Genomic DNA, 53,713 nt, shown 5'->3' on the forward strand with positions numbered 1-53,713 from the left:
GGCGGTCGCGATGGCCCGCGTCGCGCCTGACGACAAATATGTCGGTCTCGCCGATCCGTCGCTGCTGGCGCGCGAGTTCGCCGATCTCGATCTGCTCGACCGCGAGGTTCCCTCGACGTCCGAACTCGAACGCCGCGCCTGCGAGGCCGAAGCCGCAGGCATGGCGGTCAAGGGCGTTACCAAATCAGGCGGCGCGTCCGCTTCGAGCGGCATCGGCGGCATGGTGCTGGTGACCTCGACAGGCTTCCACGGCTCCTATTTGCGTTCCAGCCACGGCATCTCGATGACCGCGATATCGGGCGAAGGCACCGGCATGGAGCGCGATTACGATTTCACCTCGGCACCCCATGCGTCCGACCTTGCTTCGCCCGAAAGCGTCGGCCGCAGCGCGGGAGAGCGCACCGTGGCGCGGGCCAATCCGCGCAAGGTCGAGACCTGCAAGGTGCCGGTGGTGTACGATCCCCGGGTGTCGGGCTCGCTGGTCGGCCATCTCGTCGGCGCCATCAACGGCGCCTCGATCGCGCGCAAGACCAGCTTTCTGAAAGACCGGATGGGCGAGCAGCTGTTCGCGAAGAACATCCGCATCATCGACGATCCCTTGCGGGTGCGCGGCCTGCGGTCGCAGACCTTCGACGCCGAGGGCGTAAGGGTGAAGAAGATCGCGCTCATCGACGAGGGGGTGCTGACCACGTGGCTGCTCGATTGCGCCACTGCGCGCGAACTCGGGCTGGTCACGACCGGACATGCCCATCGCGGCGTCTCGTCCTCGCCGTCGCCGGGATCGTATAATCTGCACCTCGAGCCCGGCGAGATGACGCCGAAGCAACTGATCTCCGACATCAAGCAGGGTTTTTACGTCACCGACCTGATCGGCTCCGGCGTCAACGGCGTGACCGGCGATTACAGCCGCGGCGCCTCCGGCTTCTGGATCGAGAACGGCGAGATCACTTACCCCGTTAGCGAGGTGACGATCGCGGGCCATCTGCTGCCGATGTTCAAATCGCTGGTCGCGGCCAACGACCTGGAATTCCGCTACGGCGTCAACGCGCCGACGCTGCGTATCGAGGGCCTGACGCTTGGCGGACGCTGATATCGCCGACGCGATCTGGGCGCGCGATGCCGCGCTGCTGAGGGATACCGTGCGCGAGGCCGGCGCGCTGGCGCTGTCGCTGTTTCGCACCGAACTGAAGAACTGGATCAAGGGCGCGTCGTCGCCGGTCTCCGAGGCCGACATCGCCGTCAACGACCTCGTCGAGCGGCGGCTGCGCGTGGCGACGCCGGATTATGGCTGGCTGTCGGAAGAAAGCGTCGATGATGACAGCCGTCTCGGCAAGGAACTGGTCTGGATCGTGGACCCGATCGACGGCACCCGCGCCTATCTCGCCGGCCGCGAGGACTGGTGCGTGAGCGTGGCGCTGGTTGAGGGGTCGGCACCGGTGCTGGGGGCGGTGTTCGCTCCCGCCAGCGACGAATTCTTCTTCGCAGTTCGCGGGCAGGGCACCACGCGCAACGAAAGGCCTGTGCGTGCGGCCGCGGGCCACGAGCTCAATTTCTCCCGCATGGCCGGCCCGAAGCCGCTGGTGCAGCGGCTAAGTTCGTCACCGGATGAGATTACGCTGCATCCGCGGATCGGATCGCTGGCGCTTCGGCTGTGCCGGGTCGCCGACGGCAGCCTCGATGCCGCTTTTGCAGGCGGCCAGAGCCGCGACTGGGATCTTGCCGCGGCGAATTTGATCGTGCAGGAAGCGAATGGTAGAATGACCGCGCTCTCGGGGGATGCGATTGAGTATAATCGCCGGGAAGTGGTGCACGGGGTGCTGGTGGCGGCGGGATACGATCGGCATGCGCGCATTGTCGAGCATTTCCGAAATCGTCCGCTGCCCTGAATCGGTCGAAATCCGTGCCACAATTCATCCCGTCCACGCCGCGATATCAGCTGTCGCTCTTGCTTGCCGGGCATCTCGTTAGGAAAGACCATCATGCCAGATAGTGCCCCGCAGCAATTGCTTCATCTCGTCATCGGCGGCGAGTTGACCGATCTCGAACACGTCACGTTCAAGGATCTCGACCAGGTCGATATCGTCGGCGTGTATCCCAATTACGCATCCGCGCTCGCTGCCTGGAAGGCGAAGGCGCAGCAGACCGTGGACAACGCTCACATGCGCTACTTCGTGGTTCACCTCCACCGGCTGCTCGATCCAGGCCAAGACACGAAGTCCTCCAGTTAAGAAGTCCTGCAGTTGAAACGATTCCTTCGCGATTTGCTGCGCAGCAGCTGGGTTCAGCGCGCGCTGGGCGTGCTCGCGGCCGAATATCTGCGGCTGGTCTGGCTGACCAACCGCTTCACCTATGAGCCGGCCGATGTCTACGACATCGTCGAGCCGGAGATGCCGGCCATCTTCGCGTTCTGGCACGGCCAGCACTTCATGACGCCGTTCATCAAGACCAAGGAGAGCCACCGCGCCAAGGTGCTGATCTCGCGGCATCGCGACGGCGAGTTCAACGCCATTGCTGCCGAGCGGCTCGGCATCGGAACCATCCGAGGCTCCGGCGATCATGGCGGCGCCTTTCACCGCAAGGGCGGCGTCGGCGCCTTCCGGGAAATGCTGCAGGCGCTGGAGGACAAGTGGAACGTCGCAACCACCGCCGACGTGCCGAAACGGGCGCGGGTGGTGGGGCTGGGCATCATCATGCTGGCGCGGGAGTCCGGCCGGCCGATCATGCCGTTTGCAATGGTGACCTCCAGGTTCATCCGGTTGAAGAACTGGGACTCCACCACCATCAATTTGCCCTTCGGGCGCGGTGCGGTGGTAGGCATTGAACATGTATACGTGCCGCCGGATGCCGATGCCGAGACTATGGAAAAGCTGCGTCTTCAGGTAGAATCTTATCTGAACGAAGCGACTCGTCGTGCCTATAAGGCCGTCGGGCGTCCGGAGGCCGCTCTTGGCTAATTCGCTGCCGATGACGTTGCGCGTCTACCGGAAACTGTCGTCCGCGATGGTACCGCTGTCACCAGCGTTGATCAGCCGGCGGTTGAAGCTCGGCAAGGAAGATCCGGCGCGGGTCGGCGAGCGCCGCGGTCTGAGCGCCGATATCCGGCCCGCCGGGCCGCTGGTGTGGATTCACGGCGCCAGCGTCGGCGAGGTGCTGGCGGCGGCGGCGCTGATCGAGCGGCTGCGGGCCTTGAACCTGCGCATCCTCCTGACCTCGGGCACGGTGACTTCGGCTGCGATCGTCGCCAAGCGGTTCCCCACTGACGTCATCCATCAATATGTGCCGTACGACTCGCCGCGTTACGTCGCGCGTTTTCTCGATCACTGGCGGCCCTCGCTGGCGCTGTTCATCGAATCGGACCTGTGGCCGAACCTGATCCTGTCGAGCGCCGCGCGGCGGCTGCCGATGGTGCTGATCAACGGACGGATGTCGCAGCGCTCGTTTCCACGCTGGCAGCGGGTGCAAGGGACCATCTCGGCGTTGCTCGAAAAGTTCGACGTCTGCCTGGCGCAGTCGCAGACCGATGCGGATCGCTTTGCCACGTTGGGCAGCCGCAACGTCGTGGTGACCGGAAATCTCAAGCTCGATGTTCCCGCCCCGCCGGCCGATGCGAACAAGCTGGATATGCTGATGTCGATGACACGCGGCCGCCCGGTGGTGGTCGCGGCCTCGACGCATCCCGGCGAAGAAGAGATTCTGACGGAAACCCACCGCGCGCTCGCCGGCTATTTTCCAAAGCTGCTGACCGTGATCGTGCCGCGGCATCCCGATCGCGGCGAGGCCATCGCGCGCATGATCTCAGCTTCCGGCCTCAATCCGACCTTGCGCTCGCACGAGGATTTGCCCACCGCCACGACCGACATCTATGTCGCCGACACCATGGGTGAACTGGGGTTGTTCTACCGGCTGGCGCCGATCGTGTTCATGGGCGGATCGCTGGTCGAGCATGGCGGGCAGAATCCGATCGAGGCGATCAAGCTCGGTGCGTCGGTCATCCACGGCCCCCACGTCTTCAATTTCACCGACGTCTATGAAGCCCTCGATTCCGCCGGCGGTGCGCGGCTGGCCGATACGCAGGAAATGCTGGTCAAGCAGTTCGGGCAGATGCTCGCCGATCCCAAGGCGCGCGAAGCCGTGCTGACTGCGTCCGAGCGCGTGGTCGGGCAACTCGGCGGCGCGCTGGAGCGCACGCTCTCCGCGCTCGAGCCGTATTTGCTGCAGTTGCGGATCGAGATGGGAGCCGCAAATGCGTGAGCCGGGCTTCTGGCACGGCCCGGCCTCGCTCAATTCGCATCTCCTGAAACCGCTCGCCGCACTCTACGGCGCCATCGCCGCACAGCGCCTGCGGCGCAAGGGATTGAATGCAGGCATTCCGGTGCTCTGCGTCGGCAATTATAACGTCGGCGGCGCCGGCAAGACGCCGACCGTGTTGGCGCTGGCGAAACTGCTGCGCGACCTCGGCGAGACGCCGGTCGTGCTCAGCCGTGGCTATGGCGGCGAATTGCGCGGGCCGATCCGGGTCGACCCGGAGCGGCACGCAGCTTCCGATGTCGGCGACGAGCCGCTGATGCTGGCAGGCCATCTGCCCGTCGTGGTGTCGCGCAAACGCGCCGAGGGCGTGCCGCTGGCGCGTTCGCAAGGCGCGACCGTGATCCTGATGGACGACGGCTTCCAGAATCCGTCGATCATCAAGGACGCGTCCCTGATCGTGATCGATAGCGAACGCGGGCTCGGCAACGGGAAGGTATTTCCCGCCGGCCCGCTCCGTGCGCCGCTGCGGCCGCAACTGGCGCGCACCGACGCGCTGATCGTCGTCGGGGACGGCTCGGCTGCTGCGCCGGTGGCCGTAGAGATCGCAGCACAGGGCAAACCGGTACTATCGGCGCATCTGAAGCCGGATGAGGCCGTGGTAGCGCAGCTTCGCGGCAAGCGCGTGCTGGCATTTGCCGGCATCGGCGATCCCGCGCGATTCTTCAACACGCTGCGCGCCAGCGGTATCGATGTCGTCGAGCAGCGGGCCTTCGCCGACCATCATCCGTATTCGCTAGTCGAGATCGAAGGCCTGATCACCGAGGGCCGGCGCGACGGGCTGACATTGGTGACGACGGAAAAGGATCTCGCGCGGCTGCGCGATCGGCAGCACATCGTGCCGTTCGCGGTAACGCTAGAGTTCGACGATCCTGCGCGCCTGCGAAAATTCGTCGCCGACCGGCTATTCAAGGCGCGCGAGAGGAAAGAACCGTAGCCCGGATGGGAGCCAACGGGTCGCGCGAACGCGTGCCCGGCGACGAGCGCAATTGCGCTCGCACAGCGATGACAGGCTCCGCGCAATCCGGGACACCTGTTCAATCACGCGCTAACCCCGGATTGCGCTTCGCTCCATCCGGACTACCAGGCCAACCTAGCCCTGCGTCTTCAGCGCGCCGGGAAAATGCCGCTGCAGCACGGCGGTCGGGACCGAATAGGCCTCCTGCAGGTCGACGCTCCAGTACTTCAATTCGTCGAGCGGGATCCGCACGTCGGTGATGGCGCAGCGCACATAAGTTCCTGGCGAAATCACGCGGAAATCGCCGTCCAGATATTGCACCTGCGCTTCGCCATGGCCCGAGGGACCGAATTTATTGAGCACCGTCAAACTCTCCGATTGGCCGCGCACAGGCTGGCCTTAAGTATATTTTCCAAAATTCGATCTATCATAAATAGGTCGTACTGTCCGCCCCGGAAACTGACCTACTTGTGATGATTTTGTGCCGACCTGCATGATAGCGTGAATTTTACCGTGCCCGCAGCGTGATACCGATCCGACAGAGACCGATGCGCCTGTTGTCAGCAACGCTATTCCTGACGCTCCTAGCGCCGACCTGCACGGCCGGTGCCGCGCAATTGCCGGCCCCGCGCCAGGTCGATATCCCGGCGACCGGTCTGACCCTGCATGCCCAGCTCTACAAGCCTGATGGTGACGGCCCGTTTCCCACCGTGATCGCGCTGCATGGCTGCGGCGGATTGGGCGGGCAGTCCGAGCCCGTGCAGCCGCGCTACCGCGACTGGGCGGAACAGCTGTTGAAGACCGGCCATGCGGTGCTGCTGCCGGACAGTTACGGTTCGCGCGAACTCGGCCCGCAATGCCGCGACAGGGAGCGCCGAGTGCTCGCGCGCCGCGAGCGGGTCGCCGACGTCAATGCATCGCGGCAATGGCTGTTGCAGCAACCTTGGGCCGCGCGTGACCGGATCAGCCTGATGGGATGGGCGAACGGCGCCAGCGCGGTTCTGTGGGCGGTGCGCCCGCAATCGTCGGCGCGCGGTATTGCGCCGGACTTCCGCTCGGCCATCGCATTCTATCCGGACTGCCGGATCTCCTCCGGCCTCGGCTGGAGCACGCGGGTGCCGACGCTGCTGCTGATCGGCGCGCAGGACGATGTCAGTTCGCCACAGGCCTGCCGCCAAATGGTGGAGGAGGCCCGTGGCCGCAGCGCGCTCGCGCAGATCGTGGTCTATCCCGGCGCAGCCCACGATTTCGACCGCGCCAACCTGCCGCTGCGGGTGATCGCAGGCTCCGACGCCGCGTTACCTGAACGCGGTCATGTCGGCACGGATGTGGACGCGCGCAGGGACGCGCAGCGACGCGTCACGGAGTGGCTGGCGCGCTAGAACAGGCTGCCCTGATCAACCGGCTTAGCCGCACGCTTCGGCGCCGCCGGCTTCGCCTCATGCGGTGCCGCTTTCGGCGTACCCACGGCGGGCGCCGTGGCCTGCGGCCGATCGGCATCCGCGGTAGCACCGACGCGGCCGTCGGCGAATTCGATCGACAGATGCGCGCTCGGTCCGATCGCGGCGGCGGCATGCACGGCGTGGCCATGTTCGTCGCGCACCAGGGCAAAGCCGCGCGCGAGCACGCCGCGGTAGGACAGCGCCGACAACAATTGGCCGCTATGGGCGACCCGCGCGTCGAGGCGCTGCAGAGCGGTCAGAAGCGCGCGGCGGGCGCGCTCGGCCAGCCGTTGCGCACGTTCGCGGTCGCGCGCGATCGCATTGCGTTGCGCCTGGGCGTTGGAGAGTTTTGAGGCCTTCAGCCTGACCTCGAGCCCGGCAAAGCGTTCGCGCCGGTTGCGCAGCAGCGCGCGGGCGGACAGCCTGATGCGTTCGCCCGACACCGTGAGGCGGTGATTGGCCTGGGCAACCTGCCCGCGCAAAACCTTCAGCGTCAGGCCGGCGCTCAGATGCGAAAAGCGGCGGTGATGGGCATGCGTATTGGCCTTCAAGCCGCGGGGCAGGGCGGCGCCGAGGTGATCCAGCCGCTGCCTGGGGATCGCGAGCAGTTCGCTCGCTCCGGGCAGGGCGCGGGCGGCTGCGCGCAATTCACTGCGGCGGCTCTCCTGGCCGCGCTGCCAGCACACCATCGTGCGCCGCGCCAGGCTCTCGACCTCGACGAACAATTCGCTGCGCACCGGAACCGCCATTTCAGCGGCGGCCGTCGGCGTCGGCGCGCGCTTGTCGGCGGCGAAATCGATCAGCGTGATATCGGTTTCGTGGCCGACGGCCGAGATCAGCGGGATCATGCTGTCGGCGGCGGCGCGAACCACAATCTCCTCGTTGAACGACCACAGATCCTCCAGCGAGCCGCCGCCGCGCGCGACGATCAACAGATCCGGCCGCGGAATCTTTCCCGCTTCGGGCAGCGCATTGAAGCCGCGGATGGCGGCGGCCACCTGCTCGGCCGAGCCTTCGCCCTGCACCTTCACCGGCCACACCAGCACGCGGCGGGGAAAGCGGTCCTGCAGCCGGTGCAGGATGTCTCTGATGACCGCACCTGTAGGCGAGGTGACAACGCCGATCACCTCGGGCAGCCAGGGCAGCAATTGCTTGCGCGACTCGTCGAACAGGCCCTCGGCGCCGAGTTTCCGCTTGCGCTCCTCCATCAGCGCCATCAGCGCGCCGATGCCGGCGGGCTCGAGCGCCTCGATGACGATCTGGTATTTCGACGAGCCCGGATAGGTCGTGAGCTTGCCGGTCGCGACGACCTCGAGCCCCTCCTGCGGCTTGAACCGCATCCGGGCGTGGGCGAATTTCCAGATCACCGCCTCGATCTTGGCGCTCTCGTCCTTCAGCGCGAAATAGCAGTGGCCGGAGGAGTGCGGCCCGCGAAAGCCGGAGATTTCGCCACGGACGCGGACATGGCCATAGGCGTCCTCCACCGTCCGTTTCAGGGCAGAGGACAGCTCGGAGACGGTAAATTCGGGCGCGTTGATCAGGTTTTCGGCAGCAGGCATCGGCAACTGATTCGGGCGTTGGAGGTGTTGGGGCAACGTAGGGATTTTTGCCGGTCGCCGCCAATCCGGGCCTTGCGGAACTCACATACTCTGTACTACAGAGTTCTCTGTATTTGCCACCGAGAGGTCCAAGCCATGCTGAAATCTCTGCTCCGTGGGATCGTGAGCTCGCTGAAATGGGGCCTGTGCGCGTTGGGCATGCTGGCCCTGTTGCTCACGGCCCTCGTCGCCACGCCGCTGACGCGGCCGGCGGAGCTGCAATCAATCTCGGCGGTCCGTGGCACCGTCGATTTCAGCGCCCTGCCTGCCGTGGAGCGGTTTCAGGCGAGGGACGGCACTACGCTTGGTTTCCGCCATTACCCCGCCGGTGGGCCGGCGACCGGCCGTGGGGCGATCGTGGTGCACGGTTCCTCGGGCTCCAGCGGCGGCACCATCCATGCGCTGTCGGCGGCGCTGGCGGCACGGGGCGTCGAGACCTGGGCGGTCGATATCCGAGGGCACGGCACGTCAGGTACGCGCGGCGACATCGGCTATGTCGGCCAGCTCGAGGATGACCTCGCCGATTTCGTCGCGATCGTGCGCAAGACCGCGCCTGATGCACCGCTGACGCTGGCCGGCCATTCCTCCGGCGGTGGCTTTGCTCTGCGCATCGCGGGTTCGCCGATCCAAAAGCTGTTCGCGCGCGCGGTGCTGCTCGCGCCCTATCTCGGCCATGACGCCCCGACCAGTCGGCCGGCATCGGGTGGCTGGGCCAATGCTGACGTCCCGCGCATCATCGGCCTGATGGCGCTGCGCAGCATCGGCGTGACCTGCTGCGAGGCGCTGCCGGTGCTGGCCTTCGCGGTGCCGCCGAATTCGGAAAAGAACCTGGTCGGAACCTATACCGATCGCCTGATGCGCAACTTCGCCGTGAACGGTGACTTCCGCCGCGATCTCGCCCGCGCAAGCGGACCGATCACGATCATCTCGGGCGCGGATGATGAGCTGATGTTCGCGGACAAATATGCCGAGGCGGTGCGCGACGCCAAAACGCCCGTCGCTGTGAAGCTGATCGAGGGCATCAATCACATGGGCATCGTCAGCGTGCCCAGGGCGATTTCTGTCATCGCCGACGATGTCGCCACCCGCGGCGCGGCCGGGACGTGAACTCAGCTCTGGAGCGATGACGCCATGACGATCGACAGCCGGCAAGCTTCGGAGGCGCTCGACGATATCAATGAGATCGCGCGCCGTGTCCGCCAATCGACGATCTACAGCCTCAGCAGTCAGATGCTGATCATGTGGGGCGCGCTGGTGTTCGCCGGCAACATCGCGTCATTCCTCTGGCCGCGCACCGGCGGCTATATCTGGCTCGCGATCGAGGCAGTGGGCATTGTCGGTTCGTTCGCAATCAGCGCCTACAGCTACCCGAATACGCGAATCCGCACCTTCGACATGCGGGTGTTCGCTGCCTACCTGCTGGTCCTGGCATTCGGCATATTCTGCTGCTGGTTCGGCCGTTTCACGCCGCGCCAGATCGGGACGTTCTGGCCGATCTACTTCATGCTGTTCTACACCATCGTCGGACTGTGGTTTGGCCGTGCCTATGTCGTCATCGGCGTCGGCATCACCGCACTCACCCTGATCGGTTACTTTTTCATCGGCGACTGGTTCAAGCCGTGGATGGCGGTCGTCAACGGCGGCGGGCTGATGCTTGGCGGCCTGTGGATGCGCCGGAGCTGATATGACCGGGCTCGACGACATCATTCATCAACCGCTGCGGCTGCGAATCATGGCGGCGCTGAATGCGTTGCCATCCGGCGTGGGGCTTGAATTCGCAAAACTGAAAAAGCTGACGGGCGCGACCGACGGCAATCTCGGCGCCCATATCGAGACGCTGTCGAAGGCGGGCTACGTCGCGGTGGAAAAGGCCTTTGTCGGCAAGAAGCCGCAGACCACCGTGACGGCCACCGCCGCCGGCCGCGCCGCCTTCGCCCGCCATGTGGCCATGCTGCAGGAGATCATCGCCGCCGCGGGTGGCAAATAGCGCCGAAACACCTCTGCACAACGGCTATTCTGCCGTCCGGTCCCCTTGCGGCGAGGGGGCGTTTTGTGCGACCGAAGCTGCATCTCATCCCCGCATCTGGCTCCTGTCATGAACATCCTTCTGCTCGGTTCCGGCGGCCGCGAACACGCTCTCGCATGGAAGATCGCTGCTTCCCCGCTGCTGACCAAGCTGTGGTGTGCGCCGGGCAATGCCGGGATCGCGCGGGAAGCCGAGTGCGTGGCGCTGGATATCGCGGACCATCCGGCGGTGATCGATTTCTGCAAGCGAAACGCGGTCGATCTGGTCGTGGTCGGCCCGGAGACGCCACTGGCGGCCGGCATCGTCGACGATCTCGCGGACGCCGGTATCAAGGCGTTCGGACCGGGCAAGCACGCGGCGCAGCTCGAAGGATCCAAGGGTTTCACCAAGGCGCTCTGCACCGAATTCAACATTCCGACCGGCGCCTACGGCCGCTTCACGACGGCTGACGATGCGCTGGCTTACGTGCGCGCGCAGGGCGCGCCGATCGTGGTCAAGGCGGATGGCCTGGCCGCCGGCAAAGGCGTAGTCGTCGCCAAAACGCTTGATGAAGCCGAGGCGGCCATCGCCATGATGTTCGAGGGCGCGTTCGGTTCGGCCGGCACTGAAGTCGTGATCGAGGAATTTCTTTCCGGCCGCGAGATCAGCTTCTTCGCGCTGTGCGACGGCGAAACCGCGATCCCGCTTGCCTCCGCGCAGGACCACAAGCGCGTGTTCGATCACGACGAGGGGCCAAACACCGGCGGCATGGGCGCCTATTCGCCGACGCCGTTCGTGACACCGGAAATCCACGACCAGATCATGGCGCGGATCATCCTGCCGACCGTTGCGGGCATGAAGGCGCGCGGCACGCCGTTTCGCGGCGTACTCTACGCCGGCGTGATGTTGACGGAGCAGGGACCAAAACTGTTCGAATACAACGTCCGCTTCGGCGATCCCGAATGCCAGGTGCTGATGCTGCGGATGATGTCCGACATCGTGCCGGCGTTTCTCGCCTCCTGCGACGGAGAACTGAAGCATTTCGACCTGCGTTGGTATCCGGAGCCTGCGCTGACGGTGGTGATGGCGGCGAACGGCTATCCCGGCGACTACAGGAAGGGCACGCGCATCGAGGGCCTCGATGACGCCGCCAAGATCGAGGGCGTCGAAATCTTCCATGCCGGCACGGTGGCGAAGGATGGCGCCATTCTCGCCAATGGTGGACGCGTGCTGAATGTCTGCGCCATGGGGAAGACCGTGCTGGAAGCCCAACAGCGTGCCTATGAAGCTGTCGACCGCATCAAATGGCCCGACGGCTTCTGCCGCCGCGATATCGCCTGGCAGGCGGTGGAGGCGGAGAAAAGCGCGCGCTAACCGCCTCGACCGTCATTGCCTGCGACAAACGCGAAGCGTTTGCGCAAGGGAGCGAAGCGACGAAGCAATCCATCTATCCCCGCGTAGAGACGTGGATTGCTTCGCTTCGCTCGCAATGACGATTAGAGTAAATCGCCGCCCACTGCGCTCGCCGTCGTGCCATGCTCGCGGAACGCCTTGATGACGTTCTTGCCGATCTTCCACTTGTGCACTTCGTCCGGACCGTCGACCAGCCGCTGCGCGCGCACCTGCGTGTACCATTTGGCGAGCGGTGTATCCTGGCTGAAGCCGAGCGCGCCGTGGAGCTGGATCGCGGTGTCGATCACCTTGTGCACCATGTGCGCGTGGAAGATTTTTGCGATCGAGTTCTCCTGCCTGATATCGAGGCCCTTTTCCGCCTTGTAGGCGATGTGCAGCAGCATCAGGCGGCCGATGTAGAGTTGCTCGGCGCAGTCTGCGAGCATGAACTGGACGGCTTGCCGGTCGGCCAGCAACTGGCCGAAGGTCGAGCGCTTGGTGATGTGGGCAACCGCCATGTCGAGCGCGCGCTGCGCCTTGGCGACGTTGTGCATGCCATGCCGCAGGCGGCCATAGGCGAGGCGGTGCTGGCCCATGGCAAAACCGTTGCCCTCGCCGCCGACCAGATTGTCGGCCGGCACTTTCAGATCCCTGATCTCGATTTCGGAGTGGCCGCCGTGGATCACATCGTCATGCGGTCCCTCGATCGCCATGTTGGCGACGTTGCGCTTGATCTTGTAGCCGGGGTTCGGCAGCTCGACGAGGAATGTCGAATACTGCTTGTGCCGCGGCGCGTTCGGATCGGTCTTGGCCATGACAAGCGCCATATCGGCGACGCTGGCCGAGGACGAAAACCATTTCTCGCCGTTGAGGACGTAATTCTCGTTGCCGTCCTTCACCGCGGTGGTCTGCATGCCGGTGGCGTCGGCACCGGCGGCCTTCTCGGTCATTGAGAAACAGATGCGCTTGTCGCCGTTGAGCAGGGGTTTGAGGAACTTCTCCTTCTGATATTCCGTGCCGTGGGCAAGGATCGTCATCATCGAGGCGTCGTCGGGCCCCTGCGTGTTCATCGAGAGCGCGCCTAGCATGCTCTCGCCGAGCTCCATCTGCACCAGCGCATTCGCCAGCGGGCCGAGGCCCATGCCGCCATATTCCTTCGGCACCCACGGGCACCACAGGCCGCGTGCGCGAGCCTTGGCCCGCAGCGGGCCGAGCACTTCGGCGAGCGGCTTGGTATCGAGCTCCTTTTCCGCGGGGATGCACTCGTCGTGCACCCATTGGCGGACTTTTTCGCGGATCGCCTTGGCTTCGGCCGGGATTTCGAAATCGATCGACATCTGACGGTTTCCTCGGTTCTTGTTCCTGTTGGTCGGGCTTGAGGAATGGCATAAACCTGCGATCTGCCAGCGGCAACGGCAAACAAAGTTTGAAGCAAGGACTGCCGCCAAGAAGGAGCGCCCATGCCCGATCTTGCTGATCTGTTTCCCGGATACGCCTCCGAATGGATCAATACCTCGTCGGGCCGCATCTTTGCCCGCGTCGGCGGCAAGGGTCCGCCGCTGTTGCTGCTGCACGGGTTTTCATCGACGCATGTGATGTGGCACCCGGTCGCGCCGCAGCTTGCAGACCGGTTCACACTGATCATCGCCGACCTGCCGGGCTATGGCTGGTCGGATATGCCGCGCAGCGACGAGTATCACACGCCCTACACCAAACGCGCGATGGCAAGAGCGATGGTGGAGGCGATGGAGCAACTCGGCCATGTGCATTTCGCGCTTGCCGGTCACGACCGCGGCGGGCGCGTGTCGTACCGGTTGGCGCTCGATCATCCCGGCCGGCTGTCGAAGCTCGCCGTGCTCGATATCGCGCCGACCTATGATTACTGGGAGAGACTGAACCGGCTCTCCGCGCTGAAGATCTACCACTGGGCGTTCCTGGCGCAGCCTTATCCGCTGCCGGAGACGCTGATCTCGGGTCATGGAGAGTTTTTCCTCAAGGAGAAGATGGCGAGCCAGACCAAAAGCAAGACGCTCGACGCCATCGATGCGCGCGCGCTGGAACATTACCTCGCGCCGTTCCGCGATCCCTCTCGTATTCACGCGATGTGCGAAGACTACCGCGCGGGCGCCTATGCCGATTACGAGATCGACAAGGCCGATTTCGATGCCGGCAAGAAGATCACGGTTCCGATGCTGGCGCTGTGGGGCGATGCCGGGGTTGCGAGTGCCGCAACGACGCCGCTCGATACGTGGAAGAAATGGGCGACCAATGTGAGCGGCGCGCCGGTGGATTCCGGGCACTTCCTGACGGAGGAGAATCCGGACGTGACGGCGAAGTTGTTGCGGGAGTTTTTTCTGACGCCTTGATTTGACGCGGACCTCTCCACGTCATTGCGAGGAGCGAAGCGACGAAGCAATCCATCCATCCGTTATGCCGTACGATGGATTGCTTCGCTTCGCTCGCAATGACGGCGGCGGACTACCGCCTCACCTTGAAAAACTCCTTCAGCAGCGTCGCCGCTTCGGTCTCGCCTACTGCCGAATAGACCTCCGGCACATGGTGGCAGGTCGGCTGCGCAAAGAACCGCACCCCGGAATCCACCGCGCCGCCCTTGGGATCGGCGGCGCCGTAATAGAGCCGGCGGATCCGGGCAAACGAGATCGCGCCCGCGCACATGGTGCAGGGCTCCAGGGTGACGTAGAGGTCGCAATCGACCAGCCGCTCGGTGCCGATGGCCTCGGCGGCCTGCCGGATCGCCAGAATTTCGGCATGCGCGGTCGGGTCGCGGTCGGTCAGCGTCCGGTTGCCGGCGGTGGCGATGACCTCGTAACCCCTGACAATCACGCATCCGATCGGAACTTCGCCGGCTTTTCCGGCGTTTTCAGCCGTTTTCAGCGCCAAATCCATGAAAGAAGGGGCAGTCATGCCTCGTATCATCGGAAGAAACCTGCTACTAGCTGCGCCTTCAGCAAACGTGGATGCCGGTTTTGCGTGAGAATGCGCCTTGAGCGAAGCGCGCGCGCGTTTCCGCTTTGACAGCCTATCCGCATCCGCCTGATAGCCATTTTACCTGTACCGAGAGACCATTCATGCCCCGCGATAGCGACAAAAACAACGATTCCCGCGGCCGGCGTGACCGGCCGTCCGGCGGTAAAGGCCGCTCCGGGACCGCGAGGGGGCCTGAGAAGAAGTTCGCCAAGCGCGGGTTTGCCGGAAAGGGTGAAGGCGCCGGCGAGCGGCGTCCCTATGCCGGGAAGTCCGACGGTGCGAAGTCGTTCGGCAAGAAGCCCTATTCGGGTGCGGGCAAGCCCTACGCCGGCAAGCGCGACCGAGACGGCGACCGTCCGCCGCGCCGGGATTTCGGCGACGCGCCGCGCCCGCGCGGCGATCGGCCGTTTGCTGGCCGTCCGCCACGCGGTGGCGACGGTGAAAAGCGTTCGTTCAAGCCGCGCGAAGATCGTGGTGATGAGAAGCGCCCGTACACACCACGCGGCGACCGGCCGAATTTTAATCGTGACGACCGGCCTCCGCGCAGTGATCGCGACGATGCGCGTCCGGCTGGACGTTTCTCCGATCGGAAATTTGGCGACAAGAAGCCCTATACCCCGCGAGAAGGCGGCGGCGAGAAGCGGCCCTATACGCCGCGTGGCGAGGGTTTTCGTAAAGACAGCGACCGTCCGCGTGGCGATCGGCCCTTTAGTGCCCGGCCGTCGCGCGATGGCGATCGCCCCCGTGGTGACCGGCCTGAGAGAAAATTCGGCGGTGACAAGAAGTTCTCGCGCGGCGCGCCGGACCGTGGCCCGCGCAAGAATTTTGGTGACCGCCCCGATCGCGGCGATTCAAAGCCGTGGCAGAAGCGTGAGGATCGCGGCGAGCGTGACTCCCGTCCCGCCCGTGACGGTGCGCGCAATTTCGACAAGCCGCGCTTTGACCGATCTCGCGACGACCGCGGCGGCGGGGAGCGTCCGCGCTTTTCGCGTTCGCGTGAAGATCGCCCGAAATTCGACCGTCCTCGCCAAAGGCCCGAAGGCCGCACCGACTGGCAGGAGCATCCGCGCAGTGAAGCGGGTGACGATCGGCCGCGTCGCGAGAACGAGGACGACAGCAAGATTTTTGCAAAACGTCCGGCGTTCGGCGGCCGTGGCGCTTATCGCGAGCGCCAACCTGAATTCGACAAGCGCGCGCCGCAGCCGCCACGCGTCAAGAAATCCGGCGAGCGCATCGCCAAGGTGGTTTCCCGCGCTGGCCTCGCCTCGCGCCGCGATGCCGAGGAATGGATCACGCAGGGCCGCGTCACCGTCAACGGCCGCGTCATCAATTCGCCGGCGCTCGACGTCACCGCCAACGACACCATCGCCGTCGACGGCAAGGTGTTGCCGCCGCGCGAGCGCACGCGGCTGTTCATGTATCACAAGCCGCGCGGCCTGATGACGACCCATGCCGACCCCGAGGGGCGGCCGACGGTGTTCGACAATCTGCCGGAAGGCCTGCCGCGGCTGATCTCGATCGGCCGGCTCGACTTCAACACCGAGGGGCTGCTGCTGCTCACCAATGATGGCGGGCTGGCGCGCGCGCTCGAACTGCCCGACACTGGCTGGCTGCGGCGCTATCGCGTCCGTGCCCATGGCGACGTCACGCAGGCGCAGCTCGACGAACTGAAGAAGGGCGTCGAGGTCGACGGCGTCAAATACGGTTCGATCGATGCGACGCTGGAGCGCGACCAGGGCGCCAATGTCTGGCTGGTGTTTGCGATCCGCGAAGGCAAGAACCGCGAAGTCCGCAACGTCATGGCGCATCTAGGCCTCGAGGTGAACCGGCTGATCCGCGTCTCCTACGGGCCGTTCCAGCTCGGCGAACTCGCCGAGGGCCAGGTCGAAGAGGTCAAGACGCGTGTGCTGCGCGAGCAGCTCGGCGAGAAGATCGCAACGCTCGCCGGCGCCGATTTCAACCGGCCGATGCAAGGTGAAAAATCTGGCGAAAAGTCCGACGACGAAGAGACTGAGGCGCCGCGCGGCAAAAAGCCGTTCAAGCCCGCGGGAAAAAGCGCGCTGATCGCCGACCGCAAGGGCCGCCGCGTGCTGGTGCAGCGCACCGGCAGCGAGGAGGCGCGTGCGCGCAACGAGGAAGAGGCCAACGGCTACGGCCCGCCGCGCCGCCCGAAGCGCGGCTATCACGGCAAGCGCGATCTGACGCCGCGGGACGAGTAGTTGGGCGATGCGTGTCGTCGGCGGACGATTGAAGGGCCGTAATCTGGCCTCGCCATCCTCGCAGGCGATCCGCCCGACGGCGGACCGGTTGCGCGAGTCCGTGTTCAACATCCTGATCCACGCCTACGATGATCCGATCGAAGGCGCGCGCGTGCTCGACCTGTTTGCCGGCACCGGCGCGCTCGGCATCGAGGCGGTGTCGCGTGGCGCGGCATTCGCGCTGTTCGTCGACAACGGCGCCGAAGCGCGTGCGCTGTTGCGCAATAATGTCGAGGCGCTGGGTTTGGGCGGCGTGACAAAAGTCTATCGCCGCGATGCCACCAATCTCGGCCCGGCGCATCCGATGGAGCCGTTCTCGCTGGCCTTTCTCGATCCGCCCTACGGCAAGGGACTCGCGGACAGGGCACTGGCCTCGCTGCGCGATGGCGGCTGGCTGACACCGAGGGCGCTTGTGGTGGTGGAGGAAGCGAAGGCCGCGGCGTTTGCGGCGCCCGATGGTTTCGAGGAGCTCGAGCGGCGCGCATATGACGATACGGAGTTCGTGTTTTTGCGGGCCGTTACCGCGCCCTGATCTGTCGTCCCCGCGAACGTGGGGACCCATAACCACCGCCGCCGACGATGGTTCGAGCTGCGGCCCCATCGCGCCAGAAGTCTGACATCGGTGGTTATGGGTCCCGGGTCGCGCTACGCTTGCCCGGGACGACGGTTATCTCCGCCCGAACAGCTTCTCGATATCGCTCAACTTCAATTCCACATAGGTCGGCCGGCCGTGGTTGCACTGGCCGGAATTCGGCGTGTCTTCCATCTCGCGCAGCAGCGCGTTCATTTCTTCCGGCTTGAGGCGTCTCCCGGCGCGGACCGAGCCGTGGCAGGCCATGGTGGCGGCGACATGCATCAAACGCCGCTCCAGCGGCAGTGCCTCGTCCCATTCGGCCATGTGCTCGGCGAGATCGCGCAATAGTCCGGCGGCATTGGCCTTGCCGAGCAGCGACGGCGTCTCGCGTACCGCCACCGCGCCGGGGCCGAAAGAGTCGATCGCCAATCCAAACGTCGCCAGCTCCACGGCGCGATCGAGTAATTTCTCGACCGTGGCCTCATCCAGCTCGACGATCTCGGGGATCAGCAGTATCTGCCGCTGCACGCCATTCTTCGCCAGCGACGCCTTCAGCTTCTCATAGACGATGCGCTCATGCGCCGCGTGCTGGTCCACCACGACCAGGCCGTCGCGGGTCTGCGACACGATGTAGGTCTCGTGGATCTGCGTCCGCGCCGCGCCCAGCGGGCGGTCGAGCATGTCGGCGGAGGGCTGCGCCTCGAAGCGCACGTCGGCGGTCGGCGTGCCGACATCGAAGGCGGCCTGTCCCGCTTCGGCGAGTGCAGACGCTATAGAGCCTCCGAATGAAGGCGCGGGGTTCACCGGATAGGCCGGCGAACTGCGCCAGTCCCAGTTGCTCGGGCGCGGCGTAAAGGAGGGACGGAACGCCGACAGCGCCGCGCCGTCGGTATTGGCGGCGGTGCGCCGGCCCTCGCGGGCGAGGCCGTCTTTCAGTGCGTGCACGATCAGCGCGCGGACGAGGCCGGCGTTGCGAAATCGCACCTCGGTCTTGGCCGGATGCACGTTGGCGTCGACCTCCTGCGGATCTGTCGTCACGAACAGCGCCACCACGGGATGACGGTCGCGCGGCAGGTAATCGGAATAGGCCGCGCGCACGGCGCCGAGAATGAGCTTGTCGCGGACCGGGCGACCGTTGACGAACAGATATTGTCCGAGCGCGTTGGCGCGGGTCAGCGAGGGGGCGGCGGCAAAGCCCTCGACCACGACGCCTTCGCGCTCGGCGCGCACTTCGATGGCGCTCGAACGGAATTCGCTTCCCAGGATATCGCCGAGCCGGGTCAGCCGGCCCGCGGCGCCGGGCAGCGCTGCGGCCCAGGTCACCGGCGCGCGTTCCTCGCCGGCCAATGTGAAGGCGATATCGGGCCGCGCCATCGCCAGCCGCCGCACCACTTCGCGGATCGCTTCGGCCTCGGTGCGATCGGTCTTGAGGAATTTCAGCCGCGCCGGCGTCGCATAAAAGAGATCGCTGACCTCGACGCGGGTGCCTTGCGACAGTGCCGCCGGCATGATCGCAGATTTCACGCCGCCTTCGACCGACAGCGACCAGGCGTGCGGCTCGCTGGCGTGGCGCGTCGTGATGCCGAGCTTCGCGACCGCGCCGATCGAGGGCAGCGCCTCGCCGCGAAACCCCAGCGTGCGAATGCGTAAGAGATCCTCGTCGTCGAGCTTGGAGGTGGCGTGGCGGTCGACGGCGAGCGCAAGGTCGCCATGGGTCATGCCGCTGCCGTCGTCGGTGATGCCGATCCGCCGCCGGCCGCCGCCGTCGGTGAAAATGTCGACGCGGCTGGCGCCGGCATCGATGGCGTTTTCGACCAGTTCCTTCACCACGCTCGCAGGACGTTCGACCACCTCGCCGGCGGCGATGCGGTTGACGACCTGTTCGGGGAGTTGGCGGACGGGCATGGGATGGGGGCTTGAGTGTCGATTCGAGGCTGAACCACCATTCTAGGCGCTCGAGGTCGCAAATGCATGGGAAGAAGCCGAAACAATGCCCGGCTGGGGATGAAGGCAGACTATCGCCTTGAAGATGCTCAGCTTCGTTCCCGGCGGCTCACAACGACTTGGGATGGACTTGGAAATGGTCCTGGGATTGGTCCTTGGGATTGGACTCGGGATTGTGAGGTCGCGTGGTCAGGTATATCGTTTAGAAAAATTATAATCTGCCCGGAGGAACACCATGTGCCATCTGTTCGCGCACCAGCCCCAACGCGACTATGAATCGCAGACCCGATCGCTGCGGATGGGCGGCCATTGCACCTCGATCCGGCTGGAAATGTCGTTCTGGGACACGCTGGAGGAGATTGCGGCGAAGGAGGGGATGAGCCTCGCAAAATTCCTTACCACGCTGCACGACGAGGTTCTCGACCACCACGGTGAGGTCAAGAATTTTGCCTCGCTGTTGCGTTGCTCCTGTCTGATCTATCGCGCCAGGAGCGCGGTCGTCGTGCCGGAATTTCGTGGCAGTGCTCCCGCCATGCTCGACGCGGCCGAATAGATTTTCGAACGCTGGTTAAAGCAAAGCGGCTCTGTCCCATTCCGGACCGAGCCGCTTCATTTTTTGCGCGAGCCTAGAGCGGGATGACTTTTCTTCGAATCGTCATCCCGCTCTATCTCTTTGATTTGAGCATGATCTCCGCGCAAACGCGTTCCGCGTTTGTCGCGAGGGAAAACCGGGGGCCACTTTTCCGGATCATGCTCTAGATTTCCTTGCGCTGCATCGCGCCGGCGATGTGGTCTGCCTGCCGGATCGCCAGTGAGACGATCGTCAGCGTCGGATTGCAGGCGGCGCCGCTGGTGAACTGGCTGCCGTCGGAAATGAACAGGTTCTTGACGTCGTGGGCCTGGCCGAACTTGTTCACCACGCCGTCTTTCGGCTTTTCGCTCATCCTGTTGGTGCCAAGGTTGTGCGTGCTCGGGTAGGGCGGCGTCGGATAGGTCACGGTAGCCCCGACGGCCTCGTAAACGGCGGCGCCCTGCTTGTAGGCATGATTGCGCATCGCGACGTCGTTGGGATGATCGTCGAAATGCACGCTCGCCACCGGCATGCCGAACTTGTCCTTGGCCTTCGGATCCAGCGTGATGCGGTTGGCTTCCTGCGGCATGTCCTCGCCGACCAGCCACATGCCGGCCATCCGCGGATAGGACTCCATCGCGCTGGTGAAGGAGCGTCCCCACGCGCCGGGGTTCAGGAACGCCGCCATGAAAGGTACGCCGATCGACAGCGTCTCCATCTCATAGCCGCCGACGAAGCCGCGTTTGGGGTTGTTCTTCGCTTCGTCGCGGATGATGCCGGCCATGGTGGTGCCGCGATACATGTGTACTGACTTCTCGAACGCCGCGTACACGCTGCCGGTCATGTGCCGCATATAGTTGCGGCCGACCTGCCCGGACGAGTTGGCAAGGCCGTCCGGGAACATGGTCGAAGCGCTGTTGAGCAACAGCCGCGGGCTCTCGATCGAGTTGCCCGCGACCGCCACCACCCGCGCCTTCTGGCGCTGCACCGCGCCGCTCTGGTCGGCATAGACCACGCCCGTGACCTTGCCGGACGCGTCGTGCTCGATCTTGATCACCATGCTGTTGGGGCGCACCTCGAGATTTCCAGTCGCCTCGCCCCTGGGGATTTCGGTATAGAGCGTCGACCATTTCGCTCCCGACTTGCAGCCCTGGAAGCAGAAGCCGATCTGCTGGCAGGCCCCGCGCCCGTCGCGTGCCTCGCTGTTGATCGCCATGTTGCCGGTGTGCACGGTCTTGTAGCCGAGCTTCTTCGCGCCGGCTTCCATCACCTTGAAATTGTTGTTGCCGGGTAGCCCAGCAATGCCGTTGGTGCGGGTGACGCCCATCTTGTCTTCTGCCTTGGCGTACCACGGCTCCATCTCGGTGAGCGTGATCGGCCAATCCAGCAGATTGGCGCCTTGTAAGCCGCCATAGGTGCTCTTGACCTTGAACTCATGCTCGTCGAAGCGCAGCGAGGCGCCGGCCCAGTGCGTTGTCGAACCGCCGACCGCCTTCACGATCCACGCCGGAAGGTTCGGAAAATCTTTTGCGACGCGCCAGCTTCCCGATGTGGTGCGCATGTCGGACCAGGCGAGCTGGGTAAAACTCTCCCATTCATCGTTGACGAAGTCCTGCATCTCGATGCGCGATCCGGCTTCAAGGATCACGACCTTGACGCCTTTTTGCGCAAGTTCATTGCCGAGCGTTCCGCCGCCCGCGCCGGAGCCGACGATCACGACCACGCCGCTGTCATTCAGATCGAATCTTGCCATGTGGGTTTCCTCCCTTGGGGTTCGTTGCCGGTGGCCTCAAGCCTTCGGGAGCCAGTCGATGTCGGCGAAGCCGCGCTTGATGTAGCCGCCGTGCTCGGCGGAGGAGCCCTCGTAGCCGAACTTCGGCCAGACCTCCTTCTGGTTGTAGAGGGAGACGACGAGGTCACCGCGAACCTTCTGGAAGAAGGCGGTCTGCTCGATGCGCTGCAACAGTGCCACGCGGTCGGTCTCCCACTGCACCTGCACATAGGGAACCTTGTGGCGATCGTTGGCCTCCTGATCCAGACGCGCGACGCCGTCATTGATCAGGGACTTTGTGGCCGGATCTTTCGCCGCCTTGCCGTCCCACGGCTTGATGGCGGCGATGTAGTAGCTGTCGCCCAGGAAGTCATGCGGATAGATGTCGCGTGCGACCTTCACCAGCGTCTTGAGCGTCGCTGGTGTCAGCGTCGTGGCGTCGTCGGCCCAGGCGTCGCTGACGCTCAGGCCCGCGCTGGTCGCGATCGCGACGGTCGGCACCGTCGCGGCCGCGCCCTTCAGGAAGACGCGACGGTCATATTTGCTTCGACGATCGACTTCTCTCATGGGTGTGTCCTCCATTGAACGTTTGTTGATTGCGATTAACCGAAGCGGCCGCCGCGCTGGATCACTTCGATCTTGTAACCATCGGGGTCGGCGACGAAGAAGAAGCGTGCGAGCGTCCTGCCGTCATGCTTGAAGTCGCGCAGCGGCCCGGGTGACAATCTCTCGCGTTCGAACCTCACATGTTCCGCGTCGACATCATCGACGACGACGGCGAGATGGCCGTAGCCGTCGCCCAGCGAGTAGGGCTCCTTGCGATCGAAATTGACGGTCAGTTCGACTTCGAACGGCGAGGAGGGATGACGCAGATAGATCAACGCGAAATCGGAAAACTTGAGATGGTCGGCGACCTCAAGACCGAAGGCGCGTGCGTAGAAGTCCAGCGATTTCGCTTCGTCGAACACGCGGATCATCGAGTGAACGGGCTTTGCCATTCAGTTCAGCTCCTTCAGATAGGCGATGATGGCGGCGCGGGTCTCCGGCTTGGGCTGGCGGTAGGCCATGTTGGAGCCCGGGATCGCCGCCTGCGGATTGGCGAGATAGGCATCAAGCCTGGTGTCGTCCCAGACGAAATTGGCATCAGTGAAGCCGGCGGAATAGCGAAAGCCGTCCGCCTTGCCCGCTGGTCTGCCGACGATCTTGAACAGCGACGGCCCCTGGCGGGCCGGGTCGGACAGGTTGGTGGTATGGCAGGTCGCGCATTGCTGCTTGAACAGCGTCGTTCCATCCGGCGGTTTGGCGGCGGGCAGTGGCATCTGTGCGCCGGCCATCGTCACGACAGGCAACGTGGCGCAAAATCCCAGCCCGATTGCCCATATCGTGCGCAGCTTCGTCATGTGCTTCACCGTTGGCGTGCGCGGACTGTAGGTCGCGGAAAATAGGCGGTGGTAGTAGCGGGCTGTTTCACGACAGAACAAAAGCGGCCGCACTCCAGGCCGGGCTCCCAATCTTCGGGCGGCTTGCTTCAAATGCACGTGTTCAAAATATTTTTACGGAACTTTCCGGAAGCTGCAGAGGCGCCGAATATGCGGTCTGCGTGTGGCCAAGGATTCGCAAAATGACCCAGAAATCCCTGCACGATCACCACATCGCGCGGCTTGCATGGCGGGCGCGCCGTTCGCGGATAACAAACGGATCCGGCGATGAGCATGTTCGGGTTGTGAACGGCGCCTGAAGAAGCCGAACTGTTCTTCGTCAACCAAACCTTGGAGAAATGGATGAAGCTAGTGAAAACCTCGGCGATCGCGGTTGCAATCTCGGCTCTGCTTGCCGGTCCGGTACTGGCGCAAGGCGCCTCATCCGGCACACAGACCCGCGGCGGCGCGCAGGGCAAAACGCACATGCAGGGCGGCGCGTCGGGCAGCATGGACGAGGACACCACTGCGCCGGCGGGCGCCGCCAGCCAGGGGGCCGGCGCGAAGAGCGGCATGAAGGGCACCGTCGGGGCGGGTAGCGCAGCGCCCACCGGAGCGGGCAAGGCCACGGGCGGGGCGGCGACCCCTCCAGCGACCGGCCGATAAGCGCCAGGAGGACACCCGTCTCCTCCGCGGGTTGCTCTCCAAACAGAAACTCCGGTTGCCATGGGCGGCCGGAGTTTTTTTGTGGCTTGGCCTGAAGTCCGCGAACCGAATGCCGGGCTGGACGGCTCTATCGGGGGAGAACGCTGGGGTTCTCTCGCGAAATCAAAGGGAGCTGTTTATGTTTTATCGCAAGAATTTGCCGGGCTGGGAGCGGGCGATGCGGTCGGTCGGAGGCGTTGTGATGATCGCGTACGGGCTTTTCGGCATGCCCGGGCTGCCTTTCATGCCCGGCACGATGGCCGGCTATTTGATCGCGGGCGCCGGCGCGGTCGCGATTCTGACCGGCTTTTTCGGCTTTTGTCCGATGTGCGCCATGGTCGGCCGGAGGCTTCCTTCGCCATGACCGCGCTGGCCGGGGCAGGGCGCTGCGACCCCTCGCTGATCGAGGCCGCGCGTGGCGGCGACACCGAGGCGCTGGTCTCGCTGATCGCGATAGCCCAGCCCGACATCCGCCGCTATGCCGCGCGCAATTGCCGCGCGGCCGATATCGACGACGCGGTTCAGGAAACGCTGTTGCTGCTGTACAGGCGGGTCGGCACGCTGCGTGCGGTGACGTCGTTTTCGGCGTGGCTGTTTGCGGTGGCGCGCCGCGCGTGCCTCCGCCTGCTGCGCCGATCGGCAGGAATGGCGGACGCTTCGGGCGACGATGCGGAAATGCGCCTGGCGCATCTTAGGCCCGAAGACATTCGCATCGATCTTTCCCGCGCCATCCAGTCGCTGCCCGATCACTACCGCGAGGTGATCCTGCTGCGCGATATCGAGGAATTGTCGATCGACGAGATCGTGGGCGTTCTTGGGCTGACGCGCGAGAGCGTCAAGGCGCGCATTCACCGCGCGCGGTTGATGATCCGGGAATATCTGATCCGGGATTGAGGGCCTCAATCATCGAAGCGCGCGGTGTTGCGCTTCGCCTTAACGTCGCTGCGGCGCTTCTTGCCTTCCAGCCTTCGCTGCTTCGAGCCGAAGGTCGGCTTGGTGGCGCGCCGCGGTATCGGCCTTACCATGGCTTCGCGCAGCATTTCGAGCAGGCGGTCGATGGCGTCGGCGCGGTTGCGTTCCTGGGTGCGGAAGCGCTGGGCGTGGATCACGATCACGCCGTCCTTGGTCATGCGCTGGCCGGCAATCCGGTTCAGCCGCAAGGCGGCATCCTCCGGCAGCGTGACCCTGCGCGTATCGAAGCGGAGCTGGGCCGCCGTGGCGAGCTTGTTGACGTTCTGCCCGCCCGGGCCGGAGGCGCGGACGAAGCCGATCTCGATGTCGTTTTCGTCGATCGTGAGGTCGCGGGAAACCCGCAGCATGGCGTTCACCGGTCGTCGTCATGCCCGGGCCAAAGCGCGAAGCGCGTCTTCGCGCCAGACGTCCCGGGCATCCACGTCTTATCAGCGTATAGAAAACGTGGATGGCCGGGACAAGCCCGGCCATGACGGAGAATACGGTGCGCCTCAGTTCGCCTTCGGCGGCGCCACGACGGACTGGGCGGCGGCCTGCGGGGCGCGGCCGACGATGACGGTGAGCAGGCCCTGGCCCCACAGCTTCTGCGCGGCCTTCTTGGCGTCGTCGAGCGTCACGGCGTCGACCAGCGCGTTGCGCTTCTCGATGTAGTCGATCGGCAGCTTGTCGAGCTGGTACTGCAGCAGCGCCTGGGCCAGCTTCGAGGAGGTATCGAGCGCCAGCATCTGCGAACCCTTGAGGTAGGACTTGGCCTCGTCCAGCTCCTTCTGGGTCGGGCCTTCCTCGGCCATGCGGCGGATTTCCTTTTCGATCGCGTCGACAGTTTCGTCGGCGCGGTCGGCGCGGGTGCCGGTATTGCCGATGAACAGGGCGGAGCGATCCATCCAGAGCAGAGATTCATAGACCGAATAGGCGAGGCCGCGCTTCTCGCGCACCTCCCTGTAGAGCCGCGACGACGATCCGCCGCCGAGGATGTGGTTCACGACATAGGCGGCCATGAAATTCGGATCGTGGCGGCGAATGCCGGGACCGCCGAATGTCACCACGGTCTGCGGCACGTCGAGCGGAACGAACGCGCGCTGCGGCGGCTTGGCGGCCTCGACTTCGGCGATCGCCGTCAGGCTGGCCTTGGCCGGCAATCCGCCGAATGTCTTGTCCAGGAGCTTGCCGAGCGTGTCGGCATCGACATCGCCGACCACGGCGATGCGCAATGTATCCTTGGCGATGACGCGGCGGACGTAATCCTTCATGTCGGCGACGTCGATCTTCGGCACGCTGTCGAGCGTGCCGTTGCCCTGCCTGCCATAGGGATGATCGCCGAAGGCCGTCTCGAGGAATTTGCGGCTCGCCAGCGAGGTCGGGTTGGTGGTGTCGCGGCGCAGCCCGGAGAGCACCTGCGCGCGAATGCGCTCGACGTCGGTGGTGTCGAAATGCGGCGAGGTCAGCGCCAGATGCAGAAGGCCGAAAGCCTCGTCCTTGTTGTCCTTGAGCATACGCAACGAGCCACGGAAATAATCCCGGGTCGAGGAGAAGCTCAGCTCGATCGCGCGGCGCTCGAGGCGCTCGTGGAAGGTCTTGGAATCGAGATCGCCGGAGCCCTCGTCGAGCAGGCTGGCGACCATGTTGCCGACGCCGGACTTGCCTGATGGATCCTGGCCGGCGCCGCCGCTGAAGGCATATTCCATCGCGATCAGGGGCACGGTGGCGTCCTGCACGAACCACGCCTCGATGCCTCCGGGCGAGACCAGCCGCTGGATCTTTGCCGCGGCGTGCGACGGCGTCGCCGCCAGCACCAGCAGCACGGCGCCGGCGATCAGGCCGGATGTGAGGCGCTGCGCGCCAATCGAAAGACGGATCACGAGCGCTTCTCCTCACGTTTCGGCGCGGCATCCTTGATCAGATAGCCGGTCACCGAGCGGTTCTTCTCGAGCCATTTCTGGGCGGCGTCGCGGACTTGTTCGGCGGTAACAGCGCGAATCCGTTCGGGCCAGCTCCTGATATCGTCGATGGAAAGCCCCGTCGTCAGCGCGCCGCCATACCAGCGCGCCAGCGTGGCCTGATTGTCCTGGGCGTAGATCGCTTCCGCAATCAACTGGGTCTTGACCCGCTCGAGATCCTCGGCGCGGGCGGGATTCTGGATCACCTCCGCAATCACGCCGTCGATCGCCTGTTCGATCTGCGAAAACTCCACGCCGGGCTTTGGCGAAACCGAGATCGAGAACTGCGAGGGATCGAGCGAAGTGCCCTGGTAGCCGGCGCCGGCGCTGATCGCGAGCGGGCGGTCGATCACCAGTGCGCGGTAGAGATAGGAGTTGGAGCCGCCGCCCATCAATTGCGCGAGCACGTCGAGCGCGGGGCCTTCGCCGGCCGCAGCCGTTGCGGAGGAGGGGACGAGATAATAGCGCCGCAGGCCGGTCTGCTCGACGCGCGGATCGGACAGCGTCACCGTGCGCGGCGCGGCAGGCACCGGCTCCTGCGGACGGATGCGCTGCGCTGATATCGCCGGCTGCGCCGGGATGCCGCCATAGGCCTTTTCCACCATCGGGCGGACTTCCTTGGCGTCGACGTCGCCCGCGATCACCAGGATCGCGTTGTTCGGCGCGTAGAAGCGCTTGTAGAACGCCAGCGCATCCTCGCGGTCGAGCTTCTCGATTTCCTGGCGCCAGCCGATCACGGGCCGGCCATAGGGATGGTTGAGGTACAGCGCCGCCATGATCTGCTCGGTCAACCGCGCGTCCGGATTGTTGGCGACGCGCATGTTGAACTCTTCCAGCACGACATCGCGCTCGGGCAGCACGTTCTCATCCTTGAGAATGAGGCCGGTCATGCGGTCGGCCTCGAACTCCATCATTTTCGCCAGCTGCTCGCGCGGCACGCGCTGGAAATAGCCGGTGTAGTCGAGCGAGGTGAAGGCGTTCTCGTTGCCGCCGATCCGCAGCACGGTCTGGGAGAATTCACCGGCGGGATGTTTGGCCGTCCCCTTGAACATCAGATGCTCGAGAAAGTGCGCCAGTCCCGATTTGCCCGGCGTCTCGTCGGCGGAGCCGACCTTGTACCAGATCATCTGCGTGACGACGGGCGTGCGGTGATCCGGGATCACGACCACTTGCAGGCCATTGTCGAGGGTGAAGCTGGCGGGACGTTCCGACGTGACCGTGGTCTGGGCGAATGCGCTGCCGGCGGAAAATGCAAACGTCGAGATGAAGACTGCAACGAGAGAGGCGGCAAAACGGTGTGAGGACATCATGACCTATCTGGCGCGCATGCCGCAAAGCTGGTGACCGGTCCTGCGACAGGAATTCGCGCAAACGTTAGAAGTAACCCGACAAAACCGTTCGGGATCAAGCTGCGGCATCGTACACCGCGCCGGCACCAGCAATCGTCACGAAGGCGAGAGATCAGCTTAACAAATCGCCATGCTTAACTAATCGCCATACTTGCCCTTGGACGGGTTGTATTCCTTGTTGAGCGATTCCCTCGGCCCGGTGCCGTAGGCGTAGTTCGGCGACGGCGTCTGGTAGCCGGGCGGAGGCTGGGTCAGCGAATCCCGCGTCGGCTCGGCCTTGAACGGTGCCGTCTCGGCCTTGCTGCCGCCGAACAGGCCGCTGAAGCTGCCGTTGTAGCCGAGCTGCGACGGGCTCAGGATCGGATTGTTGTTCGAGGTACCGGGCTGCACCGGATCGTTGTCCTTGCGCGAGGGCGCCGCGGTCTTGCCCACCGCGAGTTCGGCCGGCGTCAGGATGCGGGCCGCTTCGCGCGGGTCCTTGTTCTCTTTCTTGCGCGCCGCGACGGCTGCCTTGCGGCGCTGCAGGTCGGGATCCTTGGGCCAGTTCGGCGCCGTCACTTCGGCCGAGGTACCGGACGGCGGCGGCAAATCGAGCTTGGGGGGAACAACCAGTGGGGAACGCTCGCGGTACTCGATGCCGCGGTTTTCCATGTTGGTGCCGCCGATGCCGCGCATGATGCCTTCGATGATCTTTTCCTCGAAGGTCTTGTCGTCCTCGTCCTCGTCATCCGCGCGCACGGAGCCGGCGGCCATCACGAGGCCGATGCCGAGGGCAATGGCGGCGAACCGCAGGGCCCGGCTCAGCGAACTGGTCTGCAGCATCCAGAAGCGGGTTTCGGTCTCGCGCATCGCGCTGTTCCCATTCACAATTTCTGCAACACGCGGGGGCCGGTTTAAGGGGCGTGATGGCTCCATACCGCAGGGGTTCGTATCGGCCGGGATCAGGGCGCTTTTGCGGCGGGTACCCCCAGGAACGAGTCATACAATAGGCCCGCTACCCCGGCAACAATGGCCACATCCGCGAGGTTAAACACGTACCAATTGAAGGTTTTTCCCCCGATCTCGATGTGGAACAGGGCAAAATCGACCACCGCGCCATACAGGAAGCGGTCGATGACGTTGCCGGCGGCGCCCCCGATGATCAGCCCGAGCGCCAGCGTCGCCAGCAGGGTGCTGGAGCGCGTCATCCAGATCCCCAGCACGATCACGGCGATCGCCTTGATCGCCATCAGCGCGACCTGGGCGAGCTGGTTGTCGGTCTGGAACCAGCCAAAACTGATCCCGACGTTCCAGGCCAGCACCAGGTCGAAGAACGGCGTGACCCTGACCGCGCCGCGACGAGCGAGGTCGAACACATAGAGCAGCCAGAGTTTTGAGGCCTGATCGATCACCAGCGTCGCGATCGCGGCAATGACGCCGACGCGGAGGTGAGGGGTTCGCGGGTGTTCGAGGCCAGACACTTATCTGGCCTTCTTCTTCTTTTTCGCCCTGGTCGCCGGGGGCTTCCTTCCCGGCTTCTTGGTCGTCTTTTTCTTCTTTGCCTGCTTGGCCGCCGTCTTTGTAGCCGCCTTCTTTGTAGCCCCCTTCTTGGCCCCCTTCGCTGCCGAAGAGGCCTTTTTGGATTTGGCAGCCTTCTTGGCCTTGGCTTTCCTGGCTACAGCTTTTTTGACTACGGCTTTCTTGGCTTTGGCTTTTGCCTTTTTTGCCTTGGGCTTCTTGATATTGGGCTTCTCGGCTTCAATGGCCTTCTCGGCTTCGACAGCCTTCTTGGCCGCTGCGACCTTCTTGACCTTGACCGGTCTCTCGGCTTCCTCAGCCTCCGCGCTTTCCAAAGTCTTCTTGGCCCTGACTTTCTTGTCGGGCCTGGCAGCCGTCACGTTTTCCGAACCGGCTTGTTCAGGCGTTTCCTTTACCGGTGCTGGTTCTACGTGTTGCGTCTCGATCAATGCGACAGGCTCGGCAGAAGCTTTGACTGCATCGACCGGCTTTTCGCCTTCGATCAGCGCCTTCCATTCGCGCAAGGCCTGTGCATCGCGCGGGGAGACGTCGGGATACTCCGCGTCCTCGCCGACCGTGGGCAGGATCTTCCACGACCGGGCGCATTTGGTGCCCACCGCTTTCTCGACCACGACGGCGACGCCGGGCACGTCGGGAAGGGTGAACGCGCCGGCCGGCGCGCCGTCGTTGGTCGCCATCGCGTTCGAGGTGATGCAGACCTCGGCCAGGTCGACATCGAACAGCGTGTTGAAGATGTTCTTGTCCGACACATAGACCAACGGCGACGCCTCCAGCGAGGAGCCGATGTTCTTGGCGGCGCGTTCGAGTTCGAGCGCGCCGGTGACCACGCGCCTGACATCGCGGATGGTTTCCCACTTCGCGGCGAGCGCGTCGTCGCGGAATTGGTCAAAGCCTTCCGGGAACAGCGTCAGGTGCACCGACGGCTCGGCGTCCGGCCTGTACATCCGCCATGCCTCTTCGCAGGTGAAGCTGAGCACCGGCGCCAGCCAGCGCAGGATCGCATCGCAGATGACGTCGATCGCGGTCAGCGCAGCCTTGCGCGTGACCGAGGACGGCGGATCGCAATACAGCGCGTCCTTGCGGATGTCGAAATAGAACGCCGACAATTCGGTGTTCATGAACGCCGCAAGCGTTGCGACCACCGTCTTGTAGTCGAACTCGGCATAGGCCTGGCGCACGATAGCAGCGCGTTTCGCGAGCTCATGCAGCATCAAGCGTTCCAGCTCGGGCATGTCGGCATGGGCGACCGCATCAGTCGGATTGAAATGATGCAGCGTGCCAAGCATCCAGCGGATCGAGTTGCGCAGCTTGCGGTAGGTCTCGATGGTGTTCTTGAGGATCTCCGGCCCGATGCGCTGGTCGTCGGCATAGTCGGTGGCACAGACCCAGAGGCGGAGGATATCCGCGCCCGAATCCTTCATCACCTTTTGCGGCTCGACGGTGTTGCCGAGCGATTTCGACATCTTGCGGCCGTTCTCGTCCAGCGTGAAGCCGTGGGTGAGCACCACATCATACGGCGCGCGGCCGCGGGTGCCGGCGCTTTCCAAGAGCGAGGAATGAAACCAGCCGCGATGCTGGTCGCTTCCTTCCAGATACATCACGGTATCGTCGCCGCCATCGATCTTGCGGACGATATTGCCGAGGTTGGGAAAGTTCTGGCGGTCTTCCAGCACGAAGGCGTGCGTCGAGCCCGAATCGAACCAGACGTCACAGATGTCGTCGACCTTCTTCCATTCCTCAGCCGCGCGCTCCCCAAGAAATCGCTCGCGCGCGCCGTCCATGTACCAGGCGTCGGCGCCTTCCTCCATGAAGGCTTCGACAATGCGCTGATTGACGATTTCGTCCTGCAGGATCTCGGCTGCGCCATCGCCCTTCTCGCGCACGAAGACGGCGATCGGCACGCCCCAGGCGCGCTGGCGCGAGATCACCCAGTCCGGGCGTCCGGCGATCATGCCGTTGATGCGGTTTTGTCCTGCGGGCGGCACCCATTGCGTCACCGAGATCGCATGCAGCGCGCGGGCGCGCAGCGTGTCGCCGGGCTTGGTCGTGCCGTCGACGGCGATGTCCTTGTCCATCGCAATGAACCATTGCGGCGTGTTGCGGAAGATCACCGGCTTCTTCGAGCGCCAGGAATGCGGGTATTGATGCTTGAGCCGGCCGCGCGCCAGAAGCTTGCCGGCCTCGACCAGCGCCTTGATCACGGCGTCATTGGCGTCGCCCTTCTCGCCCTTGTCGTTGATCACGCGTTTTCCCGTGAAGCCGGGCGCGTGGTCGGTGTAGGCGCCGTTCTCGTCGACGGTGTAGGGGATGGCGGTGTTGATGCCGCGAGCATCCAGCTCGCGCGCGTTGGCCATCCAGGCGTCGAAGTCCTCGCGGCCGTGGCCAGGGGCGGTATGGACGAAGCCGGTACCGGTGTCGTCGGTGACGTGGTCGCCGGGCAGCAGCGGCACGGTGAATTCATATCCGTCGCTGAAGCCTTTCAATGGATGGGCGCATTCCACCGCGTCGAGCGTGTCGCCCGGCAGGTCGCGCACCTTCTCATAGGCGGTGACGCGCGCCTGCTTGAATACTTCTCCGGCGAGCGCATCGGCGAGGATCAGGAGATCGCCGGTCTTCGCCCAATTGTCAGCGGGCGCATCGGTGACCTTGTAGAGACCGTAGGCGATCTTGGGCGAGAACGAGATGGCGCGGTTGCCGGGCAGCGTCCACGGCGTCGTGGTCCAGATCACGACGGAAGCCTCGGCCAGCACGCCATGTGCCGGCGAGGTGACCGGAAATTTCACCCACACCTGATCCGAAGTGTAATCCTCGTACTCGACCTCGGCTTCGGCCAGCGCGGTCTTCTCGACCACGCTCCACATCACGGGCTTGGAGCCGCGATAGAGCGTGCCGTTGGCGGCGAACTTCATCAGTTCGCGCGCGATCTGCGCTTCAGCCGGATAGCTCATGGTGGCGTAGGGGTGATCCCAGTCGCCGATGATGCCGAGCCGCTTGAACTCCTCGCGCTGGACGTTGAGCCAATGCGTCGCATAGGCGCGGCATTCTTTGCGGAACGCCACCATCGCGGTGGAGTCGCGGAAGTCCGGCTTCGGCTTGCCCTTGGAGCGGTAGTTCTCTTCCTCGATCTTCCATTCGATCGGCAGGCCGTGACAGTCCCAGCCCGGCACGTAGTTGGAATCGAAGCCGAGCATCTGCTGGCTCTTGGTGACGACGTCCTTGAGGATCTTGTTCAGGGCGTGGCCGATATGGATGTTGCCGTTGGCGTAGGGCGGCCCGTCATGCAGCACGAACTTGGCGCGGCCGGCAGCGTCCTTTCGCAGCTTTTCGTAGAGGTCGATCTCGTTCCAGTATTTGAGGATTTCCGGCTCACGCTGCGGCAGCCCGGCGCGCATCGGAAATTCCGTCTGCGGCAGGAACAGGGTCTTGGAATAGTCGGTGACGACGTCGGACTTTTGCGGATTTTGGGACATGAACGCTCTGGTTTGGCTCGTAACGGCGCTAAAACGCGGGGAATAGCGGGGTGAACAGGAAAATCCCGGTCTTGCGCCGAGCCAAAGCTCAGGCGGAAGCCGGGCCGCTAATGCTGATGGTGCGCCGCGCAAACATGGGGCTTTCCATAGCAGCCAACCCGGGAATCGCAAAGGGCTACATATTGGGCCAAGGTGCGGTTGCGGATTCCTCCAAAGGCGCTAATTTATTGATGGATGGAGAGAATTTCATGAGCACATCGCCCGCTGAAGTTTTGGAAGAGCTGAAGGAGCTTCGGAGGCACGGAGATCTGACCAGCGGGATTCTTTTGAAGGCTGTGCAGGAATTGCCGGTTTTTTCGCGCGAGATTGCTTCGCTGGTAGGTGGTCCGGGACCTGAGGTGTTGGTTCGGCTTCTTGATATCAGAACGCTGGCCGAGCGCGTTTTCGGTGACGGGGAAAAGGCCGAAGCTTGGTTGACGCGATCGAATTCCTCGCTTTCCGGCCAAAGGCCGCTAGACCTCCTAAAGGATGAACTGGGCACGGCAGTCGTCCGAGAAATGCTTGAACGGATCGATCACGGAATTTTTGCCTGAGCTCGCAACATGGAGCTTTGGCGTATTTCGAACTATGCCGATCTTTCAGGGATCGGTGGTTTGAGGGCAGCCGGCAGGTGGCACTCGCAAGGCCGGCGGATCGTCTATCTCGCCGATCATCCATCCAGCGCGTTGCTTGAGATGCTGGTCCACATGGACCGTGATCTAATTCCGGCTACCTATCAATTGCTGCGCATTGTTCTTCCCGCCGACATAGCCGTCGAGACCATCGACGTGGAGCTGCCACCAGATTGGCGATCGCAACCGTGGCGAGCCGGGAAATCGGGGATCAATGGCTTGATCGTGCAACGACCGCATTGTTGCGGGTGCCGTCGGCAATCAGCGGGAAAGGTAGTAATTTCCTGCTGAATCCTGCGCACATGGACGCTGCAAAGATTACCGTGGCGGAAATCCTCAAAGCGCCCTTCGATCCTCGGTTGCTCGGCTGAAACGAAGCCGTTTTAGCAAGTCAATTCAGCGCGGCCGGGCCGGGTTGCCTGCAACGATGACGCCCGCGCCGACATCCCGCGTGACCACGCTGCCGGCGCCGATCACCGCGCCGTCGCCGATCGTGACGCCGGGGAGGATGATGGCGCCGCCGCCGATCCAGACGTCGCTGCCGATTCGCACCGGGCGACCGAATTCAAGGCCGGTCCGCCGCGTCTCGGCGTCGCGCGGGTGGTCGGCGGCGTAGATCTGCGTCGCGGGGCCGATCTGGGTGCGGTCGCCGATCGTGACTTCGACCACGTCGAGGATGACGCAATTGAAATTGAGAAACACCTCGTCGCCGAGCCGGATGTTGTAGCCGTAGTCGCAGAAGAACGGCGGGCGTATCACGGCGCCGGTGCCGACACGGCCGAAATGTGCCGACAGTAGCGCGTGACGCTCAGCCACGGGAGCTGCGAGCGCCGCATTGTAGCGTGCGAGCCAGGCCTTGTTCGCGGCGGCATCCGCCTGCAGTTCTGAGTCGCCGGGACGATACAGTTCGCCGGCCAGCATCTTCTCTTTTTCGGTCATGCTTAACCGATTACTCCGAGCTTGGGGAATGCATCGGGCTCGGCGGCCAAGGCCGCGCGGGCTCGCGCGCTGTCGTCGTCCATTTGCCGGATCAGCGCGTCGATTGAGTCAAACTTAAGTTCGTCGCGAATGAAGCTGATAAAGGCGACGTCGAGCGTGCTGCCATAGAGATCACCCTTGAAATCGAACAGGAATATTTCGAGCAGCGGCGCGCCGTTATCAAAAGTCGGGCGGCGGCCGAAGCTGGCGACCGCGTCGAACCGCTCGGCTCCGCGGCCGACCCGCACCGCGTAGATGCCGTGCTTGAGGCTGCAATTCTTGTCGAGGCGGATATTGGCGGTGGGGTAGCCGAGATCGCGGCCGCGCTTCTCGCCGTGGATCACCTCGCCGCTCACGAACCACGGTCCGCCCAGCATGGCGGTGGCTTCGTCGATCTGGCCCTCCGCCAGCGCCATGCGGATCGCGCTGGAGGACACCGGCCGCTCCTCGATATCGACATGGGCCTGGACGTCGACCTCGATGCCAAGCCGCGGCCCCTCGCTGACCAAGAGGCTCGGCGTGCCGGCACGGCCCTTGCCGAAATGAAAGTCGTAGCCGACCGCGATGCCGCTGACGCCGAGGCGCTCGATCAGGTCATGGTGAATGAAATCTTGCGCCGAGGTCCCGGCGCGGGTCTTGTCGAAGGTCATCACGACCGCGCCGTCGAGTCCGGTCCCGGCCAGCAGCCGCAGCTTGTTGGCCTCGTCGGAGAGGCGGAATTGCGGGCTGTTCGGGCTGAAAAAGCTGCGCGGATGGGGCTCGAAGGTGACGGCAAATGTCGGCCTGCCATGGGCGCGGCCCATCCGTAAGGCCGCGTCGATCACGGCCCGGTGGCCGAGATGAACGCCGTCGAAATTGCCCATGGCGACCACGGCCCCGCGGGGGATCTCGGCGGCAGGGGTGGTGTCTCGGATAACGGTAAAAGCAGTGGTCATTTCTGGGATTCTGCACGGATTCTTCGGGGTTCTTCGGAGATTCTTGGGTCTCGGCGAGCGCGGCCGGACCGTGACGCGGCGGCGCCTTCGAAGTCAAGCGGGCGGGGTCGTATCAAAACGACCTCAATCCGCCTGTTCCCGATTAACGGGCTGCTTAACGGCAGGTTATGGAAAGCCATGCTAAATCAACGATTTAGATGCCGGCAATGGTTCCAGACAATGCCCCCTTTAGGGGGATTTTCCGTCCAATCTGTAGTGCACTTAAGATAAAGATACTACTTATGAGAGCGTAGTAGTTACAAGGGACACCGCCCCGGATCGGCGAAAGAGAAGCTGCATCAGCTGTTCGACAAGCATGGTGCCGAGAAGGCCGTCCACTGGCGCTCAAGCTGGCGGCGGTCAGGACCGTCAACACGAGCTTCAGCCAGTTCCGCAAGCTGTCAGGCCGTAAGGGCTGATAACCCCATCCCAGATGACCCTACCGCAGTTTTTGCGGGGCCATACGACTATGACGGGCCGTTCCGCCAAGAGGGATGCGCTCACCGTGGCCGCGTCACGCAGATAACTCTGTACAGCTTCTATTGGCGTCTCGTTCTTGGGCATGCTGATTGACCGACCGATCACATCTACCCGACGCCCCTTGAATGCATCGCCATCGTCGGGGTTGTGTCCGAACTTGGACGGTCCAAAGTCATGCTTGCCGGATCGCCGACTTGGAAAGGGATGGCCGCGGACTTCTTCAAAGAAACCCCATAGATCGAAGTCCTGGACGCCGCGGTCTCCATGGACGTAGTGACGCGCAGCGCCTTGGCACAAACAGATCAGCTGTAGTCGATCCGCGTATCGACGGGAGTATTTCTGTCGTCGGCACAGATCGGAAAAATCATCGAGAGCAATTCGCGCAAGTCGAGCAAGATCGTTCCGGGTGATGCGCGTGAATGATCGGTGCGGTGATTTGCTCATGAAACTAGCTCCAATGCCGAAGCGGGGCGGTGATGGTTGATCCTGTCTGCCCTCCAGTTTCGCAGTCGCTGGCCAATATTGCTCACATCGGAAAACGAAGGCGACTAGCGCGAAATCGCTGCAAGCTCGCATAAACCTACTGAGGTGTTTTGCCTGAGGAACAATCGGTGGTTCGAACCCACCCAACTGTACCACTTCAGTTGAATTGCCCCACGCTCTCAGCATCTTACTGATAAGCCAAACGTATTTGCGCCTTCAAAAATACAAAAGGCGCTACAAATGGCTCTGCGGATGGTTGCGTTAACTCGTGCTCGTGATGGACGCTGGTTTGCCCGAAAGGGCATCCCTGAAGACGTGCGGGATGAGTACGCACGATTGTTCCGCGTTCGGCGCGAAGCGCACCTGAAGTTGCCAGCGGACACGCCGCGGCATGAAGCGAAGGCGCAGCTCGGGGAGTGGGCAGCTGAGGTTGAGACCCGCATCGCGACGCTGCGAGCGAAGAAGACTGGCGAGGGTCAGCCACTCACCAAGCTAATCGCGAGAGCTCTCGCGGGCCGATGGTATATGTGGTTCGTCGGTCAATATGAAGAAGACCCAGGTCCGACGAAGCGTTGGCGGGAAATGAGTGACCACCTCGTGTGGAACGTGATCTACCCCGAGGCACCCGAAAGCTACCACGAGAACCCCAAGGCTGATCCTCACTGGGAATGGCAAAAGGAGCCCGAGGTTCGCGAAGCAGTGAGGCCGCAGGTTGCCGAGTTGGCGCGTGTGGCGACATTTCTTGCCAGCGAGGGTAAGGCGCTTAACGCCACCGCCTATGCACTCTTTGTCGACGCAGTTAGCGAAAATCTCTTGCCCGCCATGACGTTGCTTGAACGGCGCGCCAACGGCGACTACTCCCGTGACGATACCCCGGAAAGCTTCCCTGCGTTCACCGATGGGCCGACGCGAGGCACAGGCATCGGCTGCTGGGATTTGTTTGAAGCATTCGTGAAGGCCCTTAAACCCGCAGACAACACTGTGCAACGTTGGCGCGCCGTGTTCCTTGAGATGCAGCGGCATTTTGCGGATGTCGGTGCCGATGGGATCAGCGAGGATGCCGCGCGTGCATGGGTGCGGGGGTTAGTCACTGAAGAACGTTCCGCGACCACCGTGCGCGAGGTTTGGCTTTCGTCTTCTCGACGGGTCTTCGGTTGGGGCGCGCAGCACAAGCACGTGAGGAAAAACCCATTCGTTGACATCAAAGTTGACGTTCCCAGAAAAGCCAGAAGCCGCGAGACAAAAGCTTTTACCGAGGAAGAAGCGCGCACGGTCCTGAAGGCCGCGTTGGCTATCAAGAACCCCAAGACGCCTTTGGACCGAGCGAAACGCTGGGTGCCTTGGGTCTGTGCTTACTCAGGGGCACGTGCAGGTGAGGTCACTCAGCTTCGTGGAGAGGACGTGGAGAAGCGGGGCAGCTTCCATTTCATGAAGCTCATGCCAGATGCGGGCACAATCAAGACTCGGAAGACGCGTGTTGTGCCACTCCATGAGCATCTGATCGCCCAAGGCTTTCTCGAAATGGTCGGCTCGGTTGGGAAGGGCGCGCTATTTTACGACGATAAGACGCCGCACCGGGCCAGCAGCGATCCAATGAACCCCAGTCGGAGCAGAGCGGGCAACGTGCGCGGAGACTTGGCGGAATGGGTACGAGAGCAAGGCGTGACTGACCCCGAACTGAGCCCAACGCACGCGTGGAGGCATACATTCAAGCAGATTGCCGAGCGCGTAGGGATCACGGAGAAAGTGCACGACGCCATCACGGGCCACGCCCCGGCCAGCGAAGGAAGGAAGTACGGACAGCCAACCGCTGAAGACATGGCTAATGCGTTGAAGAAGTTTCCACGCCACAAGTTGGATTGAGTAGGATGACAGAGAACTCGGATAACTGGGAGCCGCAGGAACGTCCCGCATGGCAACCGAAGACGCCACGGGAGGAACGCCAAGCGCTCGACAACGCGCCCTTAGCGACCCTACGTGCAACACCGAAAACGCGAGGGGCCTTCATGCTCATGGGCGATTTGGCCGAGCGCTATCCGAGGCCGCAAGCGGCGAAGGGCAAGGCTTACGCGCGCCGCAAGACGCTGGTCGACTATGCGAACGCCGTAGGCGCATTCGTCGCCGATCTGCTCGCTGCAGTCGAACGCGATCGGAGCGAGGGTTGGCTTAGATGTTCACTCAAGAAGAGTGATTATACCGGCCAAGACGTCAAATGGCGTATGTTCGATAGCGTGCGTCTTGCGCTTACTGAGGCGGGCTTGGTTGAGCATAAGCCGGGGTATCCCGGAGTGTATAGCGGCTTGAGTAATCCCGGCCCGATGCATGGCAAGCTCACTCGCTACAGAGCTTCACCGGCTCTCTTGGCGGCGTGCGCCGCGCATGGTGTGACACCGGACACCGTCCACGAGCACTTCCGGTTCAAGCCTGTGATGCCGTCGGAATTGGTGCAACTTACCTCACCGCCGCAAAAGACACCTGACACGGACAAGGTGCAGAAGCTTCGGGCACAGGTCGCCGAACTAAACACCTTCTTTGCTCAGCACGCCCTCGCGCATCCGACGATCAGACATCTAGGCTGGGTCAGGAAGTTTCACCAAGCGACCAGTTTGCAGGCGTACAGATGGAACAAGGGCGGACGCCTGTACTCATATCCCCAAGACGCAACCTGTTACCAGCACCTCAGCGAGGTGAAGCGGCTTGAGATGCGGATTGACGGTGAGGGTGTGGTCGAGATTGACATCTCATCGTCGTATCTCAGCATTTTTTATGCTTGGTGCGATCAGCAACTCGACACTGACACCGACGCCTATCGGGACATCCTTGGCCCCAAGGAGCTCGACCGGCAGGTGGCGAAGTTCTGGATCAATGCGTCGTTTGGCAATGGTCAACTGCTCACTATGTGGACCAAGAAGTTCAAACAGGACTTTCTTGAGCGCTTGGAGAAGAAGGGTATGGCGCCCGACGCGTTCGATCCCAAGGCGTACTCAATGTCCGGGATCAGGGAGCGAGTGCTACGACGCCACCCGATCCTTCAACGCTTGGGGGACAAGATTAGGGGCCGTGTCCGAGACTGGGGCGACCTAATGTTTGTGGAAAGCGAGATCATAATCGGGACCATGCAGGAGTTGATGCGAAGAGGTATTCCCAGCATGCCCGTCCACGATAGTCTGATCGTTCCAGAGAGCAGGGAGGCGGTCGCCGTCGATGCTCTCAAACATCAATTCCGGACCCATACCGGAGTGATGCCTAAACTGGACGTCAGCAGGCTTGAACCGTTCTGAAGGCTGTAGGCCTCAGATTAACCCAAGTACACCTATGTGTCTGATCTATATGATCTATCTATTGGTGGCTTAACCTGTGTCATCACGGCGCGCATCCCTACCATATCATGGAACGAATGTTTGCACGGTGTAGCAAGGTGTGTTGCAAAGTAACAAAGCGGGTGGGAAGACAGCTCGCCGGGCAACCTAGGCCGCCTATGAGTCCCCAAACGGCCAGAAATGACTCGAGATTCGTTTCCCGCGCGACCCGGTAGACGGTGGCCCAAACGCGCGGACTCACCAGTGAGTCTCGTTGGGCTTCCTAGGACCTTCGCGGGCAAAGGACTGCCAGCGCGATTCCCAATGGCCCGGCGACCCGAGAGGATGCCCTGAAAACGTTTTTGCCGGCCCCGCCAAACCTAGAGGAACTGGGGCTTCAAGGAGGCTTATTTCCAGTTGTTATTAAGGTATCAGAGCGGGCCGGACGCATCGATAGCGTGCAGGCATCGGACCACGTGGAGGCCCCAACGGAGCGCCGAGGGACTCGTCGGCGGGCCTGAGTCCTTTCCAGCCGCGTCCGAGCAAGTCGCACCAGTGAGTCCCGTAGAGGATCCGAGGGCACTTGGGACGGCCCTCGTCTCAAGTCGGTCTAAATAGGCACCATCGGTTTTTGCGGGGATAGTTAGGCTCGTGATTGCGAACCAATCCACACCCACGACGGGCCGTATTCAAGTAGGCCCAACGGCCCGAAGGGATTGATAATTTGCCGCTCGTGTCTGGCGCTGCTTTCATCGCACGATGCCCCGACGCAGATACACGAAATGGGCCGGTCATTTTCCACCGGGGAGCCCCGCCGAGTGGATCGCAGGCGGTCACGTCACCTGCAACATTCAGTGCCTCAATGGGGACTGCAAACGCACCGTGGACTTTAGGCTCGACAGATTTCCCTTGGATCGCCCTTGGTCGCGTGTGGGCTGGTGTCTCGTCTGCACCGAATGTGGAGGGGCGGGATCGGTGAACATCGTTCCGAACTGGCATGACACGATTAAGCACGCGGTGCCCTTCAGCAAGGGATGGTGCACCTGATCAGAGTATGCGGATTTGCGATGATAAAAGGAGCGGGTTTTAAGCAGGTGAGCGGCCCATCGAAAGTGATATCTTGCCGCCTGTGCGAAGGTGCGAAACTATGCTCCGTGTGAGGGGAGCGTCGGGGGATGAACTATCTAATAGTTGCTGCTGCCGTGCTGGCCATTGTCGGCTACGTCTGCTTCCTCGTGATCCAGGCGGTCTCTCAGGGGGTTAATTCAGTTTCAAAGTCGCTCGACGAACAGAAGCGAGCCCGTGAGAAGATCAAAGCCGAACGTGCAGCGAGCGAAGAACGAACACGAACCTTGGCCCTTGCCGCGGCGGAGCAAGAGCTAATTGAGGATTATCGAGCACAAAACCCAGTCAGGATCGTCGGTATTCCCAACCCGGATGCCTTTCGTAACGTCTTCGCGCTTCTGGATGATTACGTTGTATTGGCGAATGGTCATCGCCCCCAACTCCCTCAGTACGTCGACAAAAGGTTCCGTGCACTAGTATATCCATCCAACATGTTCGACTTGGTTCGTCCGCATCCCGGCACGTTGTCGAACACCGAGCCTCGAAAGATTACGCTTACATCAGAAGACGTGGTTATGAGGGGAGGCTTGGACGCTTCACATTTTTACTCCCGTGCTAGTGGTGCGTGCGACTTCCCTTGCGAGCCTGCAAGTTATCGGTACTTGCCGACTGAAGCGCCCAAAGCGAAGCCAACTTTTCCCAACGTGAAAATTCCACCGAAAACTCCGGTTCGGCTGGTTGGAGTTAATGGAGTAGAAATGGACGCTCACGACGAGCTTCAGGCGAAAGCTTATCAGGCTGAGTTCGCGCGCGTTGCCAATCTTAGTTCACTAGCGTCTCAAGTCCAAACGTCGTTCGACCAGAAACACGCGGCGGCTCTCGAGGCTCAGGAGCTGATGGAGATTTACTTGGGAGATTTGTCGTTGAAGTGGCGAGATGCTGAAACCGCCCTTCTTCAAGAGTTCGAGCAAACAAAAATGAAATACGAACGGGAGTGCCAAAAAGCTACTCAGCCCATCAAGTCAGTACAAGAAGGGTATCGAGAACGAACCCAAAGTGGTGTGCGTGCTCATTTTGAGTTGGCGCTTTGTAACCTGCCTCTTCCTGTTCCTAAGGATTATCCTTGGAAAGTACTTTACGATCAGCAGGAGCGTGTACTTCAGGTAAACCAGTGCGTTCCATCACTTCCTGATGTCTCAGTTGTGCGCACGGACAGCAAGCGGCCTCCAGCCAAACGGGATGCGGAGGCTGTTCATCGTCGATACATTCCAGCCGTCGCCCTGCAGCTGGCGCATCATGTTGCCCGGAATGACCTTCGCGATGATGTCGATAGGATAGCCGTGAATTGTTGGTCGAGGTTTTTTGATCCCGCTTCGGGTAAATTGAAAGATGCGTTTGTTGCATCTCTCGCCGTATCGAAACACGACGTCGTTGAAATTAACCTACAACGAGCTGATGCGCTGGAAGCGTTTCGAGCGCTCAAGGGTGCATACGTGTATAACGTCGCCGAAGTAGTTCCGATAGAACCCGCAATTCGGCTGGACAAAGAGGACGAAAGGTTCGTTGCGGGCAGGGATGTCCTCGACGGGATGGCTCAAGGGCAGAACCTTGCAGCTATGGACTGGCAGGACTTTGAACATTTAATTCGAGAGCTGCTCGCAAAAGAATACGCAGGCAAGAGCGCTGAGGTGAAGATAACGCGGGCCAGTCGAGACCGAGGTGTAGACGCAGTCATCTTCAATTCAGACCCGCTGCACGGCGGAAAAATTGTAGTACAGGCGAAGCGTTATTCCAACACGGTAGACGTAGCCGCCGTGCGGGAGCTTTACGGCACCGTTATGAACGAAGGGGCAAACAGAGGTATCCTCGTTACAACAAGCCATTTCGGGCGGGATGCGCACGAGTGGGCTGCGAACAAGCCACTGTCGTTAATTGACGGCCAAAACCTCTTGGCCCTTCTGACTAAGCATGGTTATTCATTCAGAATTGAGCCCGCTGCGTGATTACCCAAGCCGGGTTCACTCACTTCCGAAATTAATTCTGTCGTGAGTTCGGGCGGCGGCGGGGGCCACTAAGCAAAGGAACTTGAAATCGAGTTCGCCAACTCGTCCATTTGGGACCCCGGTGGTCGAAAGGAGACCCTTCGTTTCTCGCGCTCGGAAAGGCTAATCCTGTGTAGCCGCCCGAATGTCGTTGAGCACCGCAAGCGTCATATCGCTCACGTCACCTTTTCGGCCCTTCACCATTTCCGTGTACACGCCGAGCGCCCCAATAAACTGTTTCGGGGGGAGCACGTCGCTCTCTTCAAGGCAGTTGATAAGCACCTGGAACTCCGCGACCATAGCCGCTCCGTATGCTGCAATGACTTCACCTTCGGGCGAGAGTTTTCCGGTCATCATGTCCTCCTCTCTATGTGGACCAAGGTACGTGATGACACCCCAATGACCATGGTGGCGAATGTCCGCTATTGAGGGCTGAACGGAAATGGCTCAGAGGGGACCGAAGGTCAGTCGTTGACCCACAGCGGACCGTGCAGGCGAAACTGATGGCCGGAACATGCTTGCGGGTGCTGTTCACGGTTCCTCCGGCGGAGTTTCCGAGAAGTTGATGCCGGTCAGATTACCGTTGCCATGGCGCGGCTTCATAAACCTCGCCTCAATGAACTTCAACCGCCCGCTCTTCAGGTCGGCCTGCAGCGCCCAGTATGCAGCCTCGGGCAAGTAGGCGGAAAACGATCTGCTATCGTTGCGGAGGTGCATATTGAGTAGGAACGGCCTTTCCGGAACAGTCTGACCCTTGCTAATGCGCGGCCAGCCCTTTTCGTCAGGATCATCGACGCGAGCATATTGGCGCGAGCACATGAGTGAGCAGGTCACTTCTCTGCCGAGGTGCTTGGGCATGTCGGGTGTCGTCTTAACGATGCCGCAAAGCACATCGGTGATCGCCTCGTCCGAAACGCCATCGCCGTGATTGTGCACATAGTAGCTCACCGTGACCGATTTCACAGTCGCAAGCAGCATGTGATCGGGCTCCGGCAGCGGTTTGCGCTTGCGTCGTCGTTCCTCTTTCGTCACGCCCTCGTTCCCCCTCATGGATGACACTGACTGTCGGCGATGGCATAGAAGCCGGTGATCGCAGCAGAAGGTCGGAAATGGGGATGCATGGACAAAGGAGCCGAGACTTCCGCATTTGGCCTTAGCGGACCTTGACCTGCCGTCGCCCCATGCCAGCTTTTGCCCCCCATCGGACATCCAATTTGAAGTCGCTATCGAAGGCATCGTGGATATAAAAGGTTTCGGGAAGGCTTTTGCGAGAAAGGTGGGAGGAAAATGTTCGGTTGGGACGGAAGGATCGGTTGGGGCGCACGCAAAGACATTGCCTTCCATGAGTGTGGTCATGCCGTCGCCCGCGTTTTGTCGATAGGGCGCGTGGGCATCACCAACGCGAATGCTATCCGTTGGATACAGATAGACGGGGGCAATCCACATGTCTCCGTGATGGCGCTACCACACATGCCTGGGCTCAAGGAAGCTGGAGAACGTCTCGGCATCATGGAAGGCACGCCGTGGACTCTGGAACAGCGACTCACCATATTTTCCCTCAGGAAAATTGATCCACTAGAATGGGCGAGAGTGCGTTTTTTCGAGACCGCCGCTGGCGCAGCGGCTGAAGCGAAGTTTAGGCAAGTCCCCTTTGACTCCGTCTGGTGGGACAATCAGTGCAGCGACGACCGCGCGTTGGTCTCCAGAACCTGTGAAGAGGTCGGATTGAACGAACAGGAGGCAAAACGACTTTTTTGGGAGCAATCCAAGGAGGCGTGCGCCGCAATGGATCAGGCCGACGTGTGGCGGGCCGTTACCGCTTTGGCTGGTCAGTTGCCCTCCTCTGGGCGTATGGAAGGTGCCACTGCCATCTTTATCATTCAAAATGCATTGAACGGGCACTCTAGCGAGCCTGGGTCAGCAATTTGATGACCGCTACTGGCACGAAACCGACTAGCCGAGCCGTTCGGCTGATGTCCGTTGATCGGGGCAAAGCAGAAGGGGCGTTCGCAGCCGTCAAGGCAGCTTTTGACCCCGAGGGGACATCGACACCTAGCTCTGTATTTGCGTCATTTATCGCGTTCTGGCGAGCTACAAAGTACTTCAAGCATTTCGCAAAAAGCAGCTTCTCAAAAGTACGAAGAAGGATGCAGTATGGCTGGCGAAGACAAAAATGTTGATGAGAGCACCTCAGTCAGCAGAGAGGACCTCCAGGCACTTGTGGAGGGTACCAAAGTACTTTTGCTGGATGGTGAAGCGAGCAGTGCAATCCGGTACACTTCCCTGCTCGAAGAACATCTTCGGATTGCGCTTTGTTCAAAGATGCCGAACATGGATCGAAAAATGGAGGGGATTCTTTTCGAGGGCTACGGTCCCTTGAGCACCCTTAGGAGCAAGATCGACATCGCGTTGGCCTTGGATGTACTTACGGAAGCGCTGCACCGGGACGCGCAAACAGTCCGCAAGATCAGGAACAAGTTTGCTCATTCATCAAAGAATCTTGGACTCAGCTCGGATACGTTAGTCCAACTGTGCAGAAACCTGAGTACATTTGATGCTGGTGAGAAGCGTCTCATGAAGATATTTGGTGCTGCGATACAAAAGATCACCGATCATTTGGCAGAACAAATTGAAGTTGGCCTGAAGGAAGCGAAGGGTCGGTCGTCAATCCTCGCTGCCGCTCTGAAACAAGCATCGGCAGATAAGGCGGTCGTCGGCTGACTATTCGCAATGAGTCGTTCGGTTGTTGGTGATCGGGTGAGGTCTAGTGCCGGTTCGTGGCACTTTGCAGACCTTCCATGGTTGTGGGCAGCTTCCGTATGCGCAAGTAAAGCCGACATAAGAACTACTCAGTTCAGCCTGCTGTCAGCTTGGCGACGGCAGCGGCCCTTAAAGTCAAGGAACTTGAAATCTGGCCACGACCGACGATCCAAAAGGGTCCCATGGTCGCGTAGGCTTTTGCCATCTCGGGCCGTCGATGCTCGCGTGACTCTTCATCTAGAGGCAGGAGTGCCAGCGTCGCAGAAGTTCACCGCGAGTGCGGAGCATCGCTTGCTTCCTCCGACCAAATGGAGCCTTGGACTTCATCTTCAAAGAACAACTCACCCATCGGGCCAATTCGCTTCCTTGGATTGTCTTTCATGACCTCAATCATGCGAGCGGCGAGGCGGTGCCCACGTTCCGTCAGGAAAACGTGACGTAACCGTAGGTCACTGAGCCTGTTATCGACGACGGTAAGAAGGTCGAAACCAGGTTTACGCCTTACGACACGCGAAGTTAGTCGACGCAGGTGCATTGAGACAGTGACCGGTTTTATACCGCAGCGGCGCGCCAGCACAGACACGGGAAGTCCCTCCTCAGCCCAAACGGCCAGGAACGTGTACGCTTGATCGTACGAGAGGTGATAGTAAAGCTCCTGCAGCACCTGAAGTGCTATGGCAAAACGCAGAACTAAAACTCGCTGCCGAGATGATAGCTCATGAAATTGGTCTTGAAGTTCATTAGGCACCGGGCGCTCCTTCATGTGAGGCTCGGAATAAAGCAGACCAGCACTCGTACTAATAGATTACTCTCTGGCAGCTACTTGCGACCTTCGCTGACACATGCGGGATGGGCTTCTTAAGAGCGTGAGCCGCCGCGACCATGCGAGCTGGATGCAAATCCCCGTGGCACACATTGCAGCCGTAAGCTCGGCGGCGGCAGCAGCCTTTAACCGAAGGAACTTGAAACCGCATCGTCAGTGATGTTCAAAAAGGGTCCCATGGGACGAGATGGGACCCAAATTTCTGAGGGGGGTGGGCGGGGTGGGAGACGTTCTGCCGGTGCATGGTAGTACCCCTAGCGCGCTCAAGGATGTTGCTCGCGAACTTTGCTTGCCGTTGGCCACCGGCTACCGTCGCAACACCTCGAAGTTTGAGCGCGTTTGAAGACCCGCACACGAGCGCCTTACTTCGGTCGCGTAATAAAGCGGGTGCTCAAACGAATAGACACCCATTTGGATTGGAATGAAGTCGACTCTTAAAATGGTATCTTAATCGCCAGCAGTGCGCCGACGCGCCACTTCGAAGAACCGTTCGACAAGCTCAGAGTTGCCGAGTTCGGAGGTGTCGGGTTCAGCTTCCGAGAGATGACCTAGAAAACCTACCGCTTGTGTCTCTTCGCGCTCTCCAACTTGAAGGCCTGCGTGATCCGATAATGACGCAATCTCTTCAAGGCTCAACCGCTTGAGGAGCTGAAGGCTCCGTTGAATGATTTGACCATAAAGCTCCTTGAGCTCGGCATCTTCTAAGCGGATGTCTCTGGTCTGCTGCAGAAAGGTTCGAAGTGTTGCTGCTGCTTGTTCCGAAGGATCGTTCACAGCCTGCAACTGGGCTGCCGTCGGAAAACTGTAAGATGACGGGAGCGTTTCGAGTGCGCGCCTGATTTCTGGAGTCGAAAATAGCTTCTTCAGCTTCTCAACTGATGTTCGATCACTTTCCCCGAGAACATTTCGGTCGGTTTCTCTGATAGCATTCCGATCAACAATGAAGCGGCCCAAGACAAAGAAGGTGCAACCGATACCGATGAGTGTAAATCCGATCCACGGAGGCGTGTCCGGAATTGTAACTGTAAGACCAAAAAGTTGCCCTATGGGCTGTACCAGATATTGGACCATTCCCGTCAAAGCCGCTGTGCCTGCGGCGATAAGCAGGAGAGCCCCGCGGTTCCAAGCGTTGCCGAGAAGCAGTCTAACGAACTTAAGGATAAAGTCCCGCACGATAGCCCCCGACTCGAAGGTATCACAACCTGAAGGTTGATATAAGGTTACATCTCTATCAAGCTGTAGTGCCCCCAAAGCGCTTTTGGCGGTCGCCTTTGAAGGGCTGAACGCGGCAGCTTTGGCCATTTCGAGCACTGAGGCTACGAGCAATGAACCTGAATACAGCAACGCTTTATTGGGACCGCGTCACTTGGAGACAGACACTTCACACCGAGCGGCAGATGTCGCTTCGCCTTCAAGCCACAGTTCAAGAGAGCGGTCGGGATCTGATCATTGAGAAAGCTGGCCGAATGGAAGGGATGCGAACCGAACTAGCGATTGTACGAGGACATCACGACTGGAAGGTACCCGAAATCCCGCGAGAGGCGCGCGGCTATTTTTCCTACTTTGGGGAGAGCGCGGAAGATGACTTCGGGCAGTTTCTCAGCGGCGGGGTTGCTATACCGGAAGCGCTATTTGACGACATTTGGCAGCGGCTAAAGCTCGGAGGACATTCAAGCGCAACGGTTGGTCTCGAACTAGGACCCTTTGATTTTGATGGTTTCGAAGAGTGGACTTGGAAACGCAGCACGAACCCGTTTCTCATCATTCATCAAGCGGAGTTCAACTTTGTTCGCGAAGAGAAGCTGACGCAAAACCTTGGTAATTAGCTCTCCATCCTACGGCCTTGAGTCGTGCGTCCGTTCGGAGGTCCGTATTCGAGCGGCTTCCTCATTGCAACCGCAGAACCTTAGGATCACTTAGGGGACCTGCGGGAAACTGAACGCTGCTGCTGTAACCTCGGCGGCGGCGGGGGGCCTTAAGGTCGAGGAACTCGAAATCGCTCGAAGACTGCGGGCCATTAGGGTCCCATATCGCCAGATGGGACCCGTTGATTTTCACTGGCTGCCTCCGAGCGTTGCTCTCACATGCACCGCACTGCCATCCAGACCCCAATGCCCCCAACGATCACCGCGAGCCCAATGCGCTCAAACGCGACCAAGATGGTGGCGAGAAAGACTAAGTGCCGTTCCGTCGACTATGTGCATGATAGCCCCTATGTGCGCTCAAGGATGTTGCTGATAGACTTCGCGTGCCATGCGCCTAACGTGCGGCCAGCATGAGCTTGATGGCCGTGGCGGCATACGGATTACCTGCCTTGGTCCTATGGCCCGCATCTGCGAGGGCTGCGGAGATTTCACGAAGCGACCGTTTGCCCCCCTTGGGTCGAGCCCGAGCTAGCTTGCGGGCCAATTCGACGGTCTTGGGCCTCTCTTCGGCAATCGACTTGCGACCCTCGACCTTGACGCCAGCGCGGCGCTTACGGTCTCGCGCGCCTCTGAGTTTCGCCACCAGCATAGCCTTCTCAAATTCGGAGACTGCCCCGAGAACTTGCCGGATAAGACGGGCGGTCGGCGTGTCGTCCAGAAAGGATGTCGGGCTATCGGCGGCTATGAGGTCGATGCCGCGCGCCCTCAACATTGCAAAGCCCACCTCCTGGACCATTAGGTCACGAGCAAATCTGTTGGCGGTCTCCACGACGATGGTTTTGGTCCCGTTTGCCTCAAGCGCTTCCAGCATCGCCGCAAAGCCGGGCCTTGTGTCGATAGGATCGGAGCCTTTCACCGCTTCATCGTTATAGGTGCCTACCAGCTCGACACCTGAGCGTTTGGCATAGGTCTCAATGGCTTCATGCTGCCTGCGCCCGCTGTCTTTGTCCTCACCGATGTTGGTGGCTGAGGAAGTCCTCAAATAGGCGAACGCCCGAACCGATTGTGCTGCTTTTCCCATTGGTTAGCTCTTTCAAGTGTATCGTATTCCTGAGAATTAGATACGGCGGACCGGCAAAATTCAATGCACAACTTTGAATCCCTGTGATTCCGATTTGCATGCCTCGATTGGTCATGCCCAACTACTGGAAAGGATTTCGCTGAGGCTGTTTGGAGAAATGCATGAGCTACTGGGATGATCGTCCAGCGTCAGCAAGCAATATCCGTCACTACACGCGCGAAACTGGCTGGAGTGCATATGACGATGCCAAAAATGACAAAGGCGAAGTGGTTGAACGTGGCAGTTCGCACTTAGTCGAGCAATCTTTGACTGCCGTTCTAAACGCTTCGAACCTCCTCCTCCTGACTGGGGCAGGCTCTTCCTTCTGTGCCAAGAACACCGGGCCAGACGGGCTTAGGGCGCCCGGCATGAAGGACCTTTGGGATGCTGTCGCGTCAGCGACAACGCAGCGCACGATTGATCAAATCTCTGGCTATATGCCCCTCTCAAAACCAATCGTCGCTGAAAAGAACATCGAAAAATTTCTAACTCACTGCAAAATCTACCTTGAGCTATTTGGGCCTGAAAAGGCGCAAGACGTTCTTGAATTCATAGCACTGGCCGAAAAGACCATCGCGTCCCGTGTTGATTTCGTGAGTGACGACACGGACCTATCTGCGCATCAGGCTATTTTGCGGAAAATTGCGCGGCGCGGGGCAAGGAAACCGCGGGCACGAGTGTTCACCACAAATTACGACTTGGCCTTTGAGTACGCCGCCAGAGCACTCCGCTTCACCGTGATCGACGGATTTTCCCATTCAATGCCGCAAGTTTACGACCGGGGGCATTTCTCATACGACATCGTACGTCGAGAGGCTGCCAGCGAGGGAGCGGACTACATCGAGAGTGTTTTTCTTCTGCACAAGCTCCATGGCTCGATAGACTGGCGACGCAAAGGCACGGAATTGATACGGTCCCGCAGTGAAGCGGACGGGGCCGCAGCTCTCATATATCCACGAGACAGCAAATATCAGGAGGCGTTCGAGACGCCTTACTTGGATATGATGTCCGCGCTGCAGACGGCCTTGCGCGAACCGGACACCGCCTTGATCGTTTCTGGATTTGGCTTCAATGACGATCACATCAGTAAGCCGATAATGGCCGCGCTTGAGGCCAACATGAGGCTACGCATCGTGGCGTGTGACATCGCATTCCTGGCTGACGAGGAGTTGGACAAGGATCAATTTGCGCTGGCGACGACTGCCCAAGCACGACCGAATGTCAGCGCGTGCTTCTCTAAGCTAAAACGTCTTGCTGATATTGGCGATCAACGAATAACGCTATTGAATGGCCGCTTTGATGATCTTGCGCAGGCTATCCCCGACCTCGTCGCTCAAACGGAGCGTGAGCGTCACGCGGAACGGATTAAGGTTTTGAACGAGCCTGCACCGGGCGACGCGAAATGACCTTGCACAGCCTTGTCGATCCAAGCTGCTACGTCGGGACGATCACGCTTGTTGGTGCGGCCATCGCGCAAGCCAATCTGCCTCAGGCCGCTGCTCATCCAGAACGTCGATCCCTTGCACGCGGTGTTGTCGGCGATTTCGTGTTTGTAGACTGTGAAAGTGCCAAGCTTTTGGGAAGGATTATCGAGGTTAAGCTTCCCGATAATGAGCGCTTGAGTGTGGAGCCAACGATGGGAGCTGCGCCTGTGCCGCATCCTATTGGAAGGATTCAGCTCCTTGCTTCCGTTGATCAAAAGCAAAGTAAGCTCGTTCGTGGCCTGAGGACGCATCCTCGCGTGGGTGACGCCGTCTATTTGGCTCCGCCTGAATTGTTCGGAGAACTGGCGGCAAATGCGCTATCGAGTGAGGGGCAGCTCTCGATTGATCTCGGCTATTTGAGCGCCGGTAGTGGAATGCATTTGCGGCTGCCTCCCGAGAAATTGTTTGGCCGTCACTGCGGTGTGTTTGGTGCGACGGGCGGTGGTAAGAGTTGGACCATTGCTACTCTTCTGGACCAGATCAAAGCCAGTGGCGGAAAATGTGTACTCTTTGACCCCACAGGCGAGTTCGCCGGCCTGCCGTCGATTTCAAAACACTATGCCTTCAACGAAGGGGAAGATGGAACGCAGCGAGTGCACTTCCCTTACACCCAAACAACCGAGGAGGATCTCTTCGCCTTATTTCGTCCGTCAGGTCAGTCACAAGGTCCGAAACTCAGAGAGGCGATTCGGAGCCTCAAGTTGGTTCGTGCATGTCGGGGACAACCGCCCGAGGGTGTCGTGTTCACGCAGCGCGGCACCATCGAAAAAGCGTTCCAACCAAGAGAGCCCTTTCTTAATGCGATTGATCTGCACAGAGACGCGATCAACTCTCCTCTATGCAACTTTAGAATCGAAGGTCTGGCAGAACAGCTAAGTGCGGAATGCGTGTGGTCTAGCGGTCAAGGCGTTAATGCGAATAGTTGGGGTGGACCGGATAATTCGGTGGCGCACTGCGAAACCCTTGTTGCTCGCATCCGAACATTAATTGGCACTCATCAACTATCGTGCATTTTTGAAACGGCCGGAACCTCGTTGGTTGAGGTGCTAACGAAGTTTTTTGAAGAAGACGAAGATGACATCATCCGTATCTCGTTTCGGTCTGTGCACTTCGAGCACAATACCCGAGAAATCCTTCTCAACGTAATTGGTCGCTATCTTCTAAGTGAGGCGAGGAGGGGGTTGTTTCGAAAGCGTCCCGTTATCGCTATTCTCGACGAGGCGCATCAGTTTCTCGGAACGACCGTTGGAGACGAATACGCCAGTGTGAAGCTGGAATCCTTCGGCATCGTTGCAAAGGAAGGGAGAAAGTACGGACTGACCGCCGTAATGGCGACGCAGCGCCCCAGAGATATCCCTCACGACGTTCTAAGCCAGTTGGGTACGCTGATCGTGCATCGTCTGACTAACGATGAGGATCGTCACGCGGTCGAGCGCGCTTGCGGGGATTTAGATAAGAACGCCGCAATGTTCATTCCCACGCTTGCACCTGGTGAAGCGATAATCGTGGGGCCTGACCTTCCAGCTCCTATGCCGGTTCAAATCCACGAGCCCCGAGTTCCTCCTGATTCCAAAGGGCCCGACTACAACAAGTTCTGGCGAGGACGGAAGGCGAACTAATCGCCGGGTATTGTTGCTGCAGCATCGGCCGGCCAGCGCCTGAGGTCTTCTGCCGCCGAGCGGGCATTGTCATAGTCGCGGCGGAAGCCAGCGAAGTCCGCACCGTAAATCTTGTCCCCACAGTCGTGCCCGACCAAGAAACGGCTCCCAGTCTGCGTTTTTACAACGTAGCCGGCGAGATGATTGGGGTATCGACAATGCGCGCAACGGATAAAGGCTCTTTTGGACCCCCGGAAGTCGTAGGCGTACTCCACGATTGGAGAGCACCGGAAGTGTCGGGAACCTCCTCCAGAAGACCAGTTAGGCTCTCCGGGTCGGAGGTTGTGAACGATATGTCCAGTAGCTGTTCGTCGCTAAGCGAGCGCCAGTAAGTATTGGTCGCGATGGCCGCTTGAGGCCCACCGCGCGTGCTTCTTTCGGGCATGACAATCTCCGGCCGCGAATCGAATCGGCAACTGGTGGAGATTGTACAACCGCTCAGAACCCAGCTTCCAAAAAATACCAAAAGGCAGGTACAAAAGACGAGATTGCGGTAGCGAAAACGTTAGGTTTATCAAAGACGAAGCTGGTGTCAGGCACTACCCACCGAACTGTCGCTCATTTTCCCGGGACGCCCGCTTGGCCTCCACACGCTCTCGCGAGAGCTCCAGCGAAGCCGCGTGCGCAATGGAAGCCGTTCTCACGGGCTGTACGTGGCGCTCAATACCCCCGACCTATGTCCGCGCCGGACCTAGCATTACAGTTGCGTTCTTGGAAGGTTTCTGAATCCATGGGCAACCATGATTCGGAGATCGTGGACGCGGGCAGCGTCGATTGAGGAGACGCTTGCGTTGTGGGCGGCGTCGCTTCGAGAGATCAAGAAGCTGATACGTCCG

49 protein-coding genes and 2 pseudogenes (1 of these 51 running past the window's edge) are annotated in these 53,713 nt (G+C 61.5%); 28 read left to right on the plus strand and 23 right to left on the minus strand.

What is annotated here, in order from left to right:
* The 6 genes from C7G61_RS28210 to lpxK all read left to right on the plus strand — a co-directional run.
* Positions 1-1,090, plus strand: partial view of a TldD/PmbA family protein gene (locus C7G61_RS28210; protein WP_244608497.1) — the 3' portion only. 314 nt of this gene lie to the left of the window's left edge; the window shows 1,090 of its 1,404 coding nt (coding positions 315-1,404); its start codon lies beyond the left edge, outside the window; it ends in the stop codon at positions 1,088-1,090.
* On the plus strand, positions 1,077-1,886 hold the full coding sequence (locus C7G61_RS28215) for a 3'(2'),5'-bisphosphate nucleotidase CysQ (RefSeq protein ID WP_108519952.1): 810 nt from the start codon (positions 1,077-1,079) through the stop codon (positions 1,884-1,886). Before C7G61_RS28210 ends, C7G61_RS28215 begins: the two co-directional genes overlap by 14 nt.
* A 93-nt stretch (positions 1,887-1,979) precedes the next feature.
* Positions 1,980-2,228, plus strand: coding sequence for a DUF4170 domain-containing protein (locus C7G61_RS28220; RefSeq protein WP_108519953.1), 249 nt, complete (start codon positions 1,980-1,982; stop codon positions 2,226-2,228).
* A 12-nt stretch (positions 2,229-2,240) separates the two neighbouring features.
* A complete protein-coding gene (locus tag C7G61_RS28225) occupies positions 2,241-2,954 on the plus strand; it encodes a lysophospholipid acyltransferase family protein (RefSeq protein WP_108519954.1) in 714 nt (237 codons plus the stop codon).
* Positions 2,947-4,251, plus strand: a complete 1,305-nt coding sequence (locus C7G61_RS28230) for a 3-deoxy-D-manno-octulosonic acid transferase (protein ID WP_244608498.1) — start codon at positions 2,947-2,949, stop codon at positions 4,249-4,251. The genes C7G61_RS28225 and C7G61_RS28230 overlap by 8 nt, the downstream gene beginning before the upstream one ends.
* Positions 4,244-5,242: a tetraacyldisaccharide 4'-kinase gene (gene lpxK, locus C7G61_RS28235; RefSeq protein WP_108519955.1), complete on the plus strand. Its 999-nt coding sequence runs from the start codon at positions 4,244-4,246 to the stop codon at positions 5,240-5,242. The genes C7G61_RS28230 and lpxK overlap by 8 nt, the downstream gene beginning before the upstream one ends.
* A 156-nt stretch (positions 5,243-5,398) precedes the next feature.
* Here lpxK and C7G61_RS28240 read toward each other — a convergent pair whose 3' ends face one another.
* On the minus strand, positions 5,399-5,626 hold the full coding sequence (locus C7G61_RS28240; RefSeq protein ID WP_108520004.1) for a DUF2093 domain-containing protein: 228 nt from the start codon (positions 5,624-5,626) through the stop codon (positions 5,399-5,401).
* Positions 5,627-5,811: 185 nt separating this feature from the next.
* Between C7G61_RS28240 and C7G61_RS28245 the strand changes: the two genes are divergently transcribed.
* Complete coding sequence (locus C7G61_RS28245) at positions 5,812-6,645, plus strand: dienelactone hydrolase family protein (protein ID WP_108519956.1); 834 nt, start codon at positions 5,812-5,814, stop codon at positions 6,643-6,645.
* Here the strand turns inward: C7G61_RS28245 and xseA are convergent.
* Positions 6,642-8,264 (minus strand): exodeoxyribonuclease VII large subunit, encoded by a 1,623-nt coding sequence (xseA, locus tag C7G61_RS28250; RefSeq protein ID WP_108519957.1) that lies wholly within the window; start codon positions 8,262-8,264, stop codon positions 6,642-6,644. The genes C7G61_RS28245 and xseA overlap by 4 nt on opposite strands.
* 135 nt (positions 8,265-8,399) lie before the next feature.
* Here xseA and C7G61_RS28255 point away from each other — a divergent pair, with 135 nt between their 5' ends.
* From C7G61_RS28255 to purD, 4 genes are all read left to right on the plus strand, one after another.
* A complete protein-coding gene (locus C7G61_RS28255; RefSeq protein ID WP_108519958.1) occupies positions 8,400-9,410 on the plus strand; it encodes an alpha/beta hydrolase in 1,011 nt (336 codons plus the stop codon).
* Between the two features lie 24 nt (positions 9,411-9,434).
* A complete protein-coding gene (locus C7G61_RS28260; protein WP_108519959.1) occupies positions 9,435-9,986 on the plus strand; it encodes a hypothetical protein in 552 nt (183 codons plus the stop codon).
* 1 nt (position 9,987) lies between these two features.
* Positions 9,988-10,290 carry a transcriptional regulator gene (locus tag C7G61_RS28265; RefSeq protein WP_108519960.1) on the plus strand — a complete coding sequence of 101 codons (303 nt, stop codon included), beginning with the start codon at positions 9,988-9,990 and terminating at the stop codon, positions 10,288-10,290.
* Between the two features lie 108 nt (positions 10,291-10,398).
* Positions 10,399-11,682: a phosphoribosylamine--glycine ligase gene (gene purD / locus C7G61_RS28270; protein WP_108519961.1), complete on the plus strand. Its 1,284-nt coding sequence runs from the start codon at positions 10,399-10,401 to the stop codon at positions 11,680-11,682.
* A 122-nt stretch (positions 11,683-11,804) separates the two neighbouring features.
* Here purD and C7G61_RS28275 read toward each other — a convergent pair whose 3' ends face one another.
* Positions 11,805-13,037 (minus strand): acyl-CoA dehydrogenase family protein, encoded by a 1,233-nt coding sequence (locus tag C7G61_RS28275; RefSeq protein WP_108519962.1) that lies wholly within the window; start codon positions 13,035-13,037, stop codon positions 11,805-11,807.
* A gap of 123 nt (positions 13,038-13,160) precedes the next feature.
* On the opposite strand from C7G61_RS28275, the gene C7G61_RS28280 reads away from it, so the two are divergent.
* Positions 13,161-14,066: an alpha/beta fold hydrolase gene (locus tag C7G61_RS28280; protein WP_108519963.1), complete on the plus strand. Its 906-nt coding sequence runs from the start codon at positions 13,161-13,163 to the stop codon at positions 14,064-14,066.
* 112 nt (positions 14,067-14,178) lie between these two features.
* On the opposite strand, the gene C7G61_RS28290 is transcribed toward C7G61_RS28280, so the two are convergent.
* A complete protein-coding gene (locus C7G61_RS28290) occupies positions 14,179-14,625 on the minus strand; it encodes a nucleoside deaminase (RefSeq protein WP_244608499.1) in 447 nt (148 codons plus the stop codon).
* Positions 14,626-14,789: 164 nt separating this feature from the next.
* On the opposite strand from C7G61_RS28290, the gene C7G61_RS28295 reads away from it, so the two are divergent.
* Together C7G61_RS28295 and rsmD are read left to right on the plus strand one after the other, a co-directional pair.
* Positions 14,790-16,907 (plus strand): pseudouridine synthase, encoded by a 2,118-nt coding sequence (locus C7G61_RS28295; RefSeq protein WP_108519965.1) that lies wholly within the window; start codon positions 14,790-14,792, stop codon positions 16,905-16,907.
* 7 nt (positions 16,908-16,914) lie between these two features.
* Positions 16,915-17,478: a 16S rRNA (guanine(966)-N(2))-methyltransferase RsmD gene (rsmD, locus tag C7G61_RS28300; RefSeq protein WP_108519966.1), complete on the plus strand. Its 564-nt coding sequence runs from the start codon at positions 16,915-16,917 to the stop codon at positions 17,476-17,478.
* Positions 17,479-17,613: 135 nt separating this feature from the next.
* On the opposite strand, the gene mutL is transcribed toward rsmD, so the two are convergent.
* Positions 17,614-19,425 (minus strand): DNA mismatch repair endonuclease MutL, encoded by a 1,812-nt coding sequence (mutL, locus tag C7G61_RS28305; RefSeq protein ID WP_108519967.1) that lies wholly within the window; start codon positions 19,423-19,425, stop codon positions 17,614-17,616.
* A gap of 274 nt (positions 19,426-19,699) precedes the next feature.
* Between mutL and C7G61_RS28310 the strand changes: the two genes are divergently transcribed.
* The gene (locus tag C7G61_RS28310; protein ID WP_108519968.1) at positions 19,700-20,017 is read left to right on the plus strand and encodes a ribbon-helix-helix domain-containing protein; all 318 of its coding nucleotides are present in this window, start codon (positions 19,700-19,702) and stop codon (positions 20,015-20,017) included.
* Between the two features lie 202 nt (positions 20,018-20,219).
* On the opposite strand, the gene C7G61_RS28315 is transcribed toward C7G61_RS28310, so the two are convergent.
* The 4 genes from C7G61_RS28315 to C7G61_RS28330 are packed head-to-tail and all read right to left on the minus strand — an operon-like array spanning position 20,220 to position 23,140.
* Positions 20,220-21,788 (minus strand): GMC family oxidoreductase, encoded by a 1,569-nt coding sequence (locus tag C7G61_RS28315; RefSeq protein WP_108519969.1) that lies wholly within the window; start codon positions 21,786-21,788, stop codon positions 20,220-20,222.
* Positions 21,789-21,824: 36 nt separating this feature from the next.
* Positions 21,825-22,373 (minus strand): Twin-arginine translocation pathway signal, encoded by a 549-nt coding sequence (locus C7G61_RS28320; RefSeq protein WP_108519970.1) that lies wholly within the window; start codon positions 22,371-22,373, stop codon positions 21,825-21,827.
* A 35-nt stretch (positions 22,374-22,408) separates the two neighbouring features.
* Positions 22,409-22,804 (minus strand): VOC family protein, encoded by a 396-nt coding sequence (locus C7G61_RS28325; RefSeq protein ID WP_108519971.1) that lies wholly within the window; start codon positions 22,802-22,804, stop codon positions 22,409-22,411.
* A complete protein-coding gene (locus C7G61_RS28330; protein WP_108520005.1) occupies positions 22,805-23,140 on the minus strand; it encodes a c-type cytochrome in 336 nt (111 codons plus the stop codon).
* A 447-nt stretch (positions 23,141-23,587) separates the two neighbouring features.
* Between C7G61_RS28330 and C7G61_RS28335 the strand changes: the two genes are divergently transcribed.
* From C7G61_RS28335 to C7G61_RS28345, 3 genes are all read left to right on the plus strand, one after another.
* Positions 23,588-23,890 (plus strand): hypothetical protein, encoded by a 303-nt coding sequence (locus C7G61_RS28335; protein ID WP_108519972.1) that lies wholly within the window; start codon positions 23,588-23,590, stop codon positions 23,888-23,890.
* 178 nt (positions 23,891-24,068) lie between these two features.
* Positions 24,069-24,293 (plus strand): YgaP family membrane protein, encoded by a 225-nt coding sequence (locus C7G61_RS28340; protein ID WP_108519973.1) that lies wholly within the window; start codon positions 24,069-24,071, stop codon positions 24,291-24,293.
* Entirely contained in the window at positions 24,290-24,823 is a 534-nt protein-coding gene (locus C7G61_RS28345; RefSeq protein WP_108519974.1) for an RNA polymerase sigma factor, read from the plus strand. The genes C7G61_RS28340 and C7G61_RS28345 overlap by 4 nt, the downstream gene beginning before the upstream one ends.
* Before the next feature lie 5 nt (positions 24,824-24,828).
* Here C7G61_RS28345 and arfB read toward each other — a convergent pair whose 3' ends face one another.
* From arfB to ileS, 6 genes and pseudogenes are all read right to left on the minus strand, one after another.
* Positions 24,829-25,248: an alternative ribosome rescue aminoacyl-tRNA hydrolase ArfB gene (arfB, locus tag C7G61_RS28350; protein WP_108519975.1), complete on the minus strand. Its 420-nt coding sequence runs from the start codon at positions 25,246-25,248 to the stop codon at positions 24,829-24,831.
* Between the two features lie 144 nt (positions 25,249-25,392).
* Positions 25,393-26,718, minus strand: a complete 1,326-nt coding sequence (locus C7G61_RS28355) for a M16 family metallopeptidase (RefSeq protein WP_244608508.1) — start codon at positions 26,716-26,718, stop codon at positions 25,393-25,395.
* 38 nt (positions 26,719-26,756) lie between these two features.
* Complete coding sequence (locus C7G61_RS28360) at positions 26,757-28,148, minus strand: M16 family metallopeptidase (protein ID WP_420836803.1); 1,392 nt, start codon at positions 28,146-28,148, stop codon at positions 26,757-26,759.
* 177 nt (positions 28,149-28,325) lie between these two features.
* Positions 28,326-29,036, minus strand: coding sequence for a hypothetical protein (locus tag C7G61_RS28365; protein WP_108519976.1), 711 nt, complete (start codon positions 29,034-29,036; stop codon positions 28,326-28,328).
* Between the two features lie 92 nt (positions 29,037-29,128).
* A complete protein-coding gene (gene lspA / locus C7G61_RS28370; RefSeq protein ID WP_108519977.1) occupies positions 29,129-29,647 on the minus strand; it encodes a signal peptidase II in 519 nt (172 codons plus the stop codon).
* 540 nt (positions 29,648-30,187) lie between these two features.
* A pseudogene (gene ileS / locus C7G61_RS28375) lies at positions 30,188-33,175 on the minus strand (isoleucine--tRNA ligase); the annotation flags it as partial.
* A 50-nt stretch (positions 33,176-33,225) separates the two neighbouring features.
* Here ileS and C7G61_RS46180 point away from each other — a divergent pair.
* Both C7G61_RS46180 and C7G61_RS28385 read left to right on the plus strand, forming a co-directional pair.
* Positions 33,226-33,768: an MbcA/ParS/Xre antitoxin family protein gene (locus C7G61_RS46180; protein ID WP_244608501.1), complete on the plus strand. Its 543-nt coding sequence runs from the start codon at positions 33,226-33,228 to the stop codon at positions 33,766-33,768.
* A 9-nt stretch (positions 33,769-33,777) separates the two neighbouring features.
* Positions 33,778-34,217, plus strand: a pseudogene (locus C7G61_RS28385) (RES family NAD+ phosphorylase).
* Between the two features lie 25 nt (positions 34,218-34,242).
* Here C7G61_RS28385 and C7G61_RS28390 read toward each other — a convergent pair.
* The 3 genes from C7G61_RS28390 to C7G61_RS44065 all read right to left on the minus strand — a co-directional run bounded on the left by C7G61_RS28390 (position 34,243) and on the right by C7G61_RS44065 (position 36,722).
* Positions 34,243-34,785, minus strand: a complete 543-nt coding sequence (locus C7G61_RS28390) for a sugar O-acetyltransferase (protein WP_244608502.1) — start codon at positions 34,783-34,785, stop codon at positions 34,243-34,245.
* A 2-nt stretch (positions 34,786-34,787) separates the two neighbouring features.
* The gene (locus C7G61_RS28395; protein ID WP_108519978.1) at positions 34,788-35,759 is read right to left on the minus strand and encodes a bifunctional riboflavin kinase/FAD synthetase; all 972 of its coding nucleotides are present in this window, start codon (positions 35,757-35,759) and stop codon (positions 34,788-34,790) included.
* Between the two features lie 420 nt (positions 35,760-36,179).
* A complete protein-coding gene (locus C7G61_RS44065; protein ID WP_145963699.1) occupies positions 36,180-36,722 on the minus strand; it encodes a hypothetical protein in 543 nt (180 codons plus the stop codon).
* Between the two features lie 279 nt (positions 36,723-37,001).
* On the opposite strand from C7G61_RS44065, the gene C7G61_RS28400 reads away from it, so the two are divergent.
* The 3 genes from C7G61_RS28400 (at position 37,002) to C7G61_RS28410 (ending at position 43,128) form a co-directional block, all read left to right on the plus strand.
* Positions 37,002-38,624, plus strand: a complete 1,623-nt coding sequence (locus C7G61_RS28400) for a tyrosine-type recombinase/integrase (protein WP_108519979.1) — start codon at positions 37,002-37,004, stop codon at positions 38,622-38,624.
* A 5-nt stretch (positions 38,625-38,629) separates the two neighbouring features.
* Positions 38,630-40,042: a hypothetical protein gene (locus C7G61_RS28405; protein WP_108519980.1), complete on the plus strand. Its 1,413-nt coding sequence runs from the start codon at positions 38,630-38,632 to the stop codon at positions 40,040-40,042.
* Between the two features lie 1,193 nt (positions 40,043-41,235).
* On the plus strand, positions 41,236-43,128 hold the full coding sequence (locus C7G61_RS28410) for a restriction endonuclease (RefSeq protein WP_108519981.1): 1,893 nt from the start codon (positions 41,236-41,238) through the stop codon (positions 43,126-43,128).
* A gap of 162 nt (positions 43,129-43,290) precedes the next feature.
* Here the strand turns inward: C7G61_RS28410 and C7G61_RS28415 are convergent, their stop codons facing one another.
* Positions 43,291-43,521, minus strand: coding sequence for a hypothetical protein (locus C7G61_RS28415; RefSeq protein WP_108519982.1), 231 nt, complete (start codon positions 43,519-43,521; stop codon positions 43,291-43,293).
* Between the two features lie 177 nt (positions 43,522-43,698).
* A complete protein-coding gene (locus C7G61_RS28420; protein WP_108519983.1) occupies positions 43,699-44,199 on the minus strand; it encodes a hypothetical protein in 501 nt (166 codons plus the stop codon).
* Between the two features lie 255 nt (positions 44,200-44,454).
* Here C7G61_RS28420 and C7G61_RS28425 point away from each other — a divergent pair, with 255 nt between their 5' ends.
* Both C7G61_RS28425 and C7G61_RS28430 read left to right on the plus strand, forming a co-directional pair.
* Positions 44,455-45,096, plus strand: coding sequence for a hypothetical protein (locus tag C7G61_RS28425; protein ID WP_108519984.1), 642 nt, complete (start codon positions 44,455-44,457; stop codon positions 45,094-45,096).
* 225 nt (positions 45,097-45,321) lie between these two features.
* Complete coding sequence (locus tag C7G61_RS28430; protein ID WP_108519985.1) at positions 45,322-45,888, plus strand: hypothetical protein; 567 nt, start codon at positions 45,322-45,324, stop codon at positions 45,886-45,888.
* Between the two features lie 307 nt (positions 45,889-46,195).
* Here C7G61_RS28430 and C7G61_RS28435 read toward each other — a convergent pair whose 3' ends face one another.
* Complete coding sequence (locus C7G61_RS28435; protein WP_108519986.1) at positions 46,196-46,690, minus strand: helix-turn-helix domain-containing protein; 495 nt, start codon at positions 46,688-46,690, stop codon at positions 46,196-46,198.
* 507 nt (positions 46,691-47,197) lie between these two features.
* Positions 47,198-48,052 (minus strand): hypothetical protein, encoded by an 855-nt coding sequence (locus C7G61_RS28440; RefSeq protein ID WP_145963700.1) that lies wholly within the window; start codon positions 48,050-48,052, stop codon positions 47,198-47,200.
* A gap of 23 nt (positions 48,053-48,075) precedes the next feature.
* On the opposite strand from C7G61_RS28440, the gene C7G61_RS28445 reads away from it, so the two are divergent.
* The gene (locus tag C7G61_RS28445) at positions 48,076-48,576 is read left to right on the plus strand and encodes a hypothetical protein (RefSeq protein ID WP_108519988.1); all 501 of its coding nucleotides are present in this window, start codon (positions 48,076-48,078) and stop codon (positions 48,574-48,576) included.
* Between the two features lie 433 nt (positions 48,577-49,009).
* Here C7G61_RS28445 and C7G61_RS28450 read toward each other — a convergent pair whose 3' ends face one another.
* The gene (locus C7G61_RS28450) at positions 49,010-49,696 is read right to left on the minus strand and encodes a recombinase family protein (protein WP_108519989.1); all 687 of its coding nucleotides are present in this window, start codon (positions 49,694-49,696) and stop codon (positions 49,010-49,012) included.
* Between the two features lie 161 nt (positions 49,697-49,857).
* Between C7G61_RS28450 and C7G61_RS28455 the strand changes: the two genes are divergently transcribed.
* Both C7G61_RS28455 and C7G61_RS28460 read left to right on the plus strand, forming a co-directional pair.
* Positions 49,858-51,141: an SIR2 family protein gene (locus C7G61_RS28455; RefSeq protein ID WP_108519990.1), complete on the plus strand. Its 1,284-nt coding sequence runs from the start codon at positions 49,858-49,860 to the stop codon at positions 51,139-51,141.
* The gene (locus C7G61_RS28460; RefSeq protein WP_108519991.1) at positions 51,138-52,838 is read left to right on the plus strand and encodes an ATP-binding protein; all 1,701 of its coding nucleotides are present in this window, start codon (positions 51,138-51,140) and stop codon (positions 52,836-52,838) included. Before C7G61_RS28455 ends, C7G61_RS28460 begins: the two co-directional genes overlap by 4 nt.
* Positions 52,839-53,713: the final 875 nt, after the last annotated feature.

The sequence above is a fragment of the Bradyrhizobium algeriense genome (assembly GCF_003062295.1).
In the GTDB taxonomy this organism is placed as follows: domain Bacteria; phylum Pseudomonadota; class Alphaproteobacteria; order Rhizobiales; family Xanthobacteraceae; genus Bradyrhizobium; species Bradyrhizobium algeriense.

What these genes read in the sequence shown, in the direction of transcription:
- C7G61_RS28340 (WP_108519973.1), top strand. Translation starts at nt 24,069, where the DNA reads ATGTTTTATCGCAAGAATTTGCCGGGCTGGGAGCGGGCGATGCGGTCG.
- C7G61_RS28315 (WP_108519969.1), bottom strand. Translation starts at nt 21,788, where the DNA reads ATGGCAAGATTCGATCTGAATGACAGCGGCGTGGTCGTGATCGTCGGC.
- rsmD (WP_108519966.1), top strand. Translation starts at nt 16,915, where the DNA reads ATGCGTGTCGTCGGCGGACGATTGAAGGGCCGTAATCTGGCCTCGCCA.
- C7G61_RS28275 (WP_108519962.1), bottom strand. Translation starts at nt 13,037, where the DNA reads ATGTCGATCGATTTCGAAATCCCGGCCGAAGCCAAGGCGATCCGCGAA.
- lpxK (WP_108519955.1), top strand. Translation starts at nt 4,244, where the DNA reads ATGCGTGAGCCGGGCTTCTGGCACGGCCCGGCCTCGCTCAATTCGCAT.
- C7G61_RS28425 (WP_108519984.1), top strand. Translation starts at nt 44,455, where the DNA reads ATGTTCGGTTGGGACGGAAGGATCGGTTGGGGCGCACGCAAAGACATT.
- C7G61_RS44065 (WP_145963699.1), bottom strand. Translation starts at nt 36,722, where the DNA reads ATGAGCAAATCACCGCACCGATCATTCACGCGCATCACCCGGAACGAT.
- C7G61_RS28400 (WP_108519979.1), top strand. Translation starts at nt 37,002, where the DNA reads ATGGCTCTGCGGATGGTTGCGTTAACTCGTGCTCGTGATGGACGCTGG.
- C7G61_RS28290 (WP_244608499.1), bottom strand. Translation starts at nt 14,625, where the DNA reads ATGACTGCCCCTTCTTTCATGGATTTGGCGCTGAAAACGGCTGAAAAC.
- C7G61_RS28445 (WP_108519988.1), top strand. Translation starts at nt 48,076, where the DNA reads ATGAACCTGAATACAGCAACGCTTTATTGGGACCGCGTCACTTGGAGA.
- purD (WP_108519961.1), top strand. Translation starts at nt 10,399, where the DNA reads ATGAACATCCTTCTGCTCGGTTCCGGCGGCCGCGAACACGCTCTCGCA.
- C7G61_RS28390 (WP_244608502.1), bottom strand. Translation starts at nt 34,785, where the DNA reads ATGACCGAAAAAGAGAAGATGCTGGCCGGCGAACTGTATCGTCCCGGC.
- C7G61_RS28320 (WP_108519970.1), bottom strand. Translation starts at nt 22,373, where the DNA reads ATGAGAGAAGTCGATCGTCGAAGCAAATATGACCGTCGCGTCTTCCTG.
- C7G61_RS28410 (WP_108519981.1), top strand. Translation starts at nt 41,236, where the DNA reads ATGAACTATCTAATAGTTGCTGCTGCCGTGCTGGCCATTGTCGGCTAC.
- C7G61_RS28345 (WP_108519974.1), top strand. Translation starts at nt 24,290, where the DNA reads ATGACCGCGCTGGCCGGGGCAGGGCGCTGCGACCCCTCGCTGATCGAG.
- C7G61_RS28295 (WP_108519965.1), top strand. Translation starts at nt 14,790, where the DNA reads ATGCCCCGCGATAGCGACAAAAACAACGATTCCCGCGGCCGGCGTGAC.
- C7G61_RS28280 (WP_108519963.1), top strand. Translation starts at nt 13,161, where the DNA reads ATGCCCGATCTTGCTGATCTGTTTCCCGGATACGCCTCCGAATGGATC.
- C7G61_RS28360 (WP_420836803.1), bottom strand. Translation starts at nt 28,148, where the DNA reads ATGATGTCCTCACACCGTTTTGCCGCCTCTCTCGTTGCAGTCTTCATC.
- C7G61_RS28310 (WP_108519968.1), top strand. Translation starts at nt 19,700, where the DNA reads ATGTGCCATCTGTTCGCGCACCAGCCCCAACGCGACTATGAATCGCAG.
- C7G61_RS28260 (WP_108519959.1), top strand. Translation starts at nt 9,435, where the DNA reads ATGACGATCGACAGCCGGCAAGCTTCGGAGGCGCTCGACGATATCAAT.
- C7G61_RS28450 (WP_108519989.1), bottom strand. Translation starts at nt 49,696, where the DNA reads ATGGGAAAAGCAGCACAATCGGTTCGGGCGTTCGCCTATTTGAGGACT.
- C7G61_RS28455 (WP_108519990.1), top strand. Translation starts at nt 49,858, where the DNA reads ATGAGCTACTGGGATGATCGTCCAGCGTCAGCAAGCAATATCCGTCAC.
- C7G61_RS28245 (WP_108519956.1), top strand. Translation starts at nt 5,812, where the DNA reads ATGCGCCTGTTGTCAGCAACGCTATTCCTGACGCTCCTAGCGCCGACC.
- mutL (WP_108519967.1), bottom strand. Translation starts at nt 19,425, where the DNA reads ATGCCCGTCCGCCAACTCCCCGAACAGGTCGTCAACCGCATCGCCGCC.
- C7G61_RS28265 (WP_108519960.1), top strand. Translation starts at nt 9,988, where the DNA reads ATGACCGGGCTCGACGACATCATTCATCAACCGCTGCGGCTGCGAATC.
- xseA (WP_108519957.1), bottom strand. Translation starts at nt 8,264, where the DNA reads ATGCCTGCTGCCGAAAACCTGATCAACGCGCCCGAATTTACCGTCTCC.
- C7G61_RS28365 (WP_108519976.1), bottom strand. Translation starts at nt 29,036, where the DNA reads ATGCGCGAGACCGAAACCCGCTTCTGGATGCTGCAGACCAGTTCGCTG.
- C7G61_RS28325 (WP_108519971.1), bottom strand. Translation starts at nt 22,804, where the DNA reads ATGGCAAAGCCCGTTCACTCGATGATCCGCGTGTTCGACGAAGCGAAA.
- C7G61_RS28415 (WP_108519982.1), bottom strand. Translation starts at nt 43,521, where the DNA reads ATGACCGGAAAACTCTCGCCCGAAGGTGAAGTCATTGCAGCATACGGA.
- C7G61_RS28255 (WP_108519958.1), top strand. Translation starts at nt 8,400, where the DNA reads ATGCTGAAATCTCTGCTCCGTGGGATCGTGAGCTCGCTGAAATGGGGC.
- C7G61_RS28330 (WP_108520005.1), bottom strand. Translation starts at nt 23,140, where the DNA reads ATGGCCGGCGCACAGATGCCACTGCCCGCCGCCAAACCGCCGGATGGA.
- C7G61_RS28460 (WP_108519991.1), top strand. Translation starts at nt 51,138, where the DNA reads ATGACCTTGCACAGCCTTGTCGATCCAAGCTGCTACGTCGGGACGATC.
- C7G61_RS28440 (WP_145963700.1), bottom strand. Translation starts at nt 48,052, where the DNA reads ATGGCCAAAGCTGCCGCGTTCAGCCCTTCAAAGGCGACCGCCAAAAGC.
- C7G61_RS28430 (WP_108519985.1), top strand. Translation starts at nt 45,322, where the DNA reads ATGGCTGGCGAAGACAAAAATGTTGATGAGAGCACCTCAGTCAGCAGA.
- C7G61_RS28435 (WP_108519986.1), bottom strand. Translation starts at nt 46,690, where the DNA reads ATGAAGGAGCGCCCGGTGCCTAATGAACTTCAAGACCAATTTCATGAG.
- C7G61_RS28220 (WP_108519953.1), top strand. Translation starts at nt 1,980, where the DNA reads ATGCCAGATAGTGCCCCGCAGCAATTGCTTCATCTCGTCATCGGCGGC.
- arfB (WP_108519975.1), bottom strand. Translation starts at nt 25,248, where the DNA reads ATGCTGCGGGTTTCCCGCGACCTCACGATCGACGAAAACGACATCGAG.
- C7G61_RS28335 (WP_108519972.1), top strand. Translation starts at nt 23,588, where the DNA reads ATGAAGCTAGTGAAAACCTCGGCGATCGCGGTTGCAATCTCGGCTCTG.
- C7G61_RS28405 (WP_108519980.1), top strand. Translation starts at nt 38,630, where the DNA reads ATGACAGAGAACTCGGATAACTGGGAGCCGCAGGAACGTCCCGCATGG.
- C7G61_RS28395 (WP_108519978.1), bottom strand. Translation starts at nt 35,759, where the DNA reads ATGACCACTGCTTTTACCGTTATCCGAGACACCACCCCTGCCGCCGAG.